This is a genomic window from Leeia sp. (assembly GCF_041909055.1).
Taxonomy (GTDB): Bacteria; Pseudomonadota; Gammaproteobacteria; order Burkholderiales; family Leeiaceae; genus Leeia; species Leeia aquatica.
The window spans coordinates 228,770-283,198 of the sequence record NZ_JAYREC010000004.1 but is presented as its reverse complement, the minus strand read 5'-3'; the positions used below and the strand labels follow the sequence as shown (position 1 = coordinate 283,198).

Here is a 54,429-nt window from a genome sequence, read left to right as displayed (position 1 = left end):
TCTCCTGCTCCCGCTGCAATTCCCACTGGTAATAGGCCCCGCTGGGAAAGCGCAATTGCAGGCAAGCATGCTGTAGCAGCTCAGCAGGATGCTGGGGTGTGCCATGCTGTGCCAGATAGGCCGGGGCTGCACACACTACAAATTGCACTGGTGCGCCCACGCGTGTGGCCACCATGCCTTGCTGCAGGCTCTCACCAAAGCGGATGCCAGCGTCAAATCCCTCCCGCACGATGTCCACCAGTGCATCGTTAATTGCCAGTTCCAATTCGACCTCCGGATGGCGGGCGTGCCATTCGGCCATCCGTGGGGCCAGTAGCAGATGCGCGGCTGGTCGTGGCAGGTTGATGCGTAGTCTGCCCCGCAGCTCTCCCTGGCTGTCCTGCAGTTGTTGCAGAGCGGCGTCGATTTCCGCAAAAGCCGGTGCCAGCCGTTGTAGCAGTTGCTCGGCCGCGGGGGTGGGGCGCACGCTGCGGGTAGTGCGGTTGAACAGGCGCACCTGTAGCTGTTGCTCCAGTCGGGTGATGGCATGGCTGACGGCGGAGGGGGTCTGCTGTAACTGCAGCGCGGCCTTGCGAAAGCTGAGGGTGGTGGCGACCCGGTGCAGGATGTGCAGGTCGTGCAGGCTTGGGTTTGAATTCATGAAATTTAATCACCTGTTTATTAAAGAATAGGTGGATTGTTGAATCAATGCAAGCTGACCATACTGTGCTGGCTTACTTCAACCAAGGATTGATTGCCATGCAGAACACCACATTTGAAAACAAAACCATCCTGGTCACCGGTGCCTCATCCGGTATTGGTCTGGCCAGCGCCAAAGCCTTTCTGGCACAAGGTGCCGCAAGGGTTTACCTGACCGGGCGAGATGCCGCCAGGCTGGACAAGGTCGCCGCTGAGCTGGGACCGCGCGCAGTGCCGGTGGTGGCGGACAGCAGCAACCTGCTGCAGCTGACTGCGCTGGCCGAGCGGCTGGAGAAGGACGGGCAGCCGCTGGATGCGCTGTTTGTGAATGCCGGGGTGGCGCATTACAACGTGATGGGGCTGACCACTCAGGGCGAGTACGACACCCTGTTTCGTACCAATGTGCAGGGGGTGTTCTTTACTGTGCAAACCCTGCTGCCGCACCTGAAGGATGGTGGCAGTATTGTATTGAATGCCTCAGTAGCCAGCAGCATGGGCATGGGCAACCTCAGCCTGTACAGCGCGACCAAGGCCGCGGTGCGCTCCTTTGCCCGCAGCTGGGCGACGGATCTGAAGCCGCGCCGTATCCGCGTAAACGCCATCAGCCCGGGTGTGACGATGACCGCAATCCAGCAAGGCGGCCTGGGGCTGAATGATGAGCAACTGGCGCAGATGGAGGGCTGGATGCAGGAGGCTGCGCCCAGTGGCCGTTCGGCACAGCCGGAGGAGATTGCTGCTGGTGTGCTGTTTCTTGCATCCGATGCTGCCAGCTACGTCAACGGCGTGGAACTGGCGGTGGATGGCGGGCTGGCGCAGATTTAAGCCAATTGCCGAGGGGTCAGCCCAACACGCCGATCCCTCGGGCCATCAAGGCGGCGCACACCAGCATCACCATCAGCAACAGCAGCTCCAGTGCCACAGTACGCTGCAGGCGCTGGCGCTGCTGTTCATCCAGATCAGGCACTTCACCTTGCCGGATGCGACTGCGCCAGCTCAGGAAAACCAGGGTGGGACGTATCGACAGCAGCCCGGCCAGGGCAAATGTGCCGACCTTGATCCAGAACGGCAGGCTATGGCTATAGTAGGCCATGCCTTTCTCATAGAGCGCCGCCCGGCTGAAACCGACCAGCAGCGCGCCCAAGGCAGACAGACCATACATCAGGTCAGCCCGCTGCAAGGCATTGGCCCTTGGCAGGGAGAGCGGGGTAGAGAGCAGCGCATACTCGACACTCAAGGATGCGATCAGGGTAAACAGCAGCAAATGATGCAGGCTGGCCAGCAGGGCAGACATGGCGTGCTCCTGAAAGAAGGATGGTGACAATTAAGTATGTATTCTAGGCTAAACTGTACCGTTCGGTAAATATTTTGAGCGTGGGGATGCTGACCGCTACGCGGTGTTAAGCTGCATCGAGCTTGAGACGTAGCTTAGGCAAGGCTTGCCAGGCGGCGTGAAACGCTTTGACGTGCTGTGACAGCTCATCCAGCGCTTGAGTCGGGCGGGATTGACGCAATACCTGCAGCAAGGGCAGGGACCAGCCTTGCTCTCCGATCAGGACTTGCTCATGGCGAGTGAACTGCGGCCAGGCCGCCATCAGCGCCAGTCGTGCATGCAAGCCGTGGATATCCTGCAACAGAAAGCTAAGCTGGCTGGCCGTCTCGTGGGTCGCCGCCAGCAGCAGATTGTCCAGCGCTATCCCTTCTGGGGTCTCCGTGTTGCAGGCGGGAAACAGTTCAGGGTAGGCATGCGAGCAGTGCTGCAGCTCATCGGTGATGGCTTGCAGTCGAGCCAGCAAGGCTTCAGCAGTAGTCATGGCGTTTGGCGGTTACGGGCATGACCGCTGGCGGCGCGCTCATTGCCGCGTCGGTAGTTACCGGTCAGGATGGCCTGCTGGCGTTGCACTTCGGTCTCGCTCAGGCGTGCCAGCTTCTGCAGCAAGGCCGCTGCTTGCCGGGCGGGAACCACGGCGGCCAGCAGCCCACGGTGGCGGATTTCCAGTCGGCCATCCTTACAGTGTTGCCAAGTAAAGTGTTCTGCTTGCATGCCGCCACGATAGGCGAAGCCCATGCAGCTGGCAAGTCAGACGGCCAGTTCAGCGTGATCCTGCCGCGCGCGTTCCAGCGCCAGCAAGGCCGCCTTGCGGCTGCTGCCCCAGCGGTAGCCACCCAGCTCGCCACTCTGGCGGATGACCCGATGGCATGGAATCAGCACCGCCAGGGCATTGTTGGCCACACTCTGTGCCACGGCCCGACTGGCTTGCGGTTGACCGATCATGCGGGCCAGGTCCGAGTAGGAGCAAGTCTGGCCGACGGGTACGCGCATCAGCGCTTGCCAGACTTGCAGGCGGAACGGACTGCCCTTCATCAGGATGCCAAGGCGCTGTTCCGGTTGTCGACCCGACAAACGCTGCTGCAGATTGCTGGCCGTGGCCTGCAAGGCGGCCTCATCGTGCAGCAGCTGCGCCTGCGGCCACTCATGTTGCAACAGGGCAATGGGGCTTTCCTCGGCCTCAATAAAGCTGGCGTGGCACAGTCCACGTGGACTGCTGGCCAGCAGCATTGGGCCGAGCAAGGACGGAAAAATGCCCCAATGCAGGGTCAACCCGGCCCCCGCGCGCTGATACTCGCCCGGACTGACACTCTCCACCGAGAGAAACAGCTCATGCAGACGGGAGGTACTGGACAGGCCCACCGCATAGCTGGTGTCCAGCGTGCTGCTGGACTGGCGCAGCCAGCGCTTGGCGTCCTGCAGGGTCATGGCTTGCAGCAGCTCCTTCGGGCTGACCCCGGCGTGAGCTACGAACAGGCGCTGCAGGTGAAAGGGACTGCTACCCACATGCTGTGCCAGCTGCTCCAGTGAGGGCTGCTGCTCACGCTCGGAAACCAGATACTCGATGGCACGTTGTACCAGCTGGAAGTGCGAGAGGTTGAGGGGCGGTTCCATCATGAGCTCAGGCGCGGTCGATACGGCAAGCATAGCAGCCTCGGCGTGCGTGATGGACGTGGAGAAACTGGGCGTCAGCCTGCTGGAAGAAACGCGAGATCAAGGTTTCCAGTTGCGCGCCCTCGCAAACATCAGCATCCAGCATATCGCCATGGGCCGTGTAGGCACGTACACTTAGCAGGCGCAGCCGCAGTGCACGCGGTACCTGATTCAGCGCATCAAACGTTTCACGTGCGGACTCACGGATGAAAATGGGGCCGCTGGCCGCATAGGGACTGCTGGAGGCATGGTGAGCATGGTTCAGCAGCAGCACGCTCTCGTCCACCATAGCATCTTGCAGGCTGATGCGACATGGCGCGCTGTCCGGCTCGCGGATGATCAGGCGCTGTATGCCTTGTGCCTTGAGTGCGGCATCGCTTAATGACAGCAAATGCTCGAAAGGGGCAGCGAGCAGGCCGCGTATGCGAAAGGACATGACAATCTCCATGGCAAAAGTATTGCTGTCAGTGTCCTGCTATGGAGGGGGGACGACAATCCGGTTCTTGCGAGAATCAGGGCAGGCGGTGCCAATCTTTGCCGGAGTGCTCAGGAAAAGCCTGGCTGCTGGTCGGGTTACGCTGCACCCAGCGCTGGTATGCCGGGAGCTGCAAGGTCCGGATCAGGTTACGTTGCAGCTGTTGCAAGGGGTGAGGCCCGGGTTGATCGTACAAGGCTTGCAGAAAGGCCGCCTGATCAGCTTGCGCCAGGGCACGGCAAAACTCGCGGTTATCGAAATCAGACGAAAACCGGGACAACACCTGAGGGTAGAGCGCATACAGCGCTTGCAAGGTCTGGCGAGCGGGCATTGGGTCGGGTCATTCTCCCCATCGGGAGGATTATTGAAACACTGCTGCCATGTGCTTGCAATACACGCGGGTAGCAGGTTGACCTTTGGACCAGTGTCAATGTGCACTGCCGGGTTCATTGGGTGCCCCTGCCAGCATCAAGGCCGACAATGGCCGTCTTAGTGAGCGGGCTTTGGCTCGCGGTCCGGCACCGATGCGACCAAAATAGGCGGCGCGTGCCAACGGGTCTTCGCCGAGCAAGGTTTGCAATTGCTGCTGCAATTGCTGCATGCGTACGCCGATGGTCACATCCTGGCTGGCCGGACGGCCTGAGCGGACATACCAGCTGAAGATCAAAGGTGTCATTTCCGGCTGCACCTGCAGACCCAGCTGATCAGCCGTTAGCCAGAAGCGCTGCAAGGCTCGCCCGGCATTGACATGGTCCATCAACCCTTGCGGGGGATGCTTGGCCAGCAGGGCAAAATGGGCGGCGCATTTGAGCGCGGGTAGCCAATCCAGCTGCAGGCGGGGCAGCCAGGTACCGGCGAGGTAGCGGTTGAGGAAGCGGACACGTTGCCAGCTGGCCAGCGCCCAGCGCATCAGCCGCAAGCCCAGCGGGTCCATGCCGATGGCTTGGTCCGGGATCCGGTCCTCGCTGAATTGCGTACCCCATTCAATGATCTCCCGATGTACCGGGTAGGCCTCCGGCATGGTTAGCCGGATCAGTGCATTGCGCCAGAGCAGGCGGGCGACCGTTTTACGCTGACGGCCCTCCAGCCAGACCAGCTGCCAGTCTTGACCTGCTGCGGCTTGCAGGGCGTGCTTTTCATCCGCGGTCAAAGGACGTGTCTGCAGGGGGCGGCGTTGTACGGTGCGTTGGCGAATGCTGGCATACAGCGGGTTGGGGGAGAGGGCAGCGTCTGGGTGTAACCGCAGGCCCAGACGCAGCGCTTGTGCGGTATCCGGTGATTCAGGCCATTGCTCCTCTACCCGGTAGCCCAGCTCTGCCGCAGCGATATGTGCCGTTTCCAGCAAGGCACCCAGTGCAATCTGGCTCGGGCGACCGTCCATATCGTAGACGACAGTCTCACGGGTGTCGAAAGCATGGATGATAGCGTGGTGCGCATCGCGATACTCGAAGCGCCAGGCTTGTGCATTGTCACCACTGGGCGCCCAGCGGGCGGCATCCAGCACCTGCAGGATCGGACAGTCTGGCTTCATGCGGGTGCCATCGCCAGTTTTTTACGCAGGATTCGCCGCATGATGGCGAGCTTGAGTTGCTGCAGCGGATGGCGGTTGCCGCCGGGCAACCAGGTATGACGCAGCTTCTGCCGATAGGCATCGTAATGAATTCCCCTCGGTGCTGCGACGACCTTGCCACGGTTCAGCAGGATTTTCAGCGCTTCCGTGGCGGCCACACCGGCGCACAGCTGGCAGGCCATGACGGTAGAAGGGCCTTTCTTGAGGTCAAGGCGAACCCGGCTATAGTCCGCCAGGTAGCCCATATGCAGCATGCTGGGTGCCAGGCCCAGCAAGAAACGCAGGCCCTGCTCCAGATCGCTTTGGCCTGCCATCTGAAAATAGTCGTCAAAAGACATGCTGCCCGGCAGGAAGGCAAGGAAAGCGGTGCCCATGCCAAGTGGGGCTGCGGTGATGGCCGGGATGCCCCTGCGCTGGCAGGCGGCAAAGATGGCGCGCCGGATATCAAACGCAAAGAAGTCCAGACTGTCGACATACAGATCCACACCGGTCAGGAAGTCATCCAGGTTGGTGTCGGAGATGCCCTGGGGAAAAAGGCGGATGTCCAACTGCGGATTGATGTCCAGCGCCATGCGCTGCATCACGTCCAGTTTGGGCTGGCTTACCGTGCTGACCATGGCCCCGGCCTGGCGGTTGAAGTTGGCGACATCAAAGCGGTCAAAGTCGGCCAGCGTGAACGCGCCGATGCCGAGTCGGGTCAGGGTCAGCAAATGGTTGCCGCCTACGCCACCCAGCCCCGCAATCGCTACGCGTTTGCGCTGTAGCGTGGATTGCTCGGCTTCCGTGACCCAACCCAGATTGCGGGAAAATGCTTCACCATAGTCAAACAACATGACAAGTACTCACTTCTGATCAAATGCCACCCGGCAGGTTTAGTCGAGCTGCTGCAGGCGGTGGAGGATACCGGCTTCGTCCACCGGCGAGAAAAAGTAGGGATAGAATGAGCGCTCCTTGGCGGCCAGCTCCGGGCGACCACCAAAGCGCTGTATCTGTTGCTGGGCATAAGCGATGGGGATATGCAGCAGCACTGCGGGTGCATTCACGCGCTGGCACAGGCGCTCTTCGCCGATGATGCTAAAACCGAGTGCGCGATGATAGAAGCCGACATGGCGCGGATTGACTTCGATTATGATGTCCGAAGCCCCACGCAAGCGACAGGCAATCAGCATGGCAATGTGAAACATGGCACCCAGTACGCGCTTGGAGCGAACATTGGGGTCAACAGCAAAGCGGCCGAATTCACACAGGCGACGCCCCTCCGCATGCAGACGGCTGATGATCTCCGGGTACAGCTGTGCGGCAGACAAGGCCTCACTTTTGAAATTGACACTGAGGGTGCCCAGGGCATTCTCGCCCACCTGCGCGACGATGGTGCTGGCGTCCGGGGCATGGCTGATGGTGGTTTCCATGCTGTAACCCCGGCTGGCGTACATCCGGTGCAGCAAGGCTTGATTTTGTCCGCTGCGTGACAGGCGAATCTTGTAAGTCTGCAACGTTGGAACGACGCATGACTTTCCTGACTCAGCGGACAGTTCCAGTCCGGCAATGGTGTAACTTTCCCTGCTCATATACTTCATCCCTGTGGCAAAAGGGGGTGTCCAAAGACATCCTTTGCCCCTTCCGTACGCGTCTGGTGAGGCTTTTTCTTATCGTACGTAGGCCCGGTTTGAATTGTCAAAATTTGTTAAAACCCATGTTTTTTGTAAAAATTCCCATCGCATATAAATGTAATAACTGCTTAAGTAATTGATATTTAGATAAAAAAATAAATATAAAAAATGACGTAGTCATTTTTGGTGTTGGGAAAATGAGGGATGGCCTGTTGATGCTGCGGTCATTGTCCCGACAGGCGGTGGGAACGCAGGAATGAGCGTAAGGGAAAAAATGGAGAGTGTTGATCAGGAAGGCTGACCTGCCCCGGAGCATGTAAAATCGGGGCGGGCGATCATGTCCATGACATGGCAGGGCAGGAAGGGGAGCTTAGCGCAGCATCGCAGGGGAGAGATGACGGAAGCGCCAGCCTTCGCCGCCACGAAATGGCATGGTGGCTTCCAGCTGGGCCCCCAGACGCTCGGCTACGGCCCGTGAAGCGACATTGCCGGTAGCGACCACGCTGATGGCCGTGGTCCAGCCACAATACTCATAAGCCGCTTGCAGGGCACGCCTAGCGGCTTCGGTCGCGTAGCCTTTTCCATGATGCTCCGGCAGCAGTGCCCAGGTAATTTCCGGCTCTGGCCAGCCTTCCGGAAACCAGGGGCCTGACAAGCCAACAAACTGCCCGCTTACCTTCTCCTCCAGCGCCCATGGGCCATAGCCATGCAGCAGCCAGTGCCCGGCGTATACGGCCATCTTGCGCCAGGCATCCTCCCGCGAGCAGGGACCGCCGTAAAACTGGGATACCGGGTCGGCAAAGAAGTGGGCCATGGCTTCAAAGTCCGATTGCTGGAAAGGCCGTAACAGGAGCCGTTCGGATTCAAAGCTGGGGATGCTGTATGTGTGGGTAGTGGGTGACATATGCAGCTCACAATGCCGTATTGAAGCGGATGTCAGCGCTGTTCAGGGCCTGGATACGCGGCCCGAAGCTGCTGATATTGGGCAGGGTCGCGTTTTCATGGGCCCGAATGGCGGCAGCGGTGGCGTGCGGCTTGTCGTGCGTGGTGTGGGCATCCGCGACAAGGGAGACCGGGTAGCCACGCGCTGCTGCTTGCCTCACCGTGGTATCAACACAGAATTCGCAGGCGTAGCCGCAGATCACCAGTTGTTTGACCTGCTCCGCATCCAGCAGCGCTTGCAGCTCGGTCCGCAAAAACGAGTCCGGCGTGGTTTTGCGTACCTCCCGATCGCTGGGCTCCCGCAGCAATCCGGGCTGCAGCTGCCATCCGGGAGACTGGTACGCCAGCGGGCTCTCCGGCTTCTCGTGCATGATCCAGATTACCGGTTGGCCCGCCGCACGAGCTGCAGTGGTCAGCTGATTGATGCGCTCAATCACCTGCGCCAGTTCAAACGGCGGGGTACTGAACAGGCCTTGCTGCATGTCGATAACAAGAAGGGCGGTTTTCACGGCGTGGGCGTCTCGGCTGGCAAATGGAGCAGTGTAATGCAGGAGGGCGTGTTGCGCATCAGGCCGAACTGCTATGCTTATATGCAATTGTCACAGGAGAGGTGGGATGTGGTTTTGCACTAGCTGGGCTCGTGTTGGGTTGATCGGATTCATGCTGCTGCTGAGTATTTCGGTACAGGCAGAGGATGAACTGACATTTCGGACACGACTCAAGCTACAGGTTCAGGAGAGCTTGCAGCGGGAAAAGTTTGACGATCTGGAAAAGGTGGCCCAGATTTTTCGTGATCGGCAAACACGCACCGGAAGTGGCGTGTGGGCGCTGACACAGTTTTACATGAGTTTTTCATGGATGGATCTGGCAAATGACCAACATTGGAACAAAGTTGAACAGACGCTGCTGCGCTGGCAAAAGCGTTTCCCCGCATCAGCGACACCGGTGATTGCCTACGCGGCAGCGCTGTCGGAGCGGGGACGACAGATACGCTCGGACAGGGGGCGAGAACAGGCCTCTTTATTCTGGAGGCGGGGCTATGACTTACTTTTGCATACGAAATCCTTTTCGGACAAAGATCCTTCTTGGTATGTCCAGATTGGTTACGCAGGATGCACCCATGACTGGAAGCCCCAGGAGTTCGACAAGTTGCTGGAAGAGGGTATGACGCGCTTCCCCGCGCACTATCAAATGTATTTCGCAGCGCTGGAATACTACCGATGCAATACCACCCAATTACCATATCATCTGGAGGGCATTGCTTCGCGTGCGGCACGCAATAACAAGGCAACCGATGGTGATGGGCCCTATGCCCGTGTCTACTGGTACGCTGCCGAAGCTTACTTTGGCGATCGTTTGTTTCAAGACACGAAGGTCAATTGGCCACGGATGAAAAACGCCATGGACGATGTACTGCGTCAATACCCGGATCAGTGGAATATCAATAACTTCGCCTACTTTGCCTGTCTGAAGGGGGACAAGGCCAAGACGCGGGAATTGCTGGGCAGGGTGACCACACCGATCATGGATGTCTGGGACAGTGAGGAGCGGTTCCAGCAATGCAGGCATTGGGCCAACCAGGGCGTGAAGTCGGCGTGAGGGTCTGGCTGGGCTTGCTGTGGCTCTGTCCATGGCTGCTGCATGCGGCGGTGGGCTCGGTGGACCAGGCTTACCAGGGGTTTCGTCAATCCTTGCTGCAGGCGCCTGTGCTGATGGAGTGGCGTGGCGAGGACCTGCAGCGGGCATTGCCCTTACCCCTGCTGCAGCCGGCGCAGATGGAGCCGCAAACCGGCCGTTACCCGCTCGACGCATTGCAGCAGCTGTACCGCTATCAGCAACAATGCCAGGGACCATTACCAGACTGGCCCGGTCTGCAGGCCGCCGTGGAGTTTGAGCGTGCTCGCTGTGAAAACCGCGCATTGCCAGAGGCCTGGTATGCCCACTCGGGCTGGATTCATCCCGGTGGCGGCAGTTATGCAGCACGAACCTTACAGCAAGCGCCAGCACGGCGTGTTGCCTTGCAGCCCTACCTCCATTTGCGTGAGCGTGTGTTTCTGGCTTCCCAGCAGGGCATGCTGGCGCAGCTCAGCCGCTTGAATGACGCGCAGTTGAATCGCTTGCTGGATGGTGAACCCTGGATACAGGCGGGAGATCGCTTGCTGATGGCGCAGAGCGGCGGCTACCGCGTGTATGCGCCGGAGGTCTGGCAGTCCTTGCTGGCACAACAGGACTTGCACTGGCAGCCAGAGCGGGACGAGGGCTTCTGCCCGTACCCGGTTGGAGCGGGATGCTGGCGCTTGTCGGAACCGACACCCCGGTGGCTATGGTACGGGATCATCCTGCTATTGCTGCTGGGGGTGAGTCTGGCCATGCTGTTGCAACGGCTCTGGCTGCGCCGCCGTGCCGCGCGGGAGCGACAGCTCATTCTGCAGGTGCTGACCCATGAGTTGCGCACGCCCATCGCCAGCCTCGGGCTGACCATTGAAGGGTTGCGGGCCCGGTTTGATCATTTGCCTACCGAGGTTCACCCGCTATTTGCGCGCCTGTGTGATGATGGGGTACGGTTGAGAAAACTGGCGGAGGCCAGCCGAGACTACTTGCAGTCCGGTGCGGAGGCTGCTGCGATGCAGCATCTTCCTTCCGTGGCCGAATGGGCCAGACAACGCCTGGATGAAACATCTGTGCCGCTCGAAGTCATCAGCGATGGTGCCGTGCAAGTCAGCCCTTACTGGCTGGCCACCTGTTTTGACAACCTGCTGCGTAACGCACAGCAGCACGGCCGGGGGGCAGTCAGGGTGCAAGTAGAAGCGGACCAAAAATGGGTGCGGCTGAAGATCATGGACCAAGGTGCGTTGACGGCACGTGCGTTACCTGCCTTGCTTCGGCCATTTCAAAGTCGGCAGGGTATGGGCTTGGGGCTGACCATTGTGGAAGCCATGATTCGGCGTATGGGCGGCCATCTCAGCCTGTCGGGGCCGCCGACCTGTTTCAGCCTGGTGTTGCCCAAAGCATGAATACCATCCTGTTGCTGGAAGATGATCCCGGTGTGGGCGCAGGGGTAAAGGAGGCGCTGGAGCGCGAGGGTTACCGTTGCCACTGGCTGCTGCAAATGGCGGCCGTAGCGGAGCACTGGCCAGCCGTTGATCTGGCGATTCTGGATCGACAGCTGCCGGAAGGAGATGCGCTGGAGCGGTTGCCCGCCTGGTTGCAACTCAAGCCCATCCCGGTGCTGTTGCTGACAGCACGGGTCGAAGTGCGTGACCGGATTGCCGGACTGGATGCCGGGGCCTGTGATTACATCAGCAAGCCGTTTGCGGTGGAGGAGCTGCTGGCGCGGGTGCGGGTACAGCTGCGTGGCGTCGAGCCTGAGCGTCGGGTGGTGGGGGCGCTGGAGCTGGTGTTGCGTGAGCGCAAAGCGTACTGGCAGGGTGAGGAAGTGGGGCTGACCCGTACCGAGTATGATTTGCTTGGCTGCCTGGTGTCGCACCTGGGCAAAGTGTTGACCCGTGATGAGCTGCTGAATCAGGTATGGGGTTACGATCACTTCCCGACCACGCGCACGGTGGATACCCATGTCCTGCAACTGCGGCAGAAGCTGCCGGGCTTGCCACTTGAGACCCTGCGCGGGGTGGGCTATCGGCTGCAAATCGTGAGCCCGTCATGAGGGGGTGGGCCGGTTGGGTGTGTGCCCTTTTTTGCGCCGGTGTACAAGCGGCACCCTCGGCGTGGTTCATGCGGCAGGATGCCTTGACGCGCTTTCATCAAACGGTGCTCGAAGGGCGGGTCGATGCGCTGCTGCCCGCCTGGGTGGAGGCCTGGCAGACTGGAAAGACAGACTGGCAACAACAGCTGATCGCTGCCTGGCCGTTGCTGTTGCAACAGGAGTGCGGCAAGACGCTGGCTCCGGCTATTACCATGGCCAACCCGGTCTGGACACTGGAGCTGGATCGGATTCGTGAACCCCTGATGCAGCGCTATCGGGTACGCTTGCATGGCGTGAGCCGACAGCGGCTGACGCAACTGCAGCTGATCCGGCAAGATGGTGCGGTGCTGCTGGACCAGCAGAGCAAGGCTACGCCCATTCAGTGGACAGCCAACGGTGAGTTTGATCTGGCCACCCCGGATGACCCCTTGCCCTGGCAAGCGGGCTTGTATCGGCTGGTATGGAAGGCTCCGGGGGGCTCACCTCAGCAGCAATGGCTGATTCTGCCACCGGCCTTGCCGGAAGGGGTGCTGAGAAATACGGGTGAAGAGGGCTGGCAAATTGCACCTGCGTCCCCGTTGCCCCCCTCCTGTCCTGTACCAGAGCTACGGATGGCCATCTACGACCTGGGGCGTAAAGACTGGTTGCCGGTCTGGCATGAGGCGCACGAACGGGCCTTGCCCCTGTCCTTCCCGCCACTGACACTCCCCCGTGGACGCTACTGGCGAACTGTGAGCTGGGTGGAGCGTAGCCAGCAAGGCAGCATTCGCCTGGAGCGACAAGTACGTTTGTCCGCCTTATGGCTCCCCTAGCACATTCCTGACATTGCCCTGACAAAGCTCCGCGTAGGCCATGCTGCAATACGGCCGAACGTCCTGCCATCGGGGCAGGGGGCGACAGAAGGAGTGGGATTTGCGTATTCGTTATCTGGCTGGCCTGCTATGGCTGGCAACTTCATCCACGTGGGCCGAGGTATTGCTGAGCAATGCGCAATGGCAGATCCGGGTGGACCCGGCTACCCTGGCGATGCAGGTTATCCCGGCGGGCGGTGATCGTATTGTGGTCAGCCAGGGACAGAAAGTGGCACAAGACATTTCGGGGTTGAAACAGGACCAGCAGCAGGCCAGCTGGCGCTGGCCTGGCTTTCAATGGACGATGACCCTGCGTGGCGCGGATTTGAACCTGAGTGTTCAGGCCGATAAAGCCAGCACGCTCTCCTGGCTGCAGCAGCCTGCATCCGCCATGGGGCGGGGGATGGTATTGCCACTGGGCGAAGGCGGCTATGTGCCCGCAGGGCATACCGGCTGGCAATCCCTGATCATGAGCCAGTATGCCGAGATGGACAGTACCGAGTCGTTGAGCCTGCCACTATGGGGGCTGGACCACGGCAAGTGGGGCTTGCACTGGATACTGACCAATCCCTACCACAATACCTTGCAATGGTCGGCCGATGGCAAAGGGCTGGCGCTCAATGTGTCGCATCAATTCTCGGTTCTGGGTGAGCGCAAGCCCATGACGGCAACCTTGCATCTGGAACAGGGTGATGTGCTGGCCGGCGCCAAATGGTATCGAAACTGGCTGCAATCACAGGGGCTGGTCGAGGGGTTGGCGGATAAACTGAAACAGCAGCCAGAGGGGCGCAAGCTGATTGGGGCCAGCCATATTTACCTGTGGGGTGGCGGTTTGCTGGCCAGCAAGGATGTGCAGGATTGGCCGACCTGGGTTGGCCAGTTGAAAGGGGGCGGGCCCTTGTCGCAAGCGGTGCGGGCAAAACTGTCTGCTGATGCATTACAGCTGCTGGCACAATGGCCAGCCACTGCCGATGGCTACCAGAAGCGTACCCTGGTTGCTGCGGTCAATGAAGCGTTGTATTCGATGGCCCGGCAAAACTGGCAGCAGGAAACCATGGACATGGCAGCCATTGCGCCCGCTTACAGCCGCTTGCGTCAGCAAGCAGAGCAGGAGTGGGGAGCGGCCCTGGCGGCACCAGCGCAATGGGGTGGCGGGGTGTCGACTGCAACCGTCAAACGATTGCAGCAAGCGGGCCTGGCGCGGCTATGGCTGGGGCTGGACAGCTGGGAGGGTGGGCTGTGGCACCCGGAGGCCATCCGGTCTGCGGTAGCGGCAGGCTATCTGATCGGGCCTTATGATTCCTACGAAACCGCCTTGCCGCACGGCACGGAGCCAGACTGGAACAGTGCCCATCTGGGGCAGGACGCCTATACACGTTGCGCCATCATCAAGGCGAATGGGCAAGCCAAATCCGGCTTCAAAGGCTCAGGCCACTACACCAATCCGGATTGTGTACGGCCGCTGCTGCAAGCGCGTGTGCAGCAGCTCAAGGCCGCCGCCGGTTTCAACAGCTGGTTTCTGGATGCCTACGCTGCGGGCATGTTGTTTGACGACCATGCCGCCTCCCGCAAGCAGGATCAGTCGGCTGTCGCCGCAGGTTATGTCACCAGCCAGCGCTGGCTGGGCCAGCAGTTACCGCTGGGCTCAGAAGGTGGCAATGCGGTGACCGCCTCCGGCATCCTGTTTGCCCACGGTATGCAGACGACGGTATTTGGCTGGGGCGACAAAGCCCTGAAAGACAAAACCTCGCCGTACTACCTTGGACGCTATTATCCGGCGGAACAGCCTGAAGTCTTTTTCAAAGCCGTACCGGTGAAGGAACCTTACCGCAGCACCTTGTTTGAGCCAGCTAACCGCTTGCCACTCTACCAGACGGTTTTCCATGGTGCGCTGATCAGCAGCCATCACTGGTCCGCGGACAACCTCAAGTTCCAGGGTGAGGTTCAACGACGTATTTTGCTCAACCTGCTGTACAACGTGCCACCCATGTTGCATTTGAGTGAGGCTACTTTGGGCAGTCGTTTGCCACTATTGCAAAAGCTGGACTCGGTGTTTCGCCCGCAGCACGAGCAACTGGCGACCCAGCGCATGACAGCTTTTCGCTGGCTGTCGCCCGACCGGCTGGTGCAGCAGACCACATTTGAGGATGGCAGTACGCTGACGGCCAACTTTGGTGCACAGGCTGCGCAGGTGGAGGGCGGGAGTGTGCCCGCTGGTAGCCTGCGGGTGCGTATGAGTGGGAAGCGCGAGGTGATGTATACGCCGTGACACTGCGGGCTAGCGCGCCATGCAAAACGGGGCATTAAGCCCCGTTTTGTTTTTTATTCTGCTGTCTCGGTCAGACCACCGGTATCGTATCCTGGAAGCCGCTGCGCTCCAGCAGCTTCTGGTAATGGCGCTCCAGGTTGGGGTACTGGGTTTTCCAGTCGATATCCGGGAAGCGCAGTTCCAGGTAGCCCAAAGCACAACCCACGGCAATGTCCGCCAGGGTATAGCCTTCATCCACACACCACAACCGGTCCCCCAGCTGCTCGGCCATCACCGCCAGTGCGCGGCTGATCTTGCCGTGCTGACGGGCGATCCACTCTTCATCCTGCTTGAGGCTGCTGCGCTTGCGCTCAAGGAAAATGGTGACAGCGGCATCGGTCATGCCATCGGCCAGGGCTTCCCAGCGCTTGACCCGCGTGAGCGGACGGCCTTCTTGCGGCAGCAGGCGGCTGACGGGGGAGAGGCGATCCATGTATTCCACGATGACCCGTGAATCATACAGGGTGTCGCCATCATCCAGCACCAGCACAGGAATCTTGCCCAGCGGGTTGTAGTCAGGCACGTGCGTGTCTGCATTCCACGGGACATCGACTTCATAATCCAGCGTCAGCTGCTTCTCAAGCGCAACAATGCGGGCCTTGCGGGCATACGGGCTGGTGAGGGAGATGATCAGTTTCATGCGTTACCGATGTCGGACGTTCTGATTTCCATTATAGGCGAAGGGCGGGCGGCTGTGTTGTTGCATTGCGGAAAATGATGCTGCTGCCGGTCGGGTTAGCGGATGCGCTATAATGCCGCCATCTGCTTGACGATGAGGTAGCTCGGGGTACCCCCCCGCCCATGAATCAATTCTTTTATATCATCCTGGCACTGCTGCTGGTAGTGCTGAACGGTTTTTTTGTGGCCGCCGAGTTCGCGCTGGTCAAACTGCGGCAAACCCGAGTAAAGACCATCGCCCGCGTCTACGGGCTGCCGGGCCGCATTCTGGCCAGGGTACATGGTCAACTGGACGAATACCTGTCTGCCTGTCAGCTGGGGATTACGCTGGCCTCGTTGGGGTTAGGGTGGGCGGGCAATCCAGCCTTTGCCGACCTGCTAACGCCGGTGTTGCATGGTCTCGGCGTGGAAAACGTCAAGGTCATCCAGTACATTTCCATTGCTTTTGCCTTCCTGATCATCTCCTTCCTGCATATTGTTGTGGGTGAGCTGGCACCCAAGTCCTGGGCTATCCGCATGTCGGAAAAAGTGGCGATCTTTGCCGCGCTGCCGCTGTTCATCTTCTACTGGCTGATGTACCCGGCCATCTGGCTGCTCAACCGTAGTGCATCGGTGGTGCTACGGGTGTTCGGGGTGACGGGCGGGCATGGTCATGACAGCAGCTACTCCGCCGATGAGCTGAAGCTGATCCTGCGCACCAGCCGCAACAGTGAAAAATTCACGCGCGACGAATGGAACGTGATGGCGCACACCCTCGAGTTCAGCGAACTCGATGTGGTGGAATTGATGCGGCCTTACAACGAAATGGTCAGCCTGTCGGCGAAGGATTCAGTGGAGCAGAGCCTGGAGCGGATTGCGCAGAATCGTTACAGCCGCTACCCCTGGCTGGATGAGCAGGGTGAAGTGGCGGGTGTCATTCACATCAAGGATCTGTTCTTTGCCGAGCGTAAAGGGCAGACGCTGGATGACCTGAGCGAATTTGTGCGGCCCGTGCAGTTTGTCGCCCCTGAAACGCCCGCGCTGGAGTTGTTCCGCCGCTTCCGCGAAGGGGCACCGCACTTTGCGGTGATCCAGAGCGAGGGGCAGGCCCCGCTTGGCTTCCTGACGCTGGATAACCTGTTGGCCGCACTGGTGGGGGAAATCCGCGACGAATTCCGCCAGGGGCGCAATGACTGGACCGAGCTGGATGATGGCACCTTGATCGGCAAGGGCAGTCTGCCAATCTTCTCGCTGGAGCGGGCACTCGGCATTGACATCGAAACTGAAGAGGTCGACTCGGTAGGCGGCCTGATCATGCTCAAGCTGGGCAATGTGCCGAAAGAGGGCGACCGCGTGCGCTTTGACGCGTTCGACCTGGTGGTGAAACGGATGAGTGGTCCACGTATCCTGCTGGTGCGGGTTTATCCGCGTGCCCAGGAAGAAGTGGAACATTGAGGCGACACCACCCTTGGCGGGTCACGCCTGACGGTTAGGCGCGGCCTCCCAATTGCCTGGCCAAGGCCTGCAAGCGGGGGGCAATCTCGTCCTCCAGCATGGCTTTGCTGAGGCGAAAGGCCGGGCCGCTGCAGTTCAAGGCCAATGGTGGCTGTCCCGGGCTGGCTTTGAGGGCGACACCGATGGCATTAATATCCGCCTCAAACTCTCCCAGAGACAGGCAATAGCCTTTTTCAGCGTAATCCTGCAAAGCCGCAGTGAGCCCGGTCTGGATGGTCGGCCAGCGTGTGCCATAGTGCTGGCTCAGCTCCTCCAGAACTGCTGCGCGTTCATGCGCAGGCAGACCCGCCAGCCAGGCGCGGCCGATGGCGGTGGTGGCCAGTGGCACGGTAGAGCCGACATCCAGCTTGATACCAAGTCGGGTCGGGGCGCGGCTGGCTTCCACATAAATCATGCTGACACCGGAGCGCGCAGCCAGTGTGACCGAATGCCCGGTTTCCTGTGACAGTGCACGCATCAGTGGTGCGGCGACATCACGAATGTCCAGCGTCGAGAGGGCGGCATAGCCCAGCGCCAGAACCCCGACCCCAGGCCGGTAGCGGCCACTGTCCGGGTCCTGTGCCAGATAGCCCAGCTGCAGCAGGGTATAGGTCAGACGCGAGATGGTGGATTTGGGCAGACCGGTCCGTGCGGCCAGTTCCTGATTGCCGAGCAAGCTGTCACCGGGCTGAAAGGCCCGTAATACGGTCAGACCGCGCGCCAGCGCAGTGACAAACAAGCGGTCTTTGCCCGCACCCAGATCATCTTCTTCCATGCTGCAGAACTCCATTCCGTTATGCGGCATGGTAAAGGGCGAGGCTCAGCTTTGTCGAGGGCCCGTGAGCGGCAAATATACTGTGAAACAGCTGCCACCGCTACCTTGTTGCCGGTATTCGACCTGACCGCCATGGTGGCGGGCGATGCGGTCGACCAGCGCGAGCCCCAGACCATGACCACCATCGCCTTCGGCGGCGCCAGGCGGACGGTAGAAGGGTTCAAACAAGCGCAACTGGGCGTCTGGCGGGATGCCGGGGCCCGCGTCGCAGACTTGCAGGACAGCGCGTCCATCCTGCTCGAGCAGCCCTACCGTGATCGGCGGTGCACCGTAGCGCTGCGCATTCTCCAGCAGGTTACGCACCAGTCGGCGCAGCATGCGGGCATCTCCCTGGCAATGAAGGTTGGCCAGCGTGACGCTGGCTTGATATTGCGCCGCCAGCTCGGTACACAAGGCCGTCAGGTTTACGCTGTCCATGCGTGCGGGCTGCGGGCGGGCATCCAGCCGGCTGAGCAGCAGGATTTCTTCGACCAGTTCGTCCAGTTCGGTGATGTTCTGTTCCAGCTCGGTGCGGAGTGCGTCCGGCGCACGATCGGCCAGCAGGGTGCTGACCATGCGCAAGCGGGCCAGCGGTGAACGTAGCTCATGCGACGCATGCGCCAGCAGCTCCTTGTGAGCATGCAGCAGCGCGTGAATGCGCTGAGCTGCAGCGTTAAAGCGGGTGGCGAGCAGCGATACCTCCGCGGGTCCTTCCAGCGGCAACGGTGTCTGGAAATCCCCCTCACCCAGCGCATCAATGCGGCTGATCAAACGGTCCATGCTGCGGGTCAGGCGTCGGCTCAAGGGCCAGGCGGCAATGGCCACGGCGACCGCCAGAATGGCCAGCGCGCTCAATAAAGGAACCGAGAGCGGCGGATGCGGGGGGCGGCCCACATGCAATACGCGGCCGTCCGCCAGCCGATAGCTGCGCACCGGGCCACGTGGGGCTTCTTCTTCCGGTGAAACACGCAGGCGCGGGCCCAGCTGTGCCAGCACTTGCCCGTTGGCGGCGTTCAGGCTGATGGCCATGTCGAGGTCGCCCGCAATGTCCTGCAGCGCCTGCTGCTGCACCGCAGGTGGCGCACTGGCAGGGGGCAGGCTGTGCTGCAGCAGGCGACTGATCGCCACCGGCCACTGCGGCGGCACTGGTGGCCCGCCCAAGGTGTGGAACAACAAGGCCGCCATGCCGGCAAAGATCAGCAAGGCCAGCACCAGAGTCAGGTAAATATGCCAGTACAGCTTGTGGCGAATGCGGGGGCGGGCAGGGCGCTGCCGGTGACGATGTCGCATGCTGATCAGTCCGTCGCCGGGCGGGCCAGCATATAGCCGATGCCACGGATGGTGAGGATGCGTTCCGGCTGCTTGGGGTCGTCGCCCAGTGCTTGCCGTAACTTGGAAATGTGTACGTCAATGCTGCGATCAAAAGCTTCCAGATGTTCCCCGCGCATCGACTGCATGATCTGGTCGCGGCTCATCACCCGCCCTGCGTTGCGGGCCAGACACCACAGCAAATCAAACTGATGGCCAGTCAGCGCGCGACGTTCACCCGCCACGCTCAGCGTCCGGCTGTCCGGGTCCAGTTCTATGCTGCCGAGCTGCAGCAGCTGAGCACGGGGTTCATCCTGCTGGCGGCGGGTGATGGCCCGCAGGCGCGCCAGCAGTTCCCGCGCATCAAACGGCTTGCCCAGATAATCGTCGGCGCCCAGCTCCAGCCCGACAATGCGATCCGCCACATCGCCACGGGCAGACAGCATCAGGATCGGCAAGGGAAACTGCTGGCGGATGGTCCGGCACAGGTCCAGACCATCCGCATCCGGCAGCATCAAGTCCAGTACCAGCGCGTCAAAACGCTGCTGTTGCAACAGCTGTAAACCCGCCTGCCCGGTTGCCGCAGTCTGTACCTGCAGGCCTTGCAACTGCAGGTAGTCTGCCAGCATCCGGGTCAGACGCTGGTCGTCGTCAATCAGTAGAATCTGCATCATCCGTCCATCAGGGTCATGAAGCGCGGCAGCACGCCCCATGACCAGGTCGGCGGGCTGACGGTCAGCCATGATGACCAAAATGACCCCGCTGTGGCAACATCCGCTCCATCAGTTTGACCCGTTGTTCCGGCGTCAGCGTTTGCGCGACTTCCGTGATCCAGCCACTCATCTGGCGCGACGCTTCGTCCATGCGCTTGATGCGCTCGGCCCGCAGCGCCTCCAGTTTGGCGGTGTCCAGTGTTGGGCTGGAGAGCAGCTGCTTCAGCTCCTCGCCTTGGCGTGCATCGGGCCGCATGTCGCGCATGGCAGCAAACGCTTTGGTGGCCGACTGCATCAGTTTGGCTTGCTGTTCCGGAGTGGCCCCGACCTCTTGCAGCGCAGACTTTAGCCGGTTTTGCAGGTGGGCCTGCATCACTTCCGGATTGCCGTGCTGCATGAAGTTGGCGGGTCCAGTGCATCCGCCATTCGGGGCCATGGCGTAGACGCCACCTGCCAGTACCAGCCCCATGCTGCTGGCCAGTAGCGCACGCCGTTGCCAGCGGTGCATGCGGATACGGTGCTTCATCATCTTGATACGTTCAAACATTATGGGCTCCTGGGTCTGTGGCAACATGCCATGAGTGCAGATTAGCCCTGTGGCGTAAACCCTTGATGTGCGGTCGGTAAAGATTTGTAAAGTCAGGATGTTGCCTGCTGACACCGGTTGTCAGCAGGGCAGGGTATACTCAGCACACTATGGCTGAAATCATCACGTATCCTGACTCTCCGTTTCGACTGCACCAGCCGTTTCCGCCGGCGGGTGACCAGCCCGAGGCGATCCGGCAACTGGTCGAAGGCATTGACGACGGCCTGGCGTTTCAGACCCTGTGGGGGGTGACCGGCTCCGGCAAGACCTACACCATGGCCAATGTGATTGCTCGCACCGGGCGCCCGGCCCTGGTGATGGCGCCGAACAAAACCCTGGCCGCCCAGCTCTACGCTGAGTTCCGCGAGTTCTTTCCGGAAAATGCGGTGGAGTATTTCGTCAGTTACTACGACTACTACCAGCCGGAAGCCTACGTCCCGAGCCGCGACCTGTTCATCGAGAAAGACTCGGCGATCAACGAGCATATCGAGCAGATGCGCCTGTCGGCCACCAAATCCATGCTGCAGCGGCCAGACTGCATTGTGGTGGCCTCGGTGTCTTGCATCTACGGTATCGGTGACCGCGAGGAATATCACCAGATGATTCTGCACGTCAAAGAAGGCGAGCGGATCAAGCAACGTGACATGATTGCCCGCCTGATTGCCATGCAGTACGAACGCAATGACATTGAGTTCAAGCGTGGCGTGTTCCGGGTGCGCGGCGACGTGCTGGATGTGTTCCCGGCGGAAAGTGCGGACTTGGCAGTCCGCATTTCGATGTTCGATGATGAAGTGGAAACCCTGCAATTGTTCGACCCGCTGACCGGGCATGTGCAGAAGCGGGTGTCCCGCTACACCGTGTTCCCCGGCAGCCATTACGTCACCCCGCGCGATACCGTGTTGCGAGCGGCGGAGGACATCAAGGCCGAGCTGAAAGACCGGCTGGAATTCTTTTACGCCAATGGCAAGCTGGTGGAAGCGCAGCGGCTGGAGCAGCGCACCCGCTTTGATCTGGAAATGCTGTACGAGATGGGTTTCTGCAAGGGCATCGAAAACTACTCCCGGCATTTGTCGGGCCGGGCAGCTGGTGAACCACCGCCGACCCTGATCGACTATCTGCCCCGTCATGCCTTGATGTTCCTTGATGAGTCGCATGTGATGATCGGGCAGATTGGCGGCATGAGCCGGGGCGACAAGGCGCGTAAGGAAAATCTGGTGGAGTATGGTTTCCGCTTGCCCAGCGCGCTGGACAACCGGCCACTGACTTTTCCAGAGTTCGAGCGGGTGATGCGGCAGACGGTATTTGTCTCCGCTACGCCTGCAGACTACGAAAAGGAACACCAGGCGCAGGTGGTGGAGCAAGTGGTGCGCCCCACCGGGCTGGTGGACCCGGAGGTGGAAATTCGTCCGGTCCTGACCCAGGTGGATGATTTGCTGTCCGAAATCACCAAACGGGTGGCGGTGCAGGAACGGGTACTGGTGACCACGCTGACCAAGCGTATGGCGGAAGACCTGACCGATTACCTGAGTGAGCACGGCATCAAGGTCCGCTATCTGCACAGCGACATCGAGACCGTGGAGCGGGTAGAGATCCTGCGCGACTTGCGGGTGGGGGTGTTTGACGTGCTGGTGGGGATCAACCTGCTGCGAGAGGGGCTGGATTTGCCGGAAGTGTCGCTGGTTGCCATTCTGGACGCCGACAAGGAAGGCTTCCTGCGCAGCGAGCGCTCGCTGATCCAGACCATTGGTCGTGCCGCCCGTCACATCCACGGCAAGGCCATCCTCTACGCCGACAAGATGACCGACTCCATGCGTCGCGCCATTGATCTGACCACCGCCCGCCGCACCCGGCAACTGGCCTTCAATGAGGCCAACGGCATCACGCCGCTGACCGTGACCAAGCGCATCAAGGACATCATCGACGGGGTGTATGACGAAGCTGCCGCGCGCCGTCTGGCTGAGGCCGAGCAGACTCAGCTGGCCGAGATGGACGAGAAAACGCTGGCGCGTGAAATCAAGCGGCTGGAAAAAGAGATGCTGGCCGCTGCCAAGGACCTCGACTTCGAGCGCGCCGCCCAACTGCGCGATCAGCTCAAGGGATTGCGCAGCAAGGTGTTTGGGGCGGAATAGGCGTCAGGCTACAGCTCGGGTGTGGCGGCATACAGCCAGGTGGTACTCACTACCAGCAAGAGCGCTTGCAGGCTGAATGGCAACAGGTTGCGCGCCCACAGGCTGCGGCGACGCCAGTAAAAGGCCAGCAGGATGATCAGCATCAGCCCGGCGGACAGCAGTAGTGCGGGCCACGGCCCGGCTGCCGGTTGCAGCAGGGTGCTGCCGTCTGGCTGGCTCAGCCGCTGTATCGGCGTCTGGTATACCCCATGCTGGATGAACAGGGCATAGCCGCCGATCAGCAGACTGCCCAACAGCAAATGGCTGGCCCAGGTTCCAGTGGGGGCGAGTCCCGGCTGATGGCGTGCTTGCAGCCAGTGTCCCCACAGCAGCTGCAGGATCACCAGTGGGGCCGCAAAGTGTGCCGCAGGCTGGCTCAGGTACATCGGGTCATGATAGCGGGCGTAGAGGAAGGCACCCTCAGTGATGGGGGGCATGTCCAGAAAGTTGAGTGCTACCGGCAACAGGGTCACCCCGCTGGCCAGGATGAACAGACCCACCGGCTGGGGTTGCAGTGGGTGACGGCGCAAGGCCCAGAGCAGCAAGCCTGCTGCGGGCACTTCTAGCATGGGTTGTGACAGCGCAAAGCTGACCCCATGCAGCGCGAGGCCGACCAACCCCCACAGCACCGAACGGGTGTCCAGCTGGACTGGACGCAGCAGGCCAAACAGCAGGCAACTGGCGGAGGGCAGCAGCAGGCCCCAGCCCAGCCAGCTGCTCAGGTCCATGGCCATTGGCCCGCCCATGTCGATCGGCGTGGTCAGCAGCATGGCGCTGAACGCCGTCAACAGCGTGCCGATCAAGCCCAGAATGATCCAACCCCACCAACGTTTCATGCCATCAGGATAGACATTGCCAGCAGGTGCAAGCAAGGCAGGGCTGTGAGTCTTTATTCCGCCCACGGCAGCAGCAGGCCATCCTGCAACCACTGCTGCAGGCATTGCGCCAGCACGGTGGCGAGTTGCCCATCGGCGTGCTGCTGCATCAGCCCATCTGCCAGTTGGCTGAAACTGGCCGGCTGCGACTGCAGGTGCTGCAGCAAGCCTGCTTCGAGCGGTTCCAGGTGGCGGAAGCGGCTTTGGCTGTCTTGTCGCCACACCACGCAGTACCCCGCTATCGCCTCGGGCTCGCCGACTTGCTCCGGGTCTTGCTGCAGCTGGTGCCAGAGTGGGCCAACGGCATACTGTACGGCGATCAAGCGCAGGGAAGGGACCAGTGCCAGCGGCTGTTCTGTCCAGGTCAGGCTAGGCAAGGCCTGGACGGCTTCGAGCGTGAGGGTTGCGTGATCCGGTGCATCAAATGCCGTATTCAACGCCCACTCCAGCCGGGCCAGGTCGCTCATGGCCGGGTGCCCCTCAAAACCACCCTGCAGCAGGAAGTCGGCCAGTTCAGACCCATACCAGCGGATGGAGTAATGTACCGGGGGATGCGCGGCCAGATAGGCAGCATGTAGTTCGGACCAATGGGCATCGCCCAGCAGGCGGTACAGCATGGGGTAGTTGTCCTGCAGCGCAGCGGCCAACCGGGCGCGATAGGCATGGCGGTACACCCCGATCCGCCGCTCGGCAGCAATGCCTGCGGTTGCCGGAATCCAGCTCGCGTGCGGGGCGTCTGCTGCGGCAATGGCTGCCAGCATGCTGTGCTGTCGTTGCAGCAGCGAGGTGCTCATGCCGCCACCTTCAGGCTGGATGCCTGATGGTCACGCGCGAGCTGTAATTCCTGCACCAGTATGTCCAGATCCGGCAGATCATCGTCCCGTTCCAGCAGGGTGGACACCGGGCCAAAGCGCCGCACCGCTGAGCGGTACAGTTGCCAGACCGGGTCGGGCACTGCGTGGTCGTGGGTGTCAATCAGCAGGTCAGGGCTGGTTTCATGTCCGGCAACGTGAAACTGCTGTACCCTGCGCGCTGGAAGACCAGCCAGGTAAGCCTCGGGATCAAACCCGTGGTTGACGCTGCTGACGTAGACATTGTTCACGTCCAGCAGCAGCAGACAGTCTGCGGCTTCCGCGATGGCGCTGATGAACTCCCACTCGCGCATCTCGTCTTCTTCAAACTGCAGGTAGCTGGACACGTTTTCCAGCAGAATGCGCTGGCCAAGCACATCCTGCACTTGCCGAACCCGGCTCACCACATGGCGGACGGCTTCTTCGGTAAAGGGCAGGGGCAGCAGGTCATGTACCTGGGCACCGTGTGCGCCCGTCCAGCACAGGTGGTCCGAGATCCAGGCCGGTTTGGCGCGATGGGCCAGCGCTTTCAGGTCGCGCAGGTAGTTCAGGTCCAGCGGGTCGGTACTGCCAATGGAGAGGGACACCCCGTGCATCACCACTGGCCAGCGCTCGCGTATCCGGTCCAGAAAGTAGAGCGGGCGGCCGCCCGGGATCATATAGTTCTCACTGATGATCTCGAACCAGTCTATCTCGGCGCCTAGCGGGCTTTGCTCGTCGAGGATGGCCGCATAGTGTGGCGGGCGCAGACCCAGTCCAAAACCCAGCGGGGCGTGCAGCAAGGGAGAGGTCATGATGATCGGTATCCTGTATGGGCTGGCCCCCGACGTCGGAGCCAGCCTGGCGAAATGGACCGCTGTATTACTGGCCCAGTACCTTGCCACCCAGCTTCATGCACTCAGCCTTGCTCTTGGACAGCCAGCCATGCCCTTTGCAGCTGTTTTGGCCCTTGCATTCATTGCTGGCGGTCTTGCACTCGGACGTGCCCTTGCAGGAGTTGATGCCGGCGCATTGCACCTTGGCATCGGCAGCCTGTGCAGCGGTACTCAGGGTGGCGCCACCCAGCAGTGCAGCGGCGGCCAACGCGAGGGACAGACCAGAAGCAGCGATTCGTTTGGACATGGTGAGTTTCCTTTCAGGTGAGTCGAATCAAGTCGCACATGGTGCGTTTAGAACCTGTTCAGGGTCTTGCGAGCAAGGGTGAGACAAGGCGAAAACAGCTGAGGAAGCGGAGTTTACTGGGTGTAAATGAGCATTCCGAAGTTGTTTTCAACGCCGTATCGCCGTTGCGCAGCAGACCATGGGCAGGTTCTTGCAAGGGGCAAGATGCCGCCCTGATACCTTGGTCGATACCCTGCCGGTTTTCTTACAAGCCCTGCGCAGCATTGGGGGCTATGGCACAATGAAGTTGTTCACGGTGTGGTGCGCCACGCCACCTTTACCCCAGATTCAGGAGCCACAGCATGTCCCTGTCCATGTATCAAGCCAGCGCCCCGGTCTTTCAGCGCATGTTGCGCAATCTGAAAACGCTACTGCAGAAGGCCGAAGCCCATGCCGAGGCACGCAAGTTTGACGCGGCCAATCTGCTCAGCTTCCGCCTGTATCCGGACATGTTTCCTTTGACCCGGCAGGTACAAATCGCCACGGACGCCGCCAAGGGCGCGATGGCCCGGCTGGCCGGGGTGGATATCCCGTCGTGGGAGGATGTGGAAACCACCCTGCCCGAGCTGATCGCGCGGGTCGACAAGGCCTTGGCCTACGTTGAGTCCTTACGTCCTGAGCAAATCGACGGCAGCGAAGACAAGGCGGTTACGGTGCAGCTGCGCAGTGGCCCTGTGCACTTTACCGGGCAGGATTACCTGCTCACCTTTGCCTTGCCGAACCTGTTCTTCCATGTCACCACCGCCTACAACATCCTGCGCCACAATGGGGTGGAGATCGGCAAGCGGGATTATCTGGGATGAGCGGTCTGGTGTACTCGACTGAGCTGGGGCGTACCTGCCCGGCCTGCCGTCAGGCCGTGGCGCAATGCATCTGCAGTGCGGCGGCACGCCCGGTTGGCGATGGCGTGGTGCGACTGCGGGTGGAGCGCAAAGGTCGGGGTGGCAAGCAGGTGACGGTGGTCAGTGGCATTCCCTTGCAGGATGCGGCCTTGCAGCCGCTGGCCAAACAGTGGCGGCAGGCCTGTGGCAGTGGTGGCACGGTCAAGGATGGGGTGGTGGAAATCCAGGGCGACCATGCTGAGCGGCTGCTACCCTTGTTGCAAGCGCAGGGTTGGACGGTAAAACGGACAGGCGGGTGAGGCGATGCGTTGGGACGATTTGCGCCGCAGTGATAATGTGGAAGACCGCAGGGGCGACAGCAGCTGGGGTGGTGGTGGCTCCGGTGGGGGTTTCAGCGGCTTTGGGGGCTTCCGGCTCAGTGGCACCGGCCTGATCATTCTGGTGGTGGTCAGCCTGATCCTGGGCAAGAATCCGCTAACTTTGCTGAACATGCTCAATGGTCACGGCTCGGGCTCTCGCTATAGCCAACAGCAGCAGCAACGTCCCGCTGCACCACCGCCACAGAGCGACCGTTCCGCGCAGTTTGTGCGCGCCATCCTTGGCAATACCGAGGATTTCTGGGGCAAGTGGTTCCAGCAACGCGGCCAGACATACCCGCAGCCCCGTCTGGTGCTGTTTCGCGGCAGCGTGCAGTCGGCCTGTGGTCGTGCCAGTTCTGCGGTAGGGCCGTTCTATTGCTCGGGCGACCAGAAGGTGTTCATCGACCTGTCGTTCTTTGATGAACTGCACCAGCGCTTTGGCGCGCCGGGCGACTTTGCTCAAGCTTATGTGATAGCCCATGAAGTCGGCCACCATGTGCAGAATGTGATCGGGGTGACCCGGCAAGTGGTGCAGCAAGGCGAGGGACTGTCCGAACGGGAACGCAATGCGCTCTCGGTGCGGCAGGAGCTGCAGGCCGACTGCTTTGCTGGAGTCTGGGGGCATTACGCCCAGCAGCAAGGCTTGCTGGATGGCGGCGATCTGGGCGAGGCGCTGACGGCGGCCAACGCCATTGGTGACGATACCCTGCAGCAGGAGGCGCAAGGCCATGTGACGCCAGATGCGTTTACCCACGGCACCGCCAAGCAGCGCAAGCGCTGGTTCAGCATCGGCTTTGAGCGGGGTGATCCGGAGCGCTGCGATACCTTCTCAGCCACCCGCCTGTAGCTTACTTCTGGTACTGGTTGACCGCCCGGTTGTGCTCTGCCAGGGTTTCCGAGAATACCGAGCTGCCGTCGCCGCGTGCCACAAAGTACAGGGCTTTGCTCTTGGCCGGGTGCAATGCGGCGTGCAATGAAGCCAGCCCTGCCAAGGCAATCGGCGTCGGCGGCAATCCGGCACGGGTATAGGAATTGTACGGCGTGTCCTGTTGCAGCTGGGCCTTGGTCAGGTTGCCATTGAAGCTCGGACCTATGCCGTAGATCACGCTGGGGTCGGTTTGCAGGCGCATGCCCAGCCGCAGCCGGTTGACGAAGACAGCGGCAATCATGCTGCGGTCACTGGCCAGCCCGGTTTCTTTTTCGACGATGGAGGCCATGATCAAGGCCTCGTAAGGGGTACGGTAGGGCAGGTCCGGCGCACGTTGCGCCCATTCCTCCTGCAGCTTCTGCGTCATGCGCTGTGCACTGCGCTTGAGCAGCGCGCTGACTGTGCCACCACGGGCCATATGGTAGGTATCCGGGAAGAACAGGCCTTCCGCATGGGCCTGCTCTAGCCCCAATGCATTCCCCAGCTCAGCGGTGTCCACCGCAGGCAGGTCCTGCTTCACATCCGGGTTGGCGGCCAGCGCATCGCGTACCTGCTGCACGGTCCAGCCTTCGATCAGGGTGAGCGGGATTTCGGCGGTTTCCCCCTTGTTGAACTGCTCCAGCAGTTGCAGGGGGCTGCTGGCGGGGTCGATCTGATAAATGCCCGCCTTCAGGCTGCCCGCCCGCCCGCTGAGGCGGGCGACCAGTGTAAAACGCCAGCGGTCGGGCAGCAGGCCTTGCTCGGTCAGCTGGCGGCTGATGCTGGCGAGGCCGCTGCCGCTGTTGACGGTAAAGGTCTGCTTGGCGCCTGGCTCACCCAAGGGCGCGTGGGCGAACCAGTACAGGTGGGCGGCGGCGGCACCCAGCAGCAGCAGAAACAGCACGGACACAATGAAGCGCTTCATGCGCGGAGTACCTCCAGCAGCTCACCTTCCAGCGTGAGCAGGGTTTTACTGTCGGACAAGGCCGGGCCAGCAATCAAAAAGGTGTCTTCCACCCGTTCACCCAGCGTGGCTATGCGGGCACCATAGACACTGACCCGATAGCTGGCCAGCAGCGCGGCCACCCGCGACAGCAGGCCGGGGCGATCTCCGGCGATCAGGGTCATCACATGGTAGTTACCGCGATCGTCCGGACGGATATGGACCTGGGGTTCGATCGGAAAGTGCCGCAATGCCCGGCTGACCCGACCGGCCGCTGGCGGCCGCAATGGGGTCTGTTCCTGCAGGGTTTTATCAAGATCGTACTCCAGCAGGCTGATCAGGTCGCGGTAATGCTCGCTGGCCTCCATCGGGGGTAGCACGCGGAAGGTATCCAGCGCATAGCCGTGGCGGGTGGTAAAAATCTTGGCGTTGACGATATTGAAGCGGCTGCGCTCGAACTGGGCGCACAGGCGGGCAAACAGGTCGGGCTGGTCCGGCAGGTACACCAGCACCTGCAAGCCCTCGCCACTGTTGTCCAGCCGCGCCTTGATCACCGGGGCCTGCGTGTCCGCGCGGAAGAACAGGCTGCGGGCATGCCAGGCGATCTCTTGCGCATCGTGGCGCAGGAAGTAGACGGTATCCAGCTGCTGCCACAGCTGTTTGACCCGGTTTTCGTCGATGGCATATAGCCGCACCAGCGCCAGGGCTTCGTCCTGTCGCTCGGCCACGTAGTCCGGGCTGTCATCGTGCTGGCCCAGCCGGCGACGGGTGGAGAGGAACAGGTCCTCCAGCAGCTTGGCCTTCCAGCCATTCCACACCTTGGGACTGGTGCCGCGAATATCGGCGACGGTCAGCAGATACAGCGCCACCAGCCGCCGTTCGTTCTCGACCAGCACGGCGAAAGCCTGCACCACTTCCGGGTCGGTAATATCCTGCTTTTGTGCAATCTGCGACAGGGTCAGGTGGTGCTCGACCAGCCAGGCCACCAGCTCTGCATCGTCGTCCGACACACCATGCTGGCGGGCAAAGCGAAGCGCATCCACCTTGCCCAGCTGCGAGTGATCGCCGCCACGCCCTTTGGCAATATCGTGAAACAAACCGGCCAGATACAGCACTTCCGGGCGCTCGAAATCCAGCATCAGGCGGCTGCACAGCGGGTATTCATGGTTGAAGTCCGCAATCGCAAAGCGGCGCAGGTTACGGACCACCATCAGGATGTGTTCATCCACGGTGTAGACGTGGAACAGGTCGTGCTGCATCTGGCCGACGATACGGCCAAACGCCGGAATATAGCGGCCCAGAATACCCAGCTGGTTCATCTGGCGCAGCACGGTGGTCTGGCCGCGGGGCGCGCGCAGGATGGCCATGAATTGTTCACGGCAGGCGGGATCACGCCGATAATCCTGATTGATACGGCCACGGGCATGCCACAGCGCCCGCAGCAGGCTGCTGGACATGCCTTGCAGTTCCGGGTGCTGCTGCAGCAACAAGAAGGCTTCCAGAATGGCTGCCGGTTCGCGCTGCATCACCTCCGGGTCGCGCAGCGACAATTGCCCGGCAGATACGGTGAAGCGGGCATTGAGCGGGATACTCTCCACCAGCATGGGAGCGTCCAGCCGGCTTTTCAGATTTTGCAACACCATCTGGTTGATCTGCCGCACCGTACGGGCCGCACGGTAATAGGCCTGCATCAGCTGCTCGGACGCGCGACGGCGCGGGTGATCCTGCAGCTTAAAGCGCTTGGCGAGGGTGCCTTGCAAGTCAAACACCAGACGGTCTTCACGCCGATTGGCCGCCAGGTGCAGGGCAATGCGGATGGCTTGCAGCACCCGCTCTGCCCGTTTCAGCTGGCGGGCCTCCAGTGCAGACAACAGGTCCTGCCGTACCAGATCGTCCCAGTTGTCACCCAGGCCACAGGCGTGGGCAATCCAGATCAGCACATGCAGGTCACGCAAGCCACCGGGGCTTTCCTTGACGTTGGGCTCCAGATTGTTGGCGACGCCAAAGTAGCGGGCGTGCCGTTGCTGTTGCTCCAGCGTCTTGGCTTCAAAGAAAGCTTTGGGATCAAAGGTGGCATTCTGGATGGTGCGGAAACGCTGAAACAGGGCGGTGTCGCCACACAGCAGGCGCGCCTCGGACATGCTGGTTTGTACCGTGATGTCCGCCGCCGCTTCTTCGACGCTATTTTCCAGATTGCGCACGCTGTGGCCGACATCGAGCCCGATATCCCACAGCAAGTGAATGAACTGCTCAATGCGCGTTTGCTCGGCATCTTGCAGCAGGCCGGGCGTAAGGATCAGCAGGTCGATGTCGGAGTAGGGGTAGAGCTGGCCCCGGCCATAGCCGCCAACGGCCATCAGCAGGGTGTCCGGCGCAAAGCCGCTGCGCTGCCATAGCGTTTTCAGCACGGCGTCAATCAGCTGGCGATATTGGCCCAGCAACGCTTCCGGGTGATCAAGGCTGGCATGGACCGTGGCCAGCGCCGCGCGGGACTGCTTCAGGTAGTCCCGTAGCGCGGCGGTGTCATCGGGCAGGTCCGGCAGCACCGGCATGCATCAGGCCTGAATGAAGGCGGGCGGCTGTGGTGAACCGGCGGACAGGGTCAGTACCTCGTAGCCGCTGTCGGTCACCAGAATGGTGTGTTCCCACTGGGCGGACAGGCTGTGGTCCTTGGTCACCACCGTCCAGCCGTCGCTGCTCAGCGGCGGTTTGACGTGACGACGACCCGCATTGATCATCGGCTCGATGGTGAAGATCATGCCCGGCTTCAGGCGCACGCCGGTACCGGGGCGGCCGTAATGCACCACCTGCGGCTCTTCATGAAAGCGGCGGCCAATGCCGTGCCCGCAGTATTCCTGCACAATCGAGAAGCCCGCGCCTTCGGCATGCTTCTGGATGGCATGCCCGATATCCCCCAGCGTGGCATCCGGTTTGACTTGCTGGATGCCCAGCCACATGCACTCATAGGTGATGCTGCACAGGCGCTTGGCCAGCACCGACGCGTCACCGATGATGAACATGCGGCTGTTGTCACCGTGGTAGCCATCCTTGATCACGGTGATGTCGATATTGATGATGTCACCGTTTTTCAGCACCCGGGTGCCAGGCACACCGTGGCAAACCTGATGGTTCACCGAGGTGCAGATCGAGGCCGGGTAGGGTACATGGCCGGGCGGGGTGTAGTTCAGCGTGGCCGGGATGGTGCCCTGTACGTTCACCATATAGTCATGGCACAGGCGGTCCAGCTCACCCGTGGTGACCCCTGCCTTGACAAAGGGGGTGATGTAATCCAGCACTTCCGAGCCCAGGCGGCCCGCAATGCGCATTTTTTCGATGTCTTCGGCAGTATGCAGTGTAATGCTCATGATGGTGGCAGCACGGGCGAAACCGGGCTGACTTCTGCGTGAAATTAAAGGTTCATTTTAACAGAGAAGCATTCCCCGTGCTGCGCGGTCATCAGGTGGCGACAAAGTCATGTCGCTGCATGCTGTCCAGAAAGGCAAACAGCCGGTCATTGTCACAATAGGCCACATTGAAGCGCAGCCAGCTGGAGTGCGACTGGTCGGGCCGGAACAGGTAGCCGGGGGCCAACAGGATGTCCTGCGCTGCTGCCTGTTGCGACAAGGTCAGTGGGTCCAGCCCGACAGGCGCTTGCGCCCACAGAAACATGCCGGCACCGGGCTCGAAGAACAGGGTGAAGCCTGCCATGTCCAGCCGCCGCGCCGTACGCTGCTGCGCGCGTGCCAGACGGTCGCGCAACTGCTCCAGATGCTTGCGGTGGTGGCCTTCGGTGAGGATATGCCACACCAGTTGCTCATTGAGCTGCGGGGTGGCCATGCCCGACACCATCTTGTGATAGACCAGTTCGTCGATCAAGGCCGCATCGGCGGCGACGAAACCCACTCGCAAGCCAGGGGCAATGGTCTTGGAAAAACTGCCGATGTGGATGACCCGCTGCAACTGGTCCATGCCGGCCAGCGTTGGTGCTGCTGAACCCAGCAAACCGTGGCTGACATTGTCCTCCACCAGCATGAAGCCGTGCTGCTGCGCCAGTTGCAGCACGCGGTAGGCGGTGGCCGCGTTGTAACTGGCGCCGGTGGGGTTGTGCAGCTGAGTGTGGGTGAAGTAGAGCTTGGGCTGGTGCTGTTGCAACAGGGTGGCCAGGGCATCCACATCCGGCCCGGTCGGCGTCATCGGCACACCAACCAGTTGCAGGCCACGCAGGCGCAGTGCCGAGAGCAGATTGCTGTAGCCAGGATCATCCACCAGTACCGTGTCACCGGGTTGGGTTAGCCGTCGTGCCACCAGATCAAGCGCCTGGCTGGCACCCAGCGTCAGCAGGATCTGGCCAGGGTCGGCCTGGATGTCTTGCTCGGCCAGCAGGCGCACCACCCGCTCCCGCAAGGCAGCATGTCCCTTGGGGTGGCCATAACGCAGCAAATCATCCGGCTGGCGTGCGGCATGGCGCAAGGCTTTCTGCAGCGCCTCGCCGTCATGCCAGCTGTCTGGCAGCCAGCCACAACCGGCGTGGATGCCGCGGTCGCTGTTCTCGAATACATCGCGCAGCAGCCAATAGCTGTCCACCGCTTTCTCGGTCAGGCGCGGGCGTTGTTCAGGACCGGGCTGGGCCAGCTCACAGACAAAGAAACCTGAACCGCGCCGCGCCTGCAGGTAGCCTTGTGCGGCCAGCCGGTCGTAGGCTTCGACCACGGTGAAGGTAGACACACCATGCTGGCTGGCAAACTGGCGGATGGAAGGAGCTTTGCTGCCAGGCCGCAATGTGCGGGACTGGATCTGCGCACGCAATAACTGCACGATCTGCTCAACCAGAGTATCACTGCTGCGCTTGTTCATGACCATGTTGGCCTCGCTGTTGAGGTATTTTTTCCTGCACAGTCAGTGCGGCTGTGGTGGAAACTGTGCATGTAACTGTATTGGTAATCCCAGTACAGTGGCAAGCATCTTAGCGACCTGCCAAGGAAAAACCATGTCCCTGCAATGGAACGATGCCCCGCTGAACCTGGAACCCTACTGGATGCCGTTCACCGCCAACCGCCAGTTCAAGGCTGCGCCGCGCTTGTTGGTATCGGCACAGGGCATGCACTTTACCGATATCGACGGTCGGCAGATCCTCGATGGCACCGCAGGGCTGTGGTGCGTCAACGCGGGCCATAACCGCAAGCCGATTACCGAGGCCATCCAGCGCCAGGCGGGTACGCTGGACTATGCGCCGCCTTTCCAGATGGGGCATCCGGAAGCATTTGTTGCCGCTGAAAAGCTGGTGCAGATGGCCCCGAAGGGCCTGACCCGTGCTTTCTTTACCAACTCCGGCTCTGAATCGGCGGATACCGCACTGAAGATGGCACTGGCGTTCCACCGCATGCGCGGCGATGTGCATCGCGTGAAATTGCTGGGCCGCGAGCGGGGCTACCATGGTGTCAACTTCGGCGGGATTGCCGTAGGCGGCATTGCCGGCAACCGCAAGCTGTTTGGCACCGGGCTGGCAGGGGTGGATCACATCGGCCATACCCATGACCCGGCACGCAATGCCTTTTCGCAAGGCGAACCGGAGCACGGCGGGGTGGAGATGGCCAATGCGGTGGAAGCCCGCATGCTGGCGCTGCATGACCCCTCGACGGTGGCCGCCATCATTGTGGAGCCGGTCGCGGGCTCTACCGGGGTGCTGGTGCCGCCCAAGGGCTATCTGAAACGCCTGCGCGAGATTTGTGACAAGCACGGCATCCTGCTGATTTTTGATGAAGTGATTACCGGCTTTGGTCGTCTGGGCCGTGCCTGGGCGGCAGATCGCTTCGAGGTGACGCCGGACATCGTGACCTGTGCCAAGGGCCTCAGCAATGGCGCGGTGCCGATGGGCGCGGTACTGGTCAAGGAAAACATCTATCAAGGCTTTATGGAAGCGGCCGCCGCTGGAGCGATTGAGTTCCCGCACGGCTACACCTACTCCGGCCACCCGCTGGCCGCCGCCGCGGCCAGCGCCACGCTTGACCTGTACCGTGAGGATGGCCTGTTCGAGCGTGCCGCTGCACTGGAGCACTACTGGCAAGAGGCAGCCCACAGCCTGCGGGGTCTGCCGCATGTGAAGGACGTGCGCAATCTGGGTCTGGTGGCGGGCATTGAGCTGGAGTCGATCCCCGGGCAAGTGGGCAAGCGTGCCTTCAGTGCCTTTCTGCAAGCCTTTGAGCAAGGTGTGCTGATCCGGGTCACCGGCGACATCATTGCCCTGTCGCCGCCGCTGATCATCGAGAAGGCGCACATCGATCAGTTGTTCGGCACCCTGCAGCAGATTCTGGGCCGCCTTGAGTAAACCTGTAGCGACGGATTTCTGAAAGAGACAAACATGGGCATCATTGCACACTACATCAATGGCCAGCGCGTTGACGGTCGCGGCCAGCGCAAGAGCGACGTGTTCAACCCGGCCTGGGGCGAGGTCATCCACCAGGTGGCCTTGGCCGACGTGGAAGACGTCAACGCCGCCGTGGCGGCTGCGCACGCCGCCTTCCCGGCCTGGGCCGCCACCAGCCCGCTACGACGCGCCCGCGTGATGTTCAAGTTCAAGGATCTGCTGGAACAGCATCACAAAGCGCTGGCTGAGCTGATCTCGGCAGAGCACGGCAAGGTGGTGTCGGACGCGATGGGCGAAGTGACTCGCGGCCTGGAAGTGGTGGAGTTTGCCTGCGGCATTCCGCAATTGCTCAAGGGTGAGTTCACCGAACAGGTGGGCTCCGGCATTGATGCCTGGACGACCCGCCAGCCGCTGGGGGTGGTAGCCGGGATTACCCCGTTCAACTTCCCGGCCATGGTGCCGATGTGGATGTTCCCGGTGGCGATTGCCTGCGGCAATACCTTTGTGCTCAAGCCCTCCGAGCGTGATCCTTCTGCCGCACTGATGATCGCCGACCTGCTCAAGCAGGCTGGCTTGCCGGATGGCGTGTTCAATGTGGTGCAGGGGGACAAGCTGGCGGTCGATACCCTGCTGACCCACCCGAATGTGCAGGCGGTCAGCTTTGTCGGCTCCACGCCGATTGCCCGCTATATTTACGAAACCGGCGCGCATCACGGCAAGCGGGTGCAGGCGCTGGGAGGTGCCAAGAATCACATGATCGTGATGCCGGATGCCGATCTGGATCAGGCGGTGGACGCGCTGACCGGGGCAGCCTACGGCTCGGCCGGGGAGCGCTGCATGGCCATTTCAGTAGCAGTGGCTGTCGGCGATATCGCCGATGCACTGGTGGCCCGCATGGCCGAGCGCGCACGTACCCTGAAAGTGAATGTGGGGACTGATCCGCACGCCGAAATGGGGCCGCTGGTAACCCGGCAGCATCTGGACAAGGTCAGCGGCTATGTGGCGCAAGGGGTCAGCGAAGGCGCAACCCTGGTGGTGGATGGCCGTGGGCTGCGGGTGCCGGGGCATGAAAACGGCTTCTTCCTCGGCGGTTGCCTGTTTGACCATGTCACCCCGGAGATGACCATTTACCGCGAAGAAATCTTCGGGCCGGTGCTGTGTGTGGTGCGGGTGCCGGATTTTGAATCGGCGGTGAAGCTGATCAACGAACATCAATATGGCAACGGCACCTCGATCTTTACCCGCGATGGCGATGCCGCACGTGAGTTTGCCCACCGTATCCAGGTGGGCATGATCGGCATCAATGTGCCGATTCCGGTGCCGATGGCCTTCCACAGCTTTGGTGGCTGGAAAGCCTCGCTGTTTGGTGACCACCACATGCACGGTCCGGAAGGGGTACGCTTCTATACCCGCATGAAGGCGATCACCAGCCGCTGGCCGGCCGGTATTCGCGCCGGGGCAGAGTTTGTGATGCCGACCATGAAGTAAGCTGCACGGATGCTGCACTCAGAATGGGCCGGGCTATCCGGCCCATTTTTGCTGGAAGGAGGATGGAACATGACAAGCAAACCACGCGCCCGCGAGCTGGGCATCCCGTTTTCCGGCCAGCCCGGACGCTGGAACGCCATTACCGATGTGGCGGGGGTGGAGGTGGGGCACACCACCTTGATCGAAGGGGCATCGACCCGTACCGGCGTGACGGCCATCTTGCCTTGTGGGCGACAAGCGGGCGGGGCTTCGGTACCCGCTGCGGTGTTTTCGCTGAACGGTAATGGCGAGCTGACCGGCTCGCACTGGATTGAAGAATCCGGCTTCATGGCCGGGCCGGTGATGTTGACCAATACCCATTCGGTTGGCGTGGTGCGGGATGCTGTCGCCGCCTGGCTGGATAAGGTGACACCACCCGAAGAAGGGCAGGGTTTCCACTTGCCGGTGGTGGGGGAAACCTACGATGGGGTGCTGAACGACATTTCGGCTCAGGCGGTTCGTGCCGAGCACGCGGTGGCTGCGCTGGAGCAGGCGTGTACAGGGCCGGTGGCAGAAGGCAATGTCGGCGGCGGGACCGGCATGATCACCCATCGCTTCAAGGGCGGGATCGGTACCGCCAGCCGGATGCTGGAGGTGGCGGGCACGGTCGGCACTCTCGGTGTGCTGGTACAGAGCAATTATGGCGCGCGGGACATGCTGACCATCGCGGGTGTGCCGGTTGGGCAGCATCTGACGGAGCTGATGCCGGAGATTCGGCAACAGCGTGATGGCTCCATCATCATTGTGGTGGCGACGGATCTGCCTTTGCTGCCGCATCAGCTCAAGCGGGTAGCGCGCCGGGCCACCATGGGGCTGGCACGGCTTGGGGGTGCAGCCTTCAACTCCAGTGGCGACATCTTTCTGGCCTTCTCCACCGCTCGGCCAACCCGGCAGGACGGGAAGGAGCAGTGGTCTGCACTGGTCAATGATGTTCTGGACGGGGTATTCCGGGCCACGGTGGAGGCCACGGAAGAGGCGATTGTGAATGCCCTGCTGGCAGCAGAAACCCTGCAAGGCTTTCAGGGCAATGTGGTGCACGCCTTACCGCATGATGAACTGCTGGCGGTGATGCGGCAGTATGGCCGTATCGGCTAGGAGCAAAAAAACAGGCCACCTTGCGGTGGCCTGTTTGCGGTCAGCGTTTAGCTGGCGAGTTGCGGCGGGTTGCGCAGCTTGATGTGCAGGTCGCGCAGTTGCTTCTCGTCCACCGCGTTGGGTGCATTGGTCAGCAGACACTGGGCACGTTGCGTCTTCGGGAAGGCGATCACGTCGCGGATCGACTCGGCACCGGTCATCAGCGTGACCAGACGGTCCAGACCGAAGGCCAGGCCACCGTGCGGCGGTGCGCCGAACTGCAGATTGTCCAGCAGGAAGCCGAACTTGTTCTGAGCGTCTTCCGGGCTGATCTTCAGGGCATCGAACACCTTGCTTTGCACGTCGGCACGGTGGATACGCACCGAGCCACCGCCGATTTCCCAGCCGTTCAGCACCATGTCGTAAGCCTTGGCCAGACACTGTGCCGGGTCCGTCACCATCAGGTCTTCATGGCCGTCTTTCGGCGAGGTGAACGGGTGGTGGCAGGCGGTCCAGCGGTCTTCTTCCTCGTCGTGCTCGAACATCGGGAAGTCCACCACCCACAGCGGTTTCCATTCCTTGCTGGCAAAGCCTTTCTCATGGCCGATCTTGAGGCGCAGCGCGCCGATGGCTTCGTTGACCACCTTGGCCTTGTCGGCACCAAAGAAGATCAGGTCACCATTCTGGGCACCGGTGCGCTCCAGCGTGGCTTTCAGCGCGGCTTCGGTCAGGTTTTTCACGATCGGCGACTGCAGGCCGGTTTCGTTCGGCTGGCTGATGTCGTTGACCTTGATGTAGGCCAGACCCTTGGCACCATAGATACCCACAAACTGGGTGTAGGCGTCGATCTCGGAGCGCGACAGCGAGGCGCCACCCGGAATGCGCAGGCCCACCACGCGGCCCCCGGGCTGGTTGGCGGCACCGGCGAACACCTTGAACGGCACCTCCTTCATCACCTCGGTCAGCTCGGTGAATTCCAGCGGTACACGCAGGTCCGGCTTGTCTGAGCCAAAGCGGAACATGGCTTCCTGATAGGTCATGCGCGGGAAGTCGCCCAGCTCGACGTTGATGGCTTCACGGAACACATGGCGGGCCATGTGCTCGGTAATGTCCATGATCTGGTTTTCGTTCAGGAACGAGGTTTCCAGGTCGATCTGGGTGAATTCCGGCTGGCGGTCGGCGCGCAGGTCTTCGTCGCGGAAGCACTTGGTGATCTGGTAGTAACGGTCAAAACCGGCCACCATCAGCAATTGCTTGAACAGCTGCGGGCTTTGCGGCAGGGCGAAGAACTGGCCATCGTGCACCCGGCTCGGCACCAGATAGTCGCGCGCACCTTCCGGGGTGCTGCGGGTCAGCATCGGCGTTTCCACGTCGATGAAGCCTTGCGCGTCCAGATAGTTGCGGATCAGCATCGCTACGCGGTAGCGCAGGCGCAGGTTCTTTTGCATTGCCGGACGGCGCAGGTCCAGCACGCGGTAGGTGAGGCGGGTGTTTTCCGACAGGTTGTCGTCGTCCATCAGGAACGGCGGCGTGACCGACGGGTTCAGCACTTCAATGCTGTGGGCCAGCACTTCGATCTCACCCGAGGTCAGGTTGGTGTTGACCGTCCCTTCCGGGCGGCGGCGCACCTTGCCGGTGATCTTGAGCACAAACTCATTGCGCACGCTGTCCGCCGTGGTGAAGGTGGCGGCATTGTCCGGATCACACACCACTTGCACCAGACCTTCGCGGTCACGCAGGTCGATGAAAATCACGCCACCGTGGTCACGGCGACGATGAGCCCAGCCATAGAGGGTAACGGTTTGGTCCAGATAGCGGGTATCGACCAGACCGCAATAATCGGTACGCATGTCGTGCTGTTCTTTCTTTGTACGATGTCTTGTTGGGTAGTGCCGTCAGGCGGGCGCTTAGCGCTGGCCGGACCGCTCCACCATGTCTTTGGGGGGAACCACCCCCATGGAGATGACGTATTTTAACGCCTCATCGACACTCATCTCCAATTCCCGTACGTCTTCCACCGGCATCATCAGGAAAAAGCCAGAGGTCGGGTTGGGCGTCGTCGGTACATAGACGCCTACCATCTGGCCCGGCAGTAACTCGGCCACTTCGCCGCTGGGGGTGCCCGTCTGGAAGGCAATGGTCCAGCTGCCTTCCCGGGGGTACTGCACCAGCAAGGCCTTGCGAAAGGCCTGACCATTGCTGGAGAACAGGGTGTCGGATACCTGCTTGACACTGCTGTAAATGGATTTCACCACCGGAATGCTGTTCAGCATGTGTTCCCACAGCCGCAGCAATTGCCGACCCAGCATGTTGCTGACCGTGACACCGGTCAGGATCAGCACCAGCAAGGTGATGATGACCCCTAAGCCCGGCGCGTGAAAGTCCGCAGGGCTGGCCGGTAGCCAGCTGACCGGCACGACGTGTGACAGCAGCTTGTACAGCAGGGTATTGGGTTGCCAGTCCAGCGGCAGTTTGCTGAACTGGCCATCCAGCGTTCCCACCACCAGGTTAAGTACCCACAGCGTGATGACCAGCGGTACCCAGATCAGCAGGCCGGTCAGCAGATAGCGCCGCAGGGTGGCTAGTGGCAGGCGCATCCACCACCTCCGCAGGCTGCGCCACTGTCGCTGGCAGCGGCGCTGCTCTCAGATGTGCTGCTACTGGTTGTGGTACTGCTGGCGGTACTGCTGCTGCCACCGCCACGGAAGTCGGTGGCGTACCAGCCGGACCCCTTGAGCTGGAAACCAGCAGCGGTCAGCTGTTTGGCAAAGGTGGCCTTGCCGCACTGGGGGCAATCGGTCAACGGAGCATCGGACATTTTCTGCAGCACATCTTTCTGATGGCCGCAGCTGTCACAGCGGTAGGCATAAATCGGCATGCGGGTTCACCCTGAATCTGGCGAAAGTTAAACACAAACCTGTGATTATACCGGAGTTTTGTGACCTGTGCCGTCTCCCCGATGGTAAGCGGGGGGCGTGTTCAGCCGCGCAGTGCAGCGGCTTCCTGGGCCAGGCGGGTGATCTCGGCCCAGTCGCCTGCGGCCACCGCGGTTTTCGGCGTCAGCCAGGAGCCGCCAATGCACACCACATTCGGCAGGCGCAGGAAATCCGGCGCGGTTTGCAGCGAGATGCCGCCGGTCGGGCAGAAGCGCAGCTCGGGGAAGGGGCCGCGAATGGCGTCCAGCACCTTGACACCGCCCGCCGGAACCGCCGGGAAGAATTTTTGTACGGTAAAGCCCGCCTCCAGTGCTACCAGTGCTTCGCTCGGGGTCATCACGCCGGGCAGGAAGGGCAGGCCGCTGGCCTGGATGGCTTGCAGCAGGCGCGGGCTGCTGCCGGGGCTGACGCCAAAGGCCGCACCGGCAGCGATGGCGGCATCCAGCTGTTGCGGGGTGGTAATGGTGCCTGCACCCAGGATGGCTTCGGGTACTTCGGCCTTGATCGTGCGAATGGCATCCAGTGCTGCAGGGGTGCGCAAGGTGACTTCCAGCGTGCGGATGCCACCGGCTACCAGCGCGCGCGCCAGCGGCACGGCAGTCGCCACGTCATCCACCACGATGACGGGCATCACGGTGGTGGCGGCAATAATCTGGTCGAGGGTCATGTTGTCGATTCCTTGTGTCGGTGCAGCGATCTGCTGCGCCTTAATCCGAAAAGGCAAAGGTCATGGCGCCGGATTCGGCGTCGCTGGCGTGCTGGCGCATGCCGGTAAACAGCTCGCGACCAAAGCCATACGTGGTGTCGGTGTGGGGCGTGGGCACGTCGCGCTGCGCCCACTCGGCGGCATCCACTTCCGCATGCACGGTGCCTGCTTCAGCGTCCAGCACGATCAGGTCGCCGTCCCTCACCTTGCCCAGTGGGCCACCGCTGAGGACCTCCGGCGTCATGTGGATGGCGGCAGGCACCTTGCCGCTGGCGCCGGACATGCGGCCATCGGTCACCAGGGCCACCTTGAAACCGCGTTCCTGCAGCACAGCCAGGGTCGGCGTCAGCTTGTGCAGCTCGGGCATGCCATTGGCGCGAGGGCCCTGGAAGCGGATGACGGCAACAAAGTCACGCTCCAGTTCGCCGCGTTTGAAGGCAGCCAGCAAGGCGTCCTGATGGTCAAACAGGATGGCCGGCGCGCGCACCACCCGATGTTCTGCGGCGACCGCCGAGACTTTGATCACGGCACGGCCCAGGTTGCCACTGAGCAGACGCAGGCCACCATCGGCGCTGAACGGGCTGCTGGCGGGTGCCAGCACGCTGGCGTCACCGCTTGCGAGCGGGACATCACGCCAGGCCAGCTGACCGTTGTCCAGCCACGGTTCGCGGGTGTAATCGCGCAGGCTGTTGCCCACCACCGTCTGCACCTGCTCGTGCAGCAGGCCCGCGTCCAGCAGCTCACGGATCAGGAAGGCCATGCCGCCCGCAGCGTGGAAGTGGTTCACATCGGCCTTGCCGTTCGGGTACACGCGGGCCAGTAAGGGCACCACGGCGGAAAGATCGTTGAAATCGTCCCAGTTGATCTGGATGCCGGCGGCACGTGCCATCGCCACCAGGTGGATGGTGTGGTTGGTGGAGCCGCCGGTGGCGAGCAGACCGACCAGGCCATTCACGATGCTGCGCTCGTTGATGACATCCGCCAGGGTGTGCCCGGCTTCGCTCAGTGCCACGGCACGCTGGGCGGCAGCGCGGGTTAGCGCATCACGCAGCGGGGTGTTCGGGCTGACAAAGGCGGCACCCGGCAAATGCAGGCCCATGATTTCCATCAGCATCTGGTTGCTGTTGGCGGTGCCATAGAAAGTACAGGTACCCGCACCATGGTAGGACGCCATTTCCGATTCCAGCAGCGCGTCGCGGTCTACCTTGCCTTCAGCATACAGCTGACGGATACGGGCTTTCTCGGAATTGCTGATGCCGCTGGCCATCGGGCCTGCCGGGACGAAGACGGCGGGCAGGTGGGCAAAGCGCAGGGCGCCGATCAGCAGGCCCGGCACAATCTTGTCGCATACCCCCAGATACAGCCCGGCGTCAAAGGTCTGGTGCGACAGCGCAATCGCCGTGCTCATGGCAATCACGTCGCGGCTGAACAAAGACAGCTCCATGCCCGGCTGGCCTTGGGTGACGCCGTCGCACATGGCGGGGGTGGCACCGGCAACTTGTGCCGTTGCGCCGACTTCTCGTGCAGCCTGGCGCACCAACTCCGGGTAGTGCTCATAGGGCTGGTGGGCGGACAGCATGTCATTGTAAGAGGTGACAATGCCAAGGTTCGGGCGGCGAGCGGCTTTCAGCACCAGTTTGTCGTTGGCGGGCATCGCTGCGTAGGCGTGCGCGACATTGGTGCAGGAAATGCTGCTGCGGGTGGTGTTGCTGAGGCGAGCAGCCTGCATGCGCTGCAGCCAGGCTGCTCGTGTAGTTTTACTACGCTCAATGATGCGATCGGTGACACGTTGCAGAGTGGCGTGCATGGTTTGGGTAGTTCACTTACGTGTAAGATTGCTACATTTAAGCCCACGCATTCATGAAAGTCAAGCGCGTTCTGATCGGTGGAAAAGCCATGCAGGACAAGGTTTTGCGCTGCGCAATGCGCATGGCTGGACAGCGCAAAATTATGTAAGTAGTATTGCTACACGAATCGACAGTGCCAAACGGCTTGCCGGGTGTAGCAGTGGCGGCAGGGCGGTGGCCACTCAGGCGGCTTCCCGCAGCGGGCCTGAATCAGAGTAAAGGATACCGTAGTGACCCTCACCCAATCCTTCAACATGGTGTTGTTTGGCGGCACCGGCGACCTGGTGCTGCGCAAACTGTTGCCTGCACTCTATCAGTGTCACCGTGCCGGTCAGCTGGCGGCGGGTGGCCGTATTTTCTGCCTCGGGCGCCGTGACTACAGTCAGGCGCAGTACCTGCAGCAGGCCGAAGAGAAGGCGCGCCAGTTCGTGCCGTCTGCAGACTGGTCCGACGAGGTGTGGGCCAGCTATGCCAGTCGGCTGGAATATGTAAAGGTGGATGCCGAGCAGCCTGCAGATTACACCCAACTCAAGGCCGTGCTGGATGCACGGGCGGCGGAAGTCACCGTCTACTATCTGTCGACCAGTCCGGAGCTGTTTACCGGCATTTGCCAGAACCTGGCCGCGCAAGACATGAATGGCCCGCACACCCGGGTGGTGCTGGAAAAGCCATTGGGGCATGACCTGCAGTCCAGCAATGACATCAATCAGGCGGTTGGTCAGTATTTCCAGGAACGGCAGATTTACCGGATCGACCACTATCTGGGCAAGGAATCGGTACAAAACCTGATGGCGCTGCGCTTTGGCAATGCGCTGTTCGACCCGCTGTGGCGCCGTGAGTGGATTCGCGACGTACAGATCACCATCGCCGAAGAAGTCGGTATCGAGAAACGCGGCGGCTTTTACGACCATACTGGTGCGCTGCGTGACATGGTGCAGAACCACCTGTTGCAGCTGCTGTGCTTTGTAGCGATGGAGCCTCCGCACAGCCTGGATTCAGACGCCATCCGTGACGAGAAGCTGAAAGTATTGCGCGCCTTGGTGCCCTACAGCCCGGAAGAGGTCAGCACCCGTACGGTGCGCGGCCAGTACCGCGCAGGCGCGTCGCGCGGTCAGCCAGCGGTCGGCTACTTGCAGGAAGAGGGTGTGCCAGCGGACAGCCGGACGGAAACCTTTGTCGCCTTGCGTTGCGAAGTGGCCAACTGGCGCTGGGCCGGGGTGCCATTCTTCCTGCGCACCGGCAAGCGCATGGCCGACCGTCTGGCCGAAATCGTCATCAATTTCCGTGACGTGCCGCACCAGATTTTTCCGACCAGCATGGGCATGTCTACCCCGAACAAGCTGGTGATCCGCCTGCAGCCGGATGAGCACATGAAGCTGTATTTCCTGGCCAAGGTGCCGGGTGATGCCATGCGCTTGCAGCAGGTGTCGCTGGATCTGGACTTTGGCGAGCAATTCGCCGCACGGCGCGCCGAGGCGTATGAGCGTCTGCTACTGGATGCCATTCGTGGCAACCTGGCGCTGTTTGTGCGTCAGGATGAGCTGGAACAGGCTTGGCGCTGGGTCGAGCCGATCATGACCGCTTGGGAACAGGATGGTAACCCGCCCAAGCCCTATACCGCGGGCACCTGGGGTCCAGCGGCATCGTCCGCCCTGCTGTCGCGGGATGGCCTCGCCTGGCACGAGGAGGTGTGAGCATGCTGCAGCAACATGCCTTCTCCGACGGCGTTCAGTTGGCGCAAGCACTGGCACACGAACTGGCGGTAACCCTGCGCAACGCGCTGGACGTGCAGCAGGAAGTGGTGCTGGCGGTGTCGGGCGGTAAATCGCCTGTGCCGGTATTTGAAGCGCTGCGCGAGGTGGAGCTGGATTGGTCGCGGGTGATCGTCACCCTGGTGGATGAGCGCTGGGTCTCGACCAGTGACCCGGCCAGCAATGAGGCACTGGTTCGTCAGCATCTGTTGCAAGGCCGTGCTGCTGTGGCGCGCTTCGTACCGATGTTTACCGGCCAGAGCAGCGCCCGTCAGGCCGAGCCCTTGCTGAATGCAACGTTTGCCGCCTTGCCGCGCCCGTTTGCGGCCGTGGTGCTGGGCATGGGCGATGATGGGCACACCGCTTCCCTGTTCCCGGCCAGCCCGCAGCTGGATGCGGGCTTGGCAGCTGATGCACCGGCCTGTCTGGCACAGGTCGGCGCGGCGGCACCAACTGAGCGCATGAGCCTGACCCTGCCGGCCATTCTGGCGGCACGCAAGGTGTTCCTGCAGTTTGCCGGTGCCAGCAAGCACGCGGTATTTGCTGAGGCGCTGCGCGGTGCCGACCGGCGCTGGCCGGTCAGCTATGTGCTGGCACAGTCCGCCACCCCGGTTGAGGTGTTCCATGCCCCTTGAGCAGCCTTGGCTGATTGCCGACATTGGCGGCACCAATGCCCGCTTTGCCTTGTATCGCCCGGCATCCGGCTTTGCCTCACCGCAGGTCTTGCCGACGAGTGAGCATGCCACCCTGCAGGCTGCTGCAGAACACTACCTGCAGCAGCTGGGCCTGACCGAGCCAGCCGTACGGCCGCGGTATGCGGCATTTGGCATTGCTAATCCGATTACCAGTGATTGGGTGCAGATGACCAATCACAGCTGGCAGTTTTCCATTAGCGAGCTGCAGTCCGCGCTGGGGCTGGACAAGCTGTTGATGCTGAACGATTTTTCCGCTCTGGCGCTGGCGTTGCCCCATCTGCAAGCGGCTGAGCTGCAGCAGGTGGGGGGCGGGGTGCCGGTGCCACACGAGGCGATGGCCTTGATTGGCCCGGGTACTGGCCTGGGCGTGTCGGGCTTGCTGCCGGACGGTCATGGCGGCTGGCTGGCCCTGGCGGGAGAGGGTGGACATGTCACACTGGCACCGTTTGATGCGTTCGAGCGTGCCGTGGTGGACTACGTACAAGCTCGCCACCCGCATGTGTCGGCCGAGCGTCTGCTGTGTGGCGGTGGAGCTGGACAGGATATGGGCCTGCCGCTCCTGCATGAGGCCGTGTGTGCCGTGCAGGCGAGACCGCAGCAAGCACGTACCGCTGCAGAAATCACCCGGCTTGGTGTGGTGGGTGAGGATGCCGCCTGCCGCCTGACGGTGGACCTTTTCTGCGCGATGCTGGGTACCATGGCTGCGAATCTGGTGCTCAGCCTGGGCGCGCGGGGGGGCTGCTTTATCGGCGGCGGCATTGTGCCTCGCTTGGGCAGCTACTTTGCACAGTCACCTTTCCGTCGTCGCTTTGAGGAAAAGGGGCGTTGTTCGGCGTACCTGCAGCAGGTGCCGACTTATGTCATCCACGCGGAATACCCGGCCTTTACGGGCGCGGCGGCCGCACTGGCGCAATGGCTGCAGACACATCGTCAGACCTGAGGCGCACAGGAAGGAAGCAAGCATGCTCAACAAAATTCGTCACCAGCTGGATACCCTGCCCAAAGCGGAGCGCTTGGTCGCCGAGCAGGTGCTGACGCAGCCACGCTGGGCGGTGGAAGCGCCAGTGGCCGAGATTGCCCGGCTGGCTCGGGTGAGCCAGCCCACGGTGATCCGCTTCTGTCGCAGCCTGGGTTGTGATGGTTTGTCGGACTTCAAGCGTCGGCTGGCCAACAGTCTGGCCTCTGGGGTGCCCTTTGTGCACAGCAGTGTAGTGATGGGCGATTCTGTCTCAGACCTCGGTGCCAAGGTGTTCGATAACACCATTTCGGCTTTGCTCAAGTGCCGGAATGACCTCTCTGCCGTTGCGCTGCAACAGGCCATCGAGCTGCTGGCGAGTGCGCGGCGCATTGAATTTTATGGGCAGGGCAACTCCGGCATCATTGCGCAGGATGGTCAGCACAAATTCTTCCGCTACGGCATTCCGGCGGTGGCGTACTCCGATCCGCATGTGCACCGCATGGCAGCTGCGGTGCTGGACCCCGGTGATGTGGTGGTGGCGATTTCGGCCAGTGGCCGCTCGGCAGACATCCTGCACTCCGTGCAGATGGCGCAATCAGTCGGCGCCAATGTGATTGCCATTACGCCCAGCGGTACCCCACTGGCACGCGCGGCAACGGTGACGCTGGCGGCGGATGCGCAAGAGGATGTTGAAATCTACGCCCCCATGCTGTCGCGCATTGTGCAGCTGGTGATTATCGACGTGCTGTCGGTCGGGGTGGCGCTCAAGCGGGGTAGTGATGCGGTTACCCATCTGGAAAAAGTCAAAAAGAGCCTGCGCGAAAAGCGCGTCAAGAACGGAGAAGAGGTCTGATCATGTCCGCACTGACGGAAACCCCGGCCTGGCAAGCGCTGAGCCAGCACTACCGTGACAGCAATGCCCTGCATATGCGCGACCTGTTTCGCGAGGACGACCAGCGCTTTGATGCCTTCTCCTTGCAGGTAGGCGGGCTGCTGCTGGATTATTCCAAGAACCGCATTACCAGCGACACCATGCGCCTGCTGGTGGAGCTGGCTGAAGCACGCGGCATGAACGAGCGCATTGCCGCCATGTTTGATGGCGACAAGATCAACTTCACCGAAAAGCGGGCGGTGCTGCATGTGGCACTGCGTAACCGTACCAACAGCCCGATCCTGGTGGATGGCGAGAACATCATGCCCAAGGTCAATGCCGTGCTGGACCGCATGTGTGCGTTTGCGCACAGCGTACGCAGTGGCGACTGGCTGGGCTACACCGGGCAACCGATTACCGACGTGGTGTCGATCGGTATTGGTGGCTCCGATCTTGGCCCGCAGATGGTGTATGAGGCGCTCAAGCCCTATGCCCACCCGCGCATGCACATGCACTTCGTCTCCAATGTGGATGGTAGCCAGATTGCCGAAACCTTGAAGGATGTGCACCCGGCCACCACGCTGTTCGTGATTGAATCCAAGACCTTTACCACCCAGGAAACCCTGACCAATGCGCGTACTGCGCGGGAGTGGTTTCTGGCGGCGGCCAAGGATGAGAAGGCCATCGCCAAGCACTTTGTGGCGGTGTCGACCAACCGGCAGAAGGTGATTGATTTCGGGATCGACCCGACCAATATGTTCGAGTTCTGGGACTGGGTCGGCGGGCGTTTCTCGGTGTGGTCGTCCATTGGTCTGCCGATTGTGCTGGCGTTGGGGCGCGATCATTTTTACGAGCTGCTCAACGGCGCACACTTGATGGACCAGCATTTCCGCAATGCACCGCTGGAAAAGAACATGCCGGTGCTGCTGGGTTTGCTTGGCATTTGGTATATGAACTTCTATGGTGGCGGCTCGCATGTGATTGCGCCGTATGACCAGTATCTGCACCGCTTTCCAGCGTATATCCAGCAGTTGGACATGGAATCGAACGGCAAGCAGGTCAATGCCCAGGGCGAGCGGGTGGACCACGAAACGGCCCCGATCATCTGGGGGGAAACCGGGATCAATGGTCAGCATGCCTTTTACCAGCTGCTGCATCAGGGGACGCACATTTCCCCGATCGACCTGATCTGCTCCATTGATGGCCGCCACTCCATGCCGGGTCACCACGATATTTTGCTCTCCAATGTGTTTGCCCAGGCGCAGGCCTTCATGCTGGGCAAGACGGCTGATGAGGTGCGTGCCGAGCTGTCGGCGCAAGGCCTGAAGGGTGAGGAGCTGGAGGCGATGATCCCGCACCGGGTGTTCGATGGTAACCGGCCGACCAATACCATCCTGATGAAAACCCTGGATGCCCGTAATCTGGGGGCCTTGATTGCACTCTACGAACACAAGATTTTCGTACAGGGCACCATCTGGGGTATCAACTCTTTTGACCAGTGGGGGGTGGAGCTGGGCAAGCAGCTGGCCAAAAAGATCCATGCCCAGCTGGTGGAGGGCAGTGACGTGTCGGAACATGACTGTTCGACGCGTAAATTGATCGAATACTACCGGCGGCATGCCCGGTAAGATGGATGTCGCAGGCCCGCTGGCCTGCGTGTGGTTGCAGGAGGGCTGGCGCTATCCCTTGTCAGCACTTCCTGGTTTCGGGGGAGGGTATTGTCCCGGGGGCGAATGGTGCGATGGGGGAGCGCCATTCGCCGTTTTTTTATCTGCTGAAATCTACTGAGGCTGGCTCATGGGCTCGAAAGTGCTCAGCGTGTAGCCATTCCGGCCGCGCAGGATCATCTGCGGACCCTGACATTCATAGCCCCGCTCTTCAAAACTGTGGCTGACTTCCATTTGCTGGAGATCAGCACGTGGTGCGCCATTGTGATACCACAAGGTGGCATCATAGCCAGCCTTGTCTTTGCCAAAAACCTGTACGCCTTTGCTGTCCAGGCTGATTTGGCGCGTACGCCCTTCGGGCAAGGTTTGCAGTGCAGACACACGCTGCTGGTCTGCCAGATATTGCGTTTTCAGTGCTTCAACACAAGCATTAAAGCTGGGGTAGGACTGCTTGCTTTCCGGGATGGGCAGAGCCCCACTGGCCTGACAGAGTATCGGCAGTGCCAGCAGCACACCGGCTAGTGAATGAGGGTGGCGACGGATCAGGGTCAACATGTGGGGCATCCTTTTTATGCAGCAGGGGTTGGCTTACTGTGGATCACGATACTGAGCGGCGCAATCATTGCCCTCGGTTCGAACATCCACAACGCGGTAGCCCGGCTTGTTGCCACCTTGCATCAGTTCGAATGTAACGTTGCAGGTCCAGATACCGCCATTCTGGGCAACAACCTGACCGGTACGGGTGTTGACGGTCTCTGAGCGATTGTCCAGGTGGCTGCTGAAGGCCAGGTAGCGCGCGTTACCAGATTGATAACTCCTGGCAGGGGCGCCCCAGGCGCGAAGCAGGCGCTGTTCGTTCTCGCCTTGCCAGCGCAGGAAGCTGGGATGGGAGAGGGACTGCTTGGCGCGTTGTTGCAGGTAACTTTGAAATGCTGCTTCCTGCTCCAGAGTCTGGGCTTGCTGGTTGTATTGTTTGCTGGTGGATTGCAGTTGAGCGATGGCCTGGTCTTGCCGTTTTTTCTTCTCGGCGGCGGTCAGGCTGGACGTGCTGGCCGGGCGTTGACCATCTTTCCAGAAGCCTTTCCAGGCGAGGTCTGACAGTGCTGGAGGGCCTTGCAAGCGACCGACAAAGGCATAGCCTATTGCGACCAGCTCCTTGCTCATGATCTGGCCGTCTTTGCCTGACATGACAATGCTCTTCCACTGATCGTTTTTGCATGCGAAGTCGTAGCCTCGCTGCATGGAGAGTGTATTGACGGGTGTCCATGCGGCTTGTGGGGTGACGACTTGCTCCACCTCTTCATCGCGACGCATGTGATTGGTTCGTACCGTCCGGTACTGCTTGTCGCGGCAACGATAGTGCACCTCAAATGTGCTGCCGTCGTATTGGGCCGCACTTTCATTAATGGCAGTCAGGTACATGCGCATGGTCTTTGCGGCGGCCTCGCGCTCTGCGGTAACCAACTCATCAATGGGAGTGGCATCTGAGAGCGAGTTGATGTCCGCAAAAAAAAGCTGTCGAGCGGGTTTGCTGCCTTGGGCAAAGATCAGCAAATAGTCTTCCGCCATGGAAGGGAGAGAGAGTGATGTCATCAGTCCAGCCCACACCAGTCTTCTTCGCATGCCTGACACTCCGGATTTGATTTTGCACGGACTATGACAACGTCAGAGAGTGAGGGCAAGGGAAAGTTCATTCACATGCATAGGGTAGGTGGGGCTTGTTGTTGAAAAATTTGATTAAGTCAAAATAATTGAATTTTCAATTGTAACTTGTTCGATTTCTTCGTCGGAAAAGTCACGCTATAGTGGGCTCATGACATCATATTTTGAGGAAAAAATGGCCATCAAGCGAATGAATCATGCCGTACTATACGTGCGGGATGCTGAAAAAAGTGCTGACTTTTACAAGCAAGTTCTCGGGTTTTCTGAGGTATTTGGCCGTCCAGGGGCACGCTTTCTGCGTGCTCCCGCCTCTGCCAATGACCATGATCTCGGGTTGTTCAGTATTGGTGAACAAGCTTCGGCTAGCTCTGCCGGTCGTGGTACGGTTGGCCTGTACCATCTGGCCTGGGAGGTGAGTACGCTGGGTGAGCTGCAACAGCTTGCAGATCGCTTGCAGCAGGTGGGTGCATTGTATGGTGCTACCGACCATGTTACTACCAAGAGCGTCTACGCCCGCGATCTGGACGGGATTGAGTTTGAGGTGATGTGGATGGTGCCACCTTCGCAGTTGCGGGAAGAGGAGCGGGATGGCCGTGTGATGATGGCGCGGCTTGACCTCGCGGCCAATATCCAGCGCTTTGGTGCCGACTTGCAGGGTGGCCCGGAAACCTGAGCTGGGCGTGCTCGGGTACAATGCTGAAGTCTGAGATCGAACAGGTTGTTGACCATGTATGAAGCGGTACCCGAGCACTCACCACTGGGTAAAGCGGTAAGCTACCGCGACCAGTATGCCCCCGAGCTGCTGTTCCCTATCCCAAGATTGGGCAAACGCCAGGAAATCGGCATCGAAGGACGGCTGCCCTTCATGGGAGCTGATCTGTGGACGGCCTACGAGCTCTCCTGGCTCAATCGCAAAGGCAAGCCGCAGGTGGCACTGGCGACCATCATCGTACCTGCGGATTCTCCCAATCTGATCGAATCCAAGTCGTTCAAGCTGTATTTGAACAGCTATAACCAGACGCAGCTTTCCGGTTCAGATGAACTGCAAACCCGCTTGGTGCAGGATCTGTCTGCAGCGGCAGGCGCCAGCGTGTCGGTGCGTTTGCACTTGCCGGACACCTTTACGACCCAGCGCATGCACGAGCAGCAGGGTATTTTGCTCGATACGCTGGACATTGAGGTGGACCGCTATCAGCCCGACCCGCAGCTGCTGCGGCTGGATGAGCAAGCGGAAACGGGCGCTGCTCCGGTTGAGGAAACCCTGGTGTCCCATCTACTGAAGTCCAACTGCCTGGTGACCGGTCAGCCAGACTGGGGCAGCGTGCAGATCCACTACGTTGGTCCGCAGATCAATCATGAGAGTGTGCTCCGCTACTTGATTGGTTTCCGTCAGCACAATGAATTTCACGAACAATGCGTCGAACGCATCTACATGGACATCAGCCGCCAGTGCCACCCACTGAAGCTCACTGTCTACGCCCGCTACACCCGTCGCGGCGGCCTCGACATCAACCCCTTCCGCACCAATGTCCCGCAAGCCTTGCCGGACAATGTGCGTACAGCAAGACAATAAAAAAGCCCACCGAAAGGTGGGCTTTTTTCATGCTGAGCCAAGCGAGTCAGTCTACCTGCTGTAGTGCATGGTAAAGCTGGCTTTGCCGATCTGGTTGGCATTGATCATGTAGCCGACCAGAGCCCCGGATGCGCTGACAGGAAGGTCCAGTTTGGGTACTTTCAGGGCGTGCACGGTGAAAATGTAACGGTGCGGTTTGTCGCCCACCGGCGGGCAGGCGCCGAAGAAGCCGGGGTAACCGACATCGGTACGGGTCTCTACGGTACCCGCGGGGAGCTTGTGTTCAGCGCTGGCATTGCTGGGCAGGCTGCGGGTATTGGCGGGAAGGTTGAAGGCCAGCCAGTGCCACCAGCCGCTGCCGGTAGGCGCGTCCGGGTCATAGACGGTGATGGCATAGCTCTGGGTGCCTGCTGGCGGGTTGTCCCACTGCAGGGCAGGTTGGATGTTACCACCTTGGCAGCCAAAATCGTTGGCCACTTGTGCCATGGGCAGGGTGGTACCCGCTTGCAAGTCGGGGCTGCTCAGGCTGAAGTCGGCGGCGAGCGCGAGGTTACCCAGTAAGGCACTCAAAGTGGTCAGCAGGAAATGGGTTCGCATGGGGTATTTCTCCGTGTGGTTGAACAGTGCAGCGACAGTATGTCTTGCTCACATACCGCACGCGCGCCGCCACCGGGCAGCCATGCGCCCGAATCGGGTATCAAGGGTGAATTTGCGAGGGGGGCAGTCCGAAGCGCTGACGGAAGCGAGCGGCAAAGCGCGAGGGTGAGGCGTAACCGCAGCGCTGACTGACTTCCCCTACGGGCAGGTGCTGACCTTGCAGCAGCGAAAGACCGTGACTGAGGCGCACGTCTTCCAGCAGTTGTCGAAAGGAGGTACCTTGCCGTCGCAAATGGCGGCGCAGGGTAGAGGGATCGATCTGCAACTGTTCTGCCAGATCGTCCGCGCGCCATTCACGGGCAGGATCGCTGCTCAGCCAGTGTCGCAGGCGACTGCCGAGGTCCGGCTCCGCATGCCACAGCAGATTGCTTCCGCCCTGCAGCAGGCTGTGCAGCAGCAGCTCCAGCAGCAGGTGGGTGTGCAACAGACTGCCGGAACCTTCCAGCTGCTCCAGCAGCGACAAGGCAATCCTCTCCAGCGGTTGGCGCTGGTGCAGTCGTTGTAGCAGTGGAGCGGGGGCGGACTGAGGGGCGGACCACTCTGGATAGGCACGCTGGAAACGTTCCAGTAGCGCGGGTTTGAATGCCACTGCCAGCGCCAGGTAAGGCGCGCCAGCAGGCGGGAGGTTGGTGATGTCCAGCGCGCAGCCTGCACGCATGGCGATTGCATGCTGCGGGGTGTAGAGCGTTTGCTCGCCTTCAGGGTAAAGCAGCTTGGTGCCCTGCAGAACCAGGATCAGGGCAGGGTCATGGGTGGGGACGCGCTGGATGTGCTGTAGGCGGCGACAGGTGATCAGCAACAGGTCTGCATCCTGTCCCAGTGCGATGGGGCGACCTTGCAGGCGAGTCTGAGCATGTCTGATCAATGCCTGCAGAGGTGTGAATTCAGGGAATGTCATGATGCGCCTAGCCTAGCACAGCCCTGCAGGCGCTGACACCATGCAGCGGGCCTGCTACCCTCAAGAGTAAACCATTGCCGAGAATCATCATGCCAACCCACACGCATCCCCGTATTGGAATTCTGACTGGTGGCGGCGATTGCCCCGGATTGAACGCCGTCATCCGTGCGGTAACGCTGACGGCGCGCAGGCGTTATGGGGCGACCGTGCTGGGCATCGAGGATGGCTTTGAGGGTTTGATCGAGGGGCGCGGCAGCGAGCTGACGGAGGAGCGTGTCGCGGGTATCTTGCAAGATGGCGGCACGATCCTCGGCTCGTCCAACAAAGGGGACCCCTGGCGTTATCCGGTGGTGGGGCAGGATGGCAAAACGGACTGGCAGGATTGCTCCGGGCGCTTGCTGGCGCAGGTGCAACACTGGCAGCTGGATGGTGTGGTGGTGGTCGGTGG

The 54,429-nt window shown here is 61.2% G+C and carries 56 protein-coding genes (2 of these 56 only partly in view); 22 read left to right on the top strand and 34 right to left on the bottom strand.

The features are described 5' to 3' along the window. Positions 1-640 carry the 5' portion of a LysR family transcriptional regulator gene (locus tag ACE3O2_RS12200; protein WP_374337857.1) on the bottom strand. Its footprint begins 254 nt before the window's first position, so only the first 640 of its 894 coding nucleotides appear in the window; the start codon lies at positions 638-640; its stop codon lies off the left edge, out of view. 47 nt (positions 641-687) lie between these two features. Here ACE3O2_RS12200 and ACE3O2_RS12195 point away from each other — a divergent pair, with 47 nt between their 5' ends. Next, entirely contained in the window at positions 688-1,500 is an 813-nt protein-coding gene (locus ACE3O2_RS12195; protein WP_374337855.1) for an SDR family NAD(P)-dependent oxidoreductase, read from the top strand. A gap of 16 nt (positions 1,501-1,516) precedes the next feature. Here ACE3O2_RS12195 and ACE3O2_RS12190 read toward each other — a convergent pair whose 3' ends face one another. From ACE3O2_RS12190 to ACE3O2_RS12140, 11 genes are all read right to left on the bottom strand, one after another. Beyond that, on the bottom strand, positions 1,517-1,969 hold the full coding sequence (locus tag ACE3O2_RS12190; protein WP_374337853.1) for a DUF2214 family protein: 453 nt from the start codon (positions 1,967-1,969) through the stop codon (positions 1,517-1,519). Positions 1,970-2,075: 106 nt separating this feature from the next. After that, positions 2,076-2,489 (bottom strand): hypothetical protein, encoded by a 414-nt coding sequence (locus ACE3O2_RS12185; RefSeq protein ID WP_374337851.1) that lies wholly within the window; start codon positions 2,487-2,489, stop codon positions 2,076-2,078. Continuing rightward, positions 2,486-2,743 (bottom strand): hypothetical protein, encoded by a 258-nt coding sequence (locus ACE3O2_RS12180; RefSeq protein ID WP_374337849.1) that lies wholly within the window; start codon positions 2,741-2,743, stop codon positions 2,486-2,488. Before ACE3O2_RS12180 ends, ACE3O2_RS12185 begins: the two co-directional genes overlap by 4 nt. A gap of 12 nt (positions 2,744-2,755) precedes the next feature. Beyond that, entirely contained in the window at positions 2,756-3,622 is an 867-nt protein-coding gene (locus tag ACE3O2_RS12175) for a bifunctional transcriptional activator/DNA repair enzyme AdaA (RefSeq protein ID WP_374337847.1), read from the bottom strand. 4 nt (positions 3,623-3,626) lie between these two features. Then, complete coding sequence (locus ACE3O2_RS12170; protein ID WP_374337845.1) at positions 3,627-4,094, bottom strand: DUF1203 domain-containing protein; 468 nt, start codon at positions 4,092-4,094, stop codon at positions 3,627-3,629. A 76-nt stretch (positions 4,095-4,170) separates the two neighbouring features. After that, a complete protein-coding gene (locus ACE3O2_RS12165) occupies positions 4,171-4,464 on the bottom strand; it encodes a hypothetical protein (protein ID WP_168877243.1) in 294 nt (97 codons plus the stop codon). A gap of 96 nt (positions 4,465-4,560) precedes the next feature. Continuing rightward, positions 4,561-5,664, bottom strand: a complete 1,104-nt coding sequence (locus ACE3O2_RS12160; protein WP_374337842.1) for a hypothetical protein — start codon at positions 5,662-5,664, stop codon at positions 4,561-4,563. Then, positions 5,661-6,536, bottom strand: coding sequence for a ThiF family adenylyltransferase (locus ACE3O2_RS12155; RefSeq protein ID WP_374337840.1), 876 nt, complete (start codon positions 6,534-6,536; stop codon positions 5,661-5,663). Before ACE3O2_RS12155 ends, ACE3O2_RS12160 begins: the two co-directional genes overlap by 4 nt. A 39-nt stretch (positions 6,537-6,575) precedes the next feature. Continuing rightward, complete coding sequence (locus tag ACE3O2_RS12150; protein WP_374337838.1) at positions 6,576-7,271, bottom strand: hypothetical protein; 696 nt, start codon at positions 7,269-7,271, stop codon at positions 6,576-6,578. Between the two features lie 412 nt (positions 7,272-7,683). Next, on the bottom strand, positions 7,684-8,217 hold the full coding sequence (locus tag ACE3O2_RS12145) for a GNAT family N-acetyltransferase (RefSeq protein ID WP_374337836.1): 534 nt from the start codon (positions 8,215-8,217) through the stop codon (positions 7,684-7,686). Positions 8,218-8,224: 7 nt separating this feature from the next. Beyond that, positions 8,225-8,764 (bottom strand): cysteine hydrolase family protein, encoded by a 540-nt coding sequence (locus tag ACE3O2_RS12140; RefSeq protein ID WP_374337834.1) that lies wholly within the window; start codon positions 8,762-8,764, stop codon positions 8,225-8,227. 151 nt (positions 8,765-8,915) lie between these two features. Here ACE3O2_RS12140 and ACE3O2_RS12135 point away from each other — a divergent pair, with 151 nt between their 5' ends. The 5 genes from ACE3O2_RS12135 to ACE3O2_RS12115 all read left to right on the top strand — a co-directional run bounded on the left by ACE3O2_RS12135 (position 8,916) and on the right by ACE3O2_RS12115 (position 15,078). Continuing rightward, positions 8,916-9,854 carry a hypothetical protein gene (locus ACE3O2_RS12135; RefSeq protein ID WP_374337832.1) on the top strand — a complete coding sequence of 313 codons (939 nt, stop codon included), beginning with the start codon at positions 8,916-8,918 and terminating at the stop codon, positions 9,852-9,854. Continuing rightward, complete coding sequence (locus ACE3O2_RS12130) at positions 9,815-11,269, top strand: DUF3404 domain-containing protein (protein WP_374337830.1); 1,455 nt, start codon at positions 9,815-9,817, stop codon at positions 11,267-11,269. Before ACE3O2_RS12135 ends, ACE3O2_RS12130 begins: the two co-directional genes overlap by 40 nt. Further along, positions 11,266-11,919, top strand: coding sequence for a response regulator transcription factor (locus ACE3O2_RS12125; RefSeq protein ID WP_374337828.1), 654 nt, complete (start codon positions 11,266-11,268; stop codon positions 11,917-11,919). Before ACE3O2_RS12130 ends, ACE3O2_RS12125 begins: the two co-directional genes overlap by 4 nt. Positions 11,920-11,987: 68 nt before the next feature. After that, a complete protein-coding gene (locus tag ACE3O2_RS12120) occupies positions 11,988-12,770 on the top strand; it encodes a DUF2861 family protein (protein WP_374337826.1) in 783 nt (260 codons plus the stop codon). Positions 12,771-12,870: 100 nt separating this feature from the next. Next, a complete protein-coding gene (locus tag ACE3O2_RS12115) occupies positions 12,871-15,078 on the top strand; it encodes a glycoside hydrolase (RefSeq protein WP_374337824.1) in 2,208 nt (735 codons plus the stop codon). A 70-nt stretch (positions 15,079-15,148) separates the two neighbouring features. On the opposite strand, the gene ACE3O2_RS12110 is transcribed toward ACE3O2_RS12115, so the two are convergent. Beyond that, positions 15,149-15,757, bottom strand: a complete 609-nt coding sequence (locus tag ACE3O2_RS12110; protein ID WP_374337822.1) for a glutathione S-transferase C-terminal domain-containing protein — start codon at positions 15,755-15,757, stop codon at positions 15,149-15,151. Between the two features lie 161 nt (positions 15,758-15,918). On the opposite strand from ACE3O2_RS12110, the gene ACE3O2_RS12105 reads away from it, so the two are divergent. Continuing rightward, entirely contained in the window at positions 15,919-17,229 is a 1,311-nt protein-coding gene (locus tag ACE3O2_RS12105; protein WP_374337820.1) for a hemolysin family protein, read from the top strand. Positions 17,230-17,263: 34 nt separating this feature from the next. Here the strand turns inward: ACE3O2_RS12105 and ACE3O2_RS12100 are convergent, their stop codons facing one another. The 4 genes from ACE3O2_RS12100 to ACE3O2_RS12085 form a co-directional block, all read right to left on the bottom strand. Continuing rightward, on the bottom strand, positions 17,264-18,043 hold the full coding sequence (locus ACE3O2_RS12100; protein ID WP_168877230.1) for an IclR family transcriptional regulator: 780 nt from the start codon (positions 18,041-18,043) through the stop codon (positions 17,264-17,266). Between the two features lie 45 nt (positions 18,044-18,088). After that, positions 18,089-19,372: a sensor histidine kinase gene (locus ACE3O2_RS12095; RefSeq protein WP_374337818.1), complete on the bottom strand. Its 1,284-nt coding sequence runs from the start codon at positions 19,370-19,372 to the stop codon at positions 18,089-18,091. 5 nt (positions 19,373-19,377) lie between these two features. Next, entirely contained in the window at positions 19,378-20,064 is a 687-nt protein-coding gene (locus ACE3O2_RS12090) for a response regulator (RefSeq protein WP_205882023.1), read from the bottom strand. Between the two features lie 61 nt (positions 20,065-20,125). After that, on the bottom strand, positions 20,126-20,650 hold the full coding sequence (locus ACE3O2_RS12085; protein WP_374337815.1) for a periplasmic heavy metal sensor: 525 nt from the start codon (positions 20,648-20,650) through the stop codon (positions 20,126-20,128). Positions 20,651-20,799: 149 nt separating this feature from the next. Between ACE3O2_RS12085 and uvrB the strand changes: the two genes are divergently transcribed. Further along, complete coding sequence (gene uvrB, locus ACE3O2_RS12080; protein ID WP_168877227.1) at positions 20,800-22,818, top strand: excinuclease ABC subunit UvrB; 2,019 nt, start codon at positions 20,800-20,802, stop codon at positions 22,816-22,818. Positions 22,819-22,826: 8 nt separating this feature from the next. Here uvrB and ACE3O2_RS12075 read toward each other — a convergent pair whose 3' ends face one another. From ACE3O2_RS12075 to ACE3O2_RS12060, 4 genes are all read right to left on the bottom strand, one after another. Continuing rightward, positions 22,827-23,693 (bottom strand): hypothetical protein, encoded by an 867-nt coding sequence (locus ACE3O2_RS12075; protein ID WP_374337813.1) that lies wholly within the window; start codon positions 23,691-23,693, stop codon positions 22,827-22,829. A 53-nt stretch (positions 23,694-23,746) separates the two neighbouring features. Continuing rightward, positions 23,747-24,526: a DUF2063 domain-containing protein gene (locus ACE3O2_RS12070; RefSeq protein WP_374337811.1), complete on the bottom strand. Its 780-nt coding sequence runs from the start codon at positions 24,524-24,526 to the stop codon at positions 23,747-23,749. Beyond that, positions 24,523-25,377 carry a DUF692 domain-containing protein gene (locus tag ACE3O2_RS12065; RefSeq protein WP_374337809.1) on the bottom strand — a complete coding sequence of 285 codons (855 nt, stop codon included), beginning with the start codon at positions 25,375-25,377 and terminating at the stop codon, positions 24,523-24,525. Before ACE3O2_RS12065 ends, ACE3O2_RS12070 begins: the two co-directional genes overlap by 4 nt. A 67-nt stretch (positions 25,378-25,444) precedes the next feature. Beyond that, positions 25,445-25,705, bottom strand: coding sequence for a hypothetical protein (locus ACE3O2_RS12060; RefSeq protein ID WP_374337807.1), 261 nt, complete (start codon positions 25,703-25,705; stop codon positions 25,445-25,447). A gap of 341 nt (positions 25,706-26,046) precedes the next feature. Here ACE3O2_RS12060 and ACE3O2_RS12055 point away from each other — a divergent pair, with 341 nt between their 5' ends. The 3 genes from ACE3O2_RS12055 to ACE3O2_RS12045 are packed head-to-tail and all read left to right on the top strand — an operon-like array spanning position 26,047 to position 27,792. After that, positions 26,047-26,547: a DUF1993 family protein gene (locus ACE3O2_RS12055; protein WP_374337805.1), complete on the top strand. Its 501-nt coding sequence runs from the start codon at positions 26,047-26,049 to the stop codon at positions 26,545-26,547. Next, positions 26,544-26,885 (top strand): translation initiation factor Sui1, encoded by a 342-nt coding sequence (locus ACE3O2_RS12050; protein ID WP_374337802.1) that lies wholly within the window; start codon positions 26,544-26,546, stop codon positions 26,883-26,885. The genes ACE3O2_RS12055 and ACE3O2_RS12050 overlap by 4 nt, the downstream gene beginning before the upstream one ends. Positions 26,886-26,889: 4 nt before the next feature. Beyond that, positions 26,890-27,792: a neutral zinc metallopeptidase gene (locus ACE3O2_RS12045; protein ID WP_374337800.1), complete on the top strand. Its 903-nt coding sequence runs from the start codon at positions 26,890-26,892 to the stop codon at positions 27,790-27,792. A gap of 1 nt (position 27,793) precedes the next feature. Here the strand turns inward: ACE3O2_RS12045 and mltG are convergent, their stop codons facing one another. The 4 genes from mltG to ACE3O2_RS12025 all read right to left on the bottom strand — a co-directional run bounded on the left by mltG (position 27,794) and on the right by ACE3O2_RS12025 (position 33,655). Next, positions 27,794-28,777, bottom strand: coding sequence for an endolytic transglycosylase MltG (gene mltG / locus ACE3O2_RS12040; RefSeq protein WP_374337798.1), 984 nt, complete (start codon positions 28,775-28,777; stop codon positions 27,794-27,796). Further along, positions 28,774-31,347 (bottom strand): [protein-PII] uridylyltransferase, encoded by a 2,574-nt coding sequence (locus tag ACE3O2_RS12035; protein WP_374337796.1) that lies wholly within the window; start codon positions 31,345-31,347, stop codon positions 28,774-28,776. The genes mltG and ACE3O2_RS12035 overlap by 4 nt, the downstream gene beginning before the upstream one ends. Before the next feature lie 3 nt (positions 31,348-31,350). Further along, positions 31,351-32,160 carry a type I methionyl aminopeptidase gene (map, locus tag ACE3O2_RS12030; protein WP_374337794.1) on the bottom strand — a complete coding sequence of 270 codons (810 nt, stop codon included), beginning with the start codon at positions 32,158-32,160 and terminating at the stop codon, positions 31,351-31,353. 91 nt (positions 32,161-32,251) lie between these two features. Next, positions 32,252-33,655, bottom strand: coding sequence for a PLP-dependent aminotransferase family protein (locus ACE3O2_RS12025; protein ID WP_374337792.1), 1,404 nt, complete (start codon positions 33,653-33,655; stop codon positions 32,252-32,254). 127 nt (positions 33,656-33,782) lie between these two features. On the opposite strand from ACE3O2_RS12025, the gene ACE3O2_RS12020 reads away from it, so the two are divergent. The 3 genes from ACE3O2_RS12020 to ACE3O2_RS12010 all read left to right on the top strand — a co-directional run bounded on the left by ACE3O2_RS12020 (position 33,783) and on the right by ACE3O2_RS12010 (position 37,781). Continuing rightward, on the top strand, positions 33,783-35,120 hold the full coding sequence (locus ACE3O2_RS12020; RefSeq protein WP_374337790.1) for an aspartate aminotransferase family protein: 1,338 nt from the start codon (positions 33,783-33,785) through the stop codon (positions 35,118-35,120). Positions 35,121-35,153: 33 nt separating this feature from the next. After that, positions 35,154-36,647, top strand: a complete 1,494-nt coding sequence (locus tag ACE3O2_RS12015) for a CoA-acylating methylmalonate-semialdehyde dehydrogenase (protein WP_374337788.1) — start codon at positions 35,154-35,156, stop codon at positions 36,645-36,647. 69 nt (positions 36,648-36,716) lie between these two features. Then, complete coding sequence (locus tag ACE3O2_RS12010) at positions 36,717-37,781, top strand: P1 family peptidase (protein ID WP_374337786.1); 1,065 nt, start codon at positions 36,717-36,719, stop codon at positions 37,779-37,781. A gap of 47 nt (positions 37,782-37,828) precedes the next feature. Here the strand turns inward: ACE3O2_RS12010 and aspS are convergent, their stop codons facing one another. The 5 genes from aspS to edd all read right to left on the bottom strand — a co-directional run bounded on the left by aspS (position 37,829) and on the right by edd (position 43,209). After that, the gene (gene aspS / locus ACE3O2_RS12005) at positions 37,829-39,610 is read right to left on the bottom strand and encodes an aspartate--tRNA ligase (protein WP_374337784.1); all 1,782 of its coding nucleotides are present in this window, start codon (positions 39,608-39,610) and stop codon (positions 37,829-37,831) included. A 57-nt stretch (positions 39,611-39,667) separates the two neighbouring features. Then, the gene (locus ACE3O2_RS12000) at positions 39,668-40,357 is read right to left on the bottom strand and encodes a DUF502 domain-containing protein (RefSeq protein ID WP_374337782.1); all 690 of its coding nucleotides are present in this window, start codon (positions 40,355-40,357) and stop codon (positions 39,668-39,670) included. Then, a complete protein-coding gene (locus tag ACE3O2_RS11995; RefSeq protein WP_374337780.1) occupies positions 40,342-40,638 on the bottom strand; it encodes an FmdB family zinc ribbon protein in 297 nt (98 codons plus the stop codon). Before ACE3O2_RS11995 ends, ACE3O2_RS12000 begins: the two co-directional genes overlap by 16 nt. Before the next feature lie 101 nt (positions 40,639-40,739). Further along, on the bottom strand, positions 40,740-41,372 hold the full coding sequence (locus ACE3O2_RS11990) for a bifunctional 4-hydroxy-2-oxoglutarate aldolase/2-dehydro-3-deoxy-phosphogluconate aldolase (protein WP_374338101.1): 633 nt from the start codon (positions 41,370-41,372) through the stop codon (positions 40,740-40,742). A gap of 31 nt (positions 41,373-41,403) precedes the next feature. Beyond that, positions 41,404-43,209, bottom strand: coding sequence for a phosphogluconate dehydratase (gene edd / locus ACE3O2_RS11985; protein WP_374337778.1), 1,806 nt, complete (start codon positions 43,207-43,209; stop codon positions 41,404-41,406). A gap of 270 nt (positions 43,210-43,479) precedes the next feature. Between edd and zwf the strand changes: the two genes are divergently transcribed. From zwf to pgi, 5 genes are read left to right on the top strand one after another with little or no spacing between them, the layout of a single operon-like run. Further along, positions 43,480-44,943, top strand: a complete 1,464-nt coding sequence (zwf, locus tag ACE3O2_RS11980; protein ID WP_374337776.1) for a glucose-6-phosphate dehydrogenase — start codon at positions 43,480-43,482, stop codon at positions 44,941-44,943. Between the two features lie 2 nt (positions 44,944-44,945). Further along, the gene (pgl, locus tag ACE3O2_RS11975) at positions 44,946-45,635 is read left to right on the top strand and encodes a 6-phosphogluconolactonase (protein WP_374337774.1); all 690 of its coding nucleotides are present in this window, start codon (positions 44,946-44,948) and stop codon (positions 45,633-45,635) included. Beyond that, on the top strand, positions 45,625-46,635 hold the full coding sequence (locus tag ACE3O2_RS11970) for a glucokinase (RefSeq protein ID WP_374337772.1): 1,011 nt from the start codon (positions 45,625-45,627) through the stop codon (positions 46,633-46,635). The genes pgl and ACE3O2_RS11970 overlap by 11 nt, the downstream gene beginning before the upstream one ends. Before the next feature lie 22 nt (positions 46,636-46,657). Further along, on the top strand, positions 46,658-47,506 hold the full coding sequence (hexR, locus tag ACE3O2_RS11965; RefSeq protein ID WP_168877206.1) for a transcriptional regulator HexR: 849 nt from the start codon (positions 46,658-46,660) through the stop codon (positions 47,504-47,506). A 2-nt stretch (positions 47,507-47,508) separates the two neighbouring features. Then, positions 47,509-49,152, top strand: coding sequence for a glucose-6-phosphate isomerase (pgi, locus tag ACE3O2_RS11960; RefSeq protein ID WP_374337769.1), 1,644 nt, complete (start codon positions 47,509-47,511; stop codon positions 49,150-49,152). A gap of 153 nt (positions 49,153-49,305) precedes the next feature. Here pgi and ACE3O2_RS11955 read toward each other — a convergent pair whose 3' ends face one another. Both ACE3O2_RS11955 and ACE3O2_RS11950 read right to left on the bottom strand, forming a co-directional pair. Next, the gene (locus tag ACE3O2_RS11955; RefSeq protein WP_374337767.1) at positions 49,306-49,746 is read right to left on the bottom strand and encodes a hypothetical protein; all 441 of its coding nucleotides are present in this window, start codon (positions 49,744-49,746) and stop codon (positions 49,306-49,308) included. A 33-nt stretch (positions 49,747-49,779) separates the two neighbouring features. Then, positions 49,780-50,814 (bottom strand): hypothetical protein, encoded by a 1,035-nt coding sequence (locus ACE3O2_RS11950; RefSeq protein ID WP_374337765.1) that lies wholly within the window; start codon positions 50,812-50,814, stop codon positions 49,780-49,782. Positions 50,815-51,028: 214 nt separating this feature from the next. Here ACE3O2_RS11950 and ACE3O2_RS11945 point away from each other — a divergent pair, with 214 nt between their 5' ends. Together ACE3O2_RS11945 and queF are read left to right on the top strand one after the other, a co-directional pair. Continuing rightward, the gene (locus ACE3O2_RS11945; RefSeq protein WP_374337763.1) at positions 51,029-51,526 is read left to right on the top strand and encodes a VOC family protein; all 498 of its coding nucleotides are present in this window, start codon (positions 51,029-51,031) and stop codon (positions 51,524-51,526) included. 54 nt (positions 51,527-51,580) lie between these two features. Beyond that, complete coding sequence (gene queF / locus ACE3O2_RS11940) at positions 51,581-52,426, top strand: NADPH-dependent 7-cyano-7-deazaguanine reductase QueF (RefSeq protein WP_374337761.1); 846 nt, start codon at positions 51,581-51,583, stop codon at positions 52,424-52,426. A gap of 51 nt (positions 52,427-52,477) precedes the next feature. Here queF and ACE3O2_RS11935 read toward each other — a convergent pair whose 3' ends face one another. Both ACE3O2_RS11935 and ACE3O2_RS11930 read right to left on the bottom strand, forming a co-directional pair. Beyond that, a complete protein-coding gene (locus ACE3O2_RS11935; protein WP_374337759.1) occupies positions 52,478-53,023 on the bottom strand; it encodes a YbhB/YbcL family Raf kinase inhibitor-like protein in 546 nt (181 codons plus the stop codon). Between the two features lie 100 nt (positions 53,024-53,123). Next, complete coding sequence (locus ACE3O2_RS11930) at positions 53,124-53,981, bottom strand: helix-turn-helix transcriptional regulator (RefSeq protein ID WP_374337757.1); 858 nt, start codon at positions 53,979-53,981, stop codon at positions 53,124-53,126. 89 nt (positions 53,982-54,070) lie between these two features. Here ACE3O2_RS11930 and ACE3O2_RS11925 point away from each other — a divergent pair, with 89 nt between their 5' ends. Then, positions 54,071-54,429 carry the beginning of a 6-phosphofructokinase gene (locus ACE3O2_RS11925; RefSeq protein WP_374337755.1) on the top strand. It continues 763 nt past the right edge of the window, so the window shows 359 of its 1,122 coding nt (coding positions 1-359); the start codon lies at positions 54,071-54,073; its stop codon lies beyond the right edge, outside the window.

Excerpts from the sequence above, each read along its gene's own strand:
- ACE3O2_RS12195 (WP_374337855.1), top strand. The coding sequence starts at position 688 with ATGCAAGCTGACCATACTGTGCTGGCTTACTTCAACCAAGGATTGATT.
- ACE3O2_RS12190 (WP_374337853.1), bottom strand. The coding sequence starts at position 1,969 with ATGTCTGCCCTGCTGGCCAGCCTGCATCATTTGCTGCTGTTTACCCTG.
- ACE3O2_RS12185 (WP_374337851.1), bottom strand. The coding sequence starts at position 2,489 with ATGACTACTGCTGAAGCCTTGCTGGCTCGACTGCAAGCCATCACCGAT.
- ACE3O2_RS12180 (WP_374337849.1), bottom strand. The coding sequence starts at position 2,743 with ATGGGCTTCGCCTATCGTGGCGGCATGCAAGCAGAACACTTTACTTGG.
- ACE3O2_RS12175 (WP_374337847.1), bottom strand. The coding sequence starts at position 3,622 with ATGATGGAACCGCCCCTCAACCTCTCGCACTTCCAGCTGGTACAACGT.
- ACE3O2_RS12170 (WP_374337845.1), bottom strand. The coding sequence starts at position 4,094 with ATGTCCTTTCGCATACGCGGCCTGCTCGCTGCCCCTTTCGAGCATTTG.
- ACE3O2_RS12165 (WP_168877243.1), bottom strand. The coding sequence starts at position 4,464 with ATGCCCGCTCGCCAGACCTTGCAAGCGCTGTATGCGCTCTACCCTCAG.
- ACE3O2_RS12160 (WP_374337842.1), bottom strand. The coding sequence starts at position 5,664 with ATGAAGCCAGACTGTCCGATCCTGCAGGTGCTGGATGCCGCCCGCTGG.
- ACE3O2_RS12155 (WP_374337840.1), bottom strand. The coding sequence starts at position 6,536 with ATGTTGTTTGACTATGGTGAAGCATTTTCCCGCAATCTGGGTTGGGTC.
- ACE3O2_RS12150 (WP_374337838.1), bottom strand. The coding sequence starts at position 7,271 with ATGAGCAGGGAAAGTTACACCATTGCCGGACTGGAACTGTCCGCTGAG.
- ACE3O2_RS12145 (WP_374337836.1), bottom strand. The coding sequence starts at position 8,217 with ATGTCACCCACTACCCACACATACAGCATCCCCAGCTTTGAATCCGAA.
- ACE3O2_RS12135 (WP_374337832.1), top strand. The coding sequence starts at position 8,916 with ATGCTGCTGCTGAGTATTTCGGTACAGGCAGAGGATGAACTGACATTT.
- ACE3O2_RS12130 (WP_374337830.1), top strand. The coding sequence starts at position 9,815 with ATGCAGGCATTGGGCCAACCAGGGCGTGAAGTCGGCGTGAGGGTCTGG.
- ACE3O2_RS12125 (WP_374337828.1), top strand. The coding sequence starts at position 11,266 with ATGAATACCATCCTGTTGCTGGAAGATGATCCCGGTGTGGGCGCAGGG.
- ACE3O2_RS12120 (WP_374337826.1), top strand. The coding sequence starts at position 11,988 with ATGCGGCAGGATGCCTTGACGCGCTTTCATCAAACGGTGCTCGAAGGG.
- ACE3O2_RS12110 (WP_374337822.1), bottom strand. The coding sequence starts at position 15,757 with ATGAAACTGATCATCTCCCTCACCAGCCCGTATGCCCGCAAGGCCCGC.
- ACE3O2_RS12105 (WP_374337820.1), top strand. The coding sequence starts at position 15,919 with ATGAATCAATTCTTTTATATCATCCTGGCACTGCTGCTGGTAGTGCTG.
- ACE3O2_RS12100 (WP_168877230.1), bottom strand. The coding sequence starts at position 18,043 with ATGGAAGAAGATGATCTGGGTGCGGGCAAAGACCGCTTGTTTGTCACT.
- ACE3O2_RS12095 (WP_374337818.1), bottom strand. The coding sequence starts at position 19,372 with ATGCGACATCGTCACCGGCAGCGCCCTGCCCGCCCCCGCATTCGCCAC.
- ACE3O2_RS12090 (WP_205882023.1), bottom strand. The coding sequence starts at position 20,064 with ATGATGCAGATTCTACTGATTGACGACGACCAGCGTCTGACCCGGATG.
- ACE3O2_RS12085 (WP_374337815.1), bottom strand. The coding sequence starts at position 20,650 with ATGTTTGAACGTATCAAGATGATGAAGCACCGTATCCGCATGCACCGC.
- uvrB (WP_168877227.1), top strand. The coding sequence starts at position 20,800 with ATGGCTGAAATCATCACGTATCCTGACTCTCCGTTTCGACTGCACCAG.
- ACE3O2_RS12075 (WP_374337813.1), bottom strand. The coding sequence starts at position 23,693 with ATGAAACGTTGGTGGGGTTGGATCATTCTGGGCTTGATCGGCACGCTG.
- ACE3O2_RS12070 (WP_374337811.1), bottom strand. The coding sequence starts at position 24,526 with ATGAGCACCTCGCTGCTGCAACGACAGCACAGCATGCTGGCAGCCATT.
- ACE3O2_RS12065 (WP_374337809.1), bottom strand. The coding sequence starts at position 25,377 with ATGACCTCTCCCTTGCTGCACGCCCCGCTGGGTTTTGGACTGGGTCTG.
- ACE3O2_RS12060 (WP_374337807.1), bottom strand. The coding sequence starts at position 25,705 with ATGTCCAAACGAATCGCTGCTTCTGGTCTGTCCCTCGCGTTGGCCGCC.
- ACE3O2_RS12055 (WP_374337805.1), top strand. The coding sequence starts at position 26,047 with ATGTCCCTGTCCATGTATCAAGCCAGCGCCCCGGTCTTTCAGCGCATG.
- ACE3O2_RS12050 (WP_374337802.1), top strand. The coding sequence starts at position 26,544 with ATGAGCGGTCTGGTGTACTCGACTGAGCTGGGGCGTACCTGCCCGGCC.
- ACE3O2_RS12045 (WP_374337800.1), top strand. The coding sequence starts at position 26,890 with ATGCGTTGGGACGATTTGCGCCGCAGTGATAATGTGGAAGACCGCAGG.
- mltG (WP_374337798.1), bottom strand. The coding sequence starts at position 28,777 with ATGAAGCGCTTCATTGTGTCCGTGCTGTTTCTGCTGCTGCTGGGTGCC.
- ACE3O2_RS12035 (WP_374337796.1), bottom strand. The coding sequence starts at position 31,347 with ATGCCGGTGCTGCCGGACCTGCCCGATGACACCGCCGCGCTACGGGAC.
- map (WP_374337794.1), bottom strand. The coding sequence starts at position 32,160 with ATGAGCATTACACTGCATACTGCCGAAGACATCGAAAAAATGCGCATT.
- ACE3O2_RS12025 (WP_374337792.1), bottom strand. The coding sequence starts at position 33,655 with ATGGTCATGAACAAGCGCAGCAGTGATACTCTGGTTGAGCAGATCGTG.
- ACE3O2_RS12020 (WP_374337790.1), top strand. The coding sequence starts at position 33,783 with ATGTCCCTGCAATGGAACGATGCCCCGCTGAACCTGGAACCCTACTGG.
- ACE3O2_RS12015 (WP_374337788.1), top strand. The coding sequence starts at position 35,154 with ATGGGCATCATTGCACACTACATCAATGGCCAGCGCGTTGACGGTCGC.
- ACE3O2_RS12010 (WP_374337786.1), top strand. The coding sequence starts at position 36,717 with ATGACAAGCAAACCACGCGCCCGCGAGCTGGGCATCCCGTTTTCCGGC.
- aspS (WP_374337784.1), bottom strand. The coding sequence starts at position 39,610 with ATGCGTACCGATTATTGCGGTCTGGTCGATACCCGCTATCTGGACCAA.
- ACE3O2_RS12000 (WP_374337782.1), bottom strand. The coding sequence starts at position 40,357 with ATGCGCCTGCCACTAGCCACCCTGCGGCGCTATCTGCTGACCGGCCTG.
- ACE3O2_RS11995 (WP_374337780.1), bottom strand. The coding sequence starts at position 40,638 with ATGCCGATTTATGCCTACCGCTGTGACAGCTGCGGCCATCAGAAAGAT.
- edd (WP_374337778.1), bottom strand. The coding sequence starts at position 43,209 with ATGCACGCCACTCTGCAACGTGTCACCGATCGCATCATTGAGCGTAGT.
- pgl (WP_374337774.1), top strand. The coding sequence starts at position 44,946 with ATGCTGCAGCAACATGCCTTCTCCGACGGCGTTCAGTTGGCGCAAGCA.
- ACE3O2_RS11970 (WP_374337772.1), top strand. The coding sequence starts at position 45,625 with ATGCCCCTTGAGCAGCCTTGGCTGATTGCCGACATTGGCGGCACCAAT.
- hexR (WP_168877206.1), top strand. The coding sequence starts at position 46,658 with ATGCTCAACAAAATTCGTCACCAGCTGGATACCCTGCCCAAAGCGGAG.
- pgi (WP_374337769.1), top strand. The coding sequence starts at position 47,509 with ATGTCCGCACTGACGGAAACCCCGGCCTGGCAAGCGCTGAGCCAGCAC.
- ACE3O2_RS11955 (WP_374337767.1), bottom strand. The coding sequence starts at position 49,746 with ATGTTGACCCTGATCCGTCGCCACCCTCATTCACTAGCCGGTGTGCTG.
- ACE3O2_RS11950 (WP_374337765.1), bottom strand. The coding sequence starts at position 50,814 with ATGCGAAGAAGACTGGTGTGGGCTGGACTGATGACATCACTCTCTCTC.
- ACE3O2_RS11945 (WP_374337763.1), top strand. The coding sequence starts at position 51,029 with ATGGCCATCAAGCGAATGAATCATGCCGTACTATACGTGCGGGATGCT.
- queF (WP_374337761.1), top strand. The coding sequence starts at position 51,581 with ATGTATGAAGCGGTACCCGAGCACTCACCACTGGGTAAAGCGGTAAGC.
- ACE3O2_RS11935 (WP_374337759.1), bottom strand. The coding sequence starts at position 53,023 with ATGCGAACCCATTTCCTGCTGACCACTTTGAGTGCCTTACTGGGTAAC.
- ACE3O2_RS11930 (WP_374337757.1), bottom strand. The coding sequence starts at position 53,981 with ATGACATTCCCTGAATTCACACCTCTGCAGGCATTGATCAGACATGCT.